Below are 57,671 nucleotides of genomic sequence, written 5' to 3' on the forward strand. Positions count from 1 at the left end.
CACCGGCGGAAGACCGTTGGTGTCCGGTCTCGCAATGTCCGGAATTGGCGTCGCGCTGCTTGCAATCATCATCGCTTTAGGGGGCTGATTCGGAGCTTGGCAACGGATTATCGGCTACCGCAGGGCGAACACCTGCCTGAAGCGCTTTCTGCTTCTGTGAAATTGCAACCGGGGCGCGTGACAGGACAATTGTTGGTGGAGTACATCCTTTAGACCATTGCAGCAACACGGTTTGACCGTGAACCATGATGGAGGTAACCATGCACAGAAGAACTTTTATACGGACGGGTAGCGCTGCGCTCGCTGTTTCGGGCCTTACGCTGGCGGGTTTCACATCGACACTGAGCGACGCCCTCGCCGGCGAGTCCAACTCAGCGAAACGGCAGGAAATCGACGCCAAGGTCCACGCGACCTTATCGCGGCTGTACGAGACAGTCAAAGGTTCAAAGGAACTCGTCGGCAAGGCGAATGGCGTTCTCGTGTTCCCATCCGTGCTGAAGGTCGGCTTCATCGCCGGCGGCGAATACGGCGAAGGCGCATTGCACGTAGGTGGGAAGTCGGTTGGTTACTACAGCACGGTGTCGGGCTCATTCGGCTTGCAGGCAGGCGCACAATCGAAGGCCGTCATCTTTCTGTTCATGACGCATGATGCGCTCAGCAAGTTTCGCAATTCCAAAGGCTGGTCGGTCGGTGGCGAAGGGTCGGTCGCGCTGCTGAAGGTCGGCGCGAACGGAGCGATCGATACGACGACGGCCACCGCGCCCGTCCAGGCGATCGTGCTGACCAATGCCGGCCTGATGGGCGATGTTTCGCTCTCAGGCACTAAAGTTTCGCGCCTGAAAATCTGATGATGGAGCTTGCTGTGTTTGCCTGGCCAGGTTTCAACCGATCGACGCAATGTAGTTGTCGTCACGCCAGATCGGCAACCGGGTGCGCGCGCCCGCAAACCACGGTTTTCCCGCTCACATCGGCGCTCAGCGCGCAAGCTGCGCCTTCGCAAGCCGGCCCAGGCGCCGGACGCCATCTTCGACACGTTCGCTCCAGAGGTGCCCGGCGCTCAGTCTCAGGCAATTGCGAAAGCGCCGGCTCGCGGAGAAGACGTCGCCGGGCGCAAAGCAGATGCCTTGCTCGAGGGCTTCCTCGAAGAGTTCGCGTGAATCGAAGCCCCTCGGCAGTTCGAGCCAGAGCATAAAGCCGCCTGCTGGCCGGCTCACTTTCGTGTCGGCCGGGAAGCTTGCCTCGATCGCACGCGTCATGCGCGCGAGGTTCTGTTCGAAGACGCGGCGGATACGGCGCAAGTGCGTGTCGTAGGCGCCGCTTTCCAGGAAGTCCGCGAGCGCGATTTGCGGCAGGGCGGGCCCGCACAGCGTGAACGCGAGCTTGCGCTCCATCAGCTGCTGCGTATAGGCGCCCGCTGCGATCCAGCCGATCCGGTATCCAGGCGCAAGACTCTTCGAGAACGAACTGCAGTAGATCGTATTGGCGCCGCCTTCGAGCGCGGTGAACGGCTTCGGCCGCTCGCGTCCGAAGTAGATCTCACCGTATACATCGTCTTCGATCAGCGGCACGGCATGCCGCGCAAGCACCGCGAGAAGCGCCAGTTTGTCGGCCTCCGCCATCGTGGAGCCGAGCGGATTGTTGAAACTCGACGACAGCACGCAGGCCGCCACGTGTTCCGTATCGAGCAGGTGTGCGAGTGCGCCGACGTCGATGCCGCGCGTCGGGTGGGTCGGCAACTCGAAGGCCTTCAGACCCAGCACTTCGATCGTATGGAGCAGTCCAAAGTAGGTGGGCGATTCGATCGCGATCGTATCGCCGCGCTTCGCAACGGCGGTGAGCGCGAGGGTCAGCGCCTCGGTGCAGCCTGCCGTGACGAGCACGTCGTCGGGCGACAGCGCATGCCCGACGCGCATCGCGCGTTTCGCAATTTCGCGGCGTAAGCGCGGTTCGCCATGCGGTGGGCAATAGCCGTTGTACCGCACGCTTTGTCGACGTGCGGCACGCGCGAGCGCGAGGTCGAGCCGCTTCGTCTGCAGAAGCGCCGAGTCGGGGAAGGCGCAACCGAGCGGCACGAGTGCAGGGTTCGACGCATGTTCGAGCAGCGTCGCCACGACCCCACTGACCGAGACGGCCGACGCTTTCGTTCGCGCTCGCGAGGTCGACGGCAACGCGAGCGTGCTGCGCGGCGACGCCGCGACGTAAAAGCCGGACTGCGGCCGCGCGACCAGGATGCCGCGATCTTCGAGCAGACGGTACGCCTGTAGCGCGGTGGCGATACTGATCCTGTGCTGCTCACTGACGGCGCGCACGGACGGCAGCCGCACGCCCGGTGCGAGCGCGCCGTTGTCGATCATGCCGACGATGAGTTCGGCCAACTGCTCGTAACGGTATGAAGTGTGCGTGTCCATGAAAGCATCGCGACAGAAGATTCACGATTATCGATCGGGCGGTCGCGGCTCGCCAAGCGAAATTGTGATGGTTGATTCAGTCGGAAATTGTGACTGTTATGGTCGGCCCGCGAGCGCTACGATGCGTGTGTTCCGATCGCGTCCGTAAGAGCACAGACGTTCGCATGGGGTGACTTAAACCCGGTGACTCAAACCCGGTGACTCAAACGGATCGCCCATCGAAGAATTCACAGTCCATACAAGGCAAAGGCATGAACGCTTCTCAGCAGCGTGTCGACGAACAACAACTGTCACGATCGAACAGCGAAAATGCGAGAGAGTGGCGCGGTCGCTTTCCCTACAACGAGATCATTTCGCTGCTCGACGTGAACCGGCCATTCAACCTGGCGGAGAGCACATCGCAGGACCTGACGCTTGGGGAACTGCTGGACCTCTCGGGTCTTGAGCGTATCCGTGATCTGAAGCTTGGCTATGGCAAATCGGCGGGTGCGCAAGCGCTTCGCGAGGCCATTGCGGATGCCTGCAAAGTCCCTGCCGGGCAGATAGTGACGACGCAAGGCACCGCGCTCGGACTCTTTCTTCTTGCATTCGAAGTTTGCCGACCTGGCGACGAAGCTGTCCTCGCGACACCATGCTTTCCGCCGAGCCGCGACTGTCTGCTTGGCGCCGGCGTCAGCGTCCGCGAGGTCAGGTTATCGTTCGAGAATGGATATCGACTGGATCTGGAGCAGCTTGCAGCGAGCCTGTCGCTGAACACGAAGCTGGTGAGCATTGCTTCGCCTCAGAATCCAAGTGGTGTTCAGACATCTCGCGCTGATATCGAAAAACTCCTTGTGTTGATGGAGAGGCGCTCTCCGGGAGCGATACTTTTTATCGACGAGACCTATCGCGAGGCAACCTATGGCGACGATGTCGCGATCGACAGTTTTGCGGGGCTCGACTCGCGTATCGTCACCGGCGCGTCGGTATCGAAAGCGCTTGGCGCGCCGGGCTTGCGCACAGGCTGGCTCACGGTAGCGGACCCCGATCTGCGATCGCGCCTGACCGTCGCGAAGATGAACACCGTCATCTCGGGCTCGGTGCTCGACGAAGCGCTCGCCGCCGCGCTGCTGCGTAACCGGGAAGGTGCGCTTTCATCGCGACGTCGTTTGCTAGCCGGCGCCCTCGAGGAACTGGCGACCTGGTGCGAGCGCGAACAAAAACGCATCGAGTGGGTGCGCCCCGATGCCGGCGCGCTGTGCTGCTTGCGTCTACGTCGTGACGCATTCGACGATGTTGCCGTATCGCGTTTCTGGGATCTGCTGCCTCGCTACGACTTGCAACTGGCCTGCGGAACATGGTTTGGAGAAAGCGATCGTGTATTTCGCCTGGGCTTTGGTTATTTGCCGGCTGCTCGTCTTGGATCGGCGCTGGCGGCTCTTTCGTCGGCTCTGGATGCCGTTCGCGCATGACGGATCTGAGATCCCGCTGCATGTAGCACGCCGGATAGCCGGAACCTTCACTTCTAGATATGTCGGGTAAAGCCATGAAAGTAAAAATCGCCTATATCGATGAACCGCCGTTCTACTGGACTGGTCCCGATGGTTCCGTGACGGGCTCGGATATCGAACTCGCCGATGTGGTGCTCCGCGCGATCGGTGTGACATCCATCGAACATCATTTGACCTCGTTCGAAGAATTTCTACCTGGCGTACACGAAGGTCGCTGGGACATGAACGTGCCGATTTTTGTAACGGCTGAGCGCGCAGAGCAAGTTGCATTCAGCGTGCCCGTCTGGGCGCTGGGCGATGGATTCGTCGTGCACGACGGCAATCCAAAAACACTGACGAGCTACAGGGCCGTAGCAGAGCGTAGCGACGCGCGGTTGGGGATTATTACTGGTCAGGTACAGCTCAACTCCGCAAAGTCGGCGGGCGTGCATGATGACCAGATCATAATGTTCAAGGACCAGCCGGAGGCAGTTGCTGCGCTACTCGCAGGAAAGATAGACGCATTCGCTGGAACGGCCGTCGGGAACCGCGTGGTTGCCAGTGCAAACAAGGAACTGGAAGCGGTCGCGCATGCGATGAGCAAGGAAACGGGAGCACCTGTCGGCGCCTTCTCGTTCAATAAGGACAATACTGCTCTTTTGCAGGCCGTGAATGAACAGTTGCGCAAGTACCTCGGTTCGGCGGACCACCGCGCGCGCATGGCGAAGTACGGCATCACGGAAGCGGAAATCGACAGCATAGTGACTGCAAAAGGTTGACCAACACCACGCGGCACTTTCTTATCCAGCTAGTTGGAGACACTATGAAGAGATCATATAAGGTAGTTGACGTGTTTACCTCGCGACCTATGCTGGGCAATCCGGTTGCCGTGGTGCTCGACGCGGAGGGTTTGTCCACGGACGAGATGCAAGCCATCGCGCGCTGGACGAATCTTTCGGAAACGACGTTTGTCCTTCCGCCTACGACAGACGAAGCGGACTATCAGTTGCGGATTTTCACGCCGCGCAGTGAGCTTCCCTTTGCTGGGCATCCGACACTCGGCAGTGCTCATGCCATTCTGGAAGCGGGTCGTGTGACACCTCGCGCAGGCGGGCGATTGATTCAGCAATGCGGCATTGGCCTCGTCGAGTTGACGATAAGAGAGCAACCAGGAGACCGCCAGCTGGCCTTCGATCTCCCGCCCGCAAAGATCGAGCCGCTGCACGCAGCAGATATTGCAGATCTCGAACTCATTCTCGGCTGCAAAGTCGACACCAGGACTGCGCCGGCCATCGTGAACGTCGGCCCCATTTGGGTCATCGCGCAGATGGACGGTGCGGCTACCGTAGTCAATCTGCGGCCGGATCTCGCGAGGTTGGCGGACTTCGAGCGCCGCCTCGGCGTCACGGGTCTGACCGTATTCGGTACTCACGACGGTGGAGATGCGGCGATAGAAGTGCGTACCTTCGCACCGTCATGTGGCGTGGAGGAGGATCCTGTCTGTGGAAGCGGAAATGGCAGTGTCGCTGCATTCCAGTGGAAGCGCGGCCTGTTGCCCGCCGACGGCGGACGCTATGTGGCGACACAGGGACGCAGTGTCGGTCGGGATGGACGAATCGAGGTGAACGTGGATACGAGCGGGAATGTACGCATCGGCGGTTCCTGTGTCACCTGTGTGGACGGCTCGCTGACGCTCTGAAAGCCGCGCTGGGTAGGGCATTGGATGATCCGTAGCCAACATTAAGTATGTCGAAATGAATATCCATTCATCCACGATTGAAGCAGCGTTCAGTTTTATTTCGGTGAAGAATCCATTCGATGGTGTCGAAGTGGGCACCGTCGTGAATATCCCACCGGAAGGCGTGCAGATGTTGATTGACAGCGCGAAAGAGGGTGCACGCGCGTGCCGCAGCCTTTCGCGTCATGAGCGTGCTCGTGTGCTCGAAGCCTGCGCATCGATGGTGGAGCGCGATAAGGACACGTTTGCCGATCTCATTGTCGCGGAAGCCGGTAAGACGATCAGGCAGGCAAAAAGAGAAGTGCTGCGCTGCGTGAACACGCTCAAGCTGTCCGCCGACGAAGCGCGCCGAAACGGAGGTGAGGTCGTACCGTTCGACGCATATGCCGGATCGGAAAACCGGCAGGGATGGTTCACCCGGGAACCGCTCGGCATCATCGTCGCCATCACGCCGTACAACGATCCACTCAACCTGGTTGCACACAAGCTTGGACCAGCGATCGCCGGGGGCAATGCCGTGGTGCTCAAGCCGTCCGAACTCGCGCCACTTTCGGCTATCAAGCTGGTCAACTATCTGGTGGCGGCGGGAATGCCGTCGAACATTGTGTCGGTAGCGACGGGCGGCGCAGCCCTTGGCGAAGCACTCGTCTCATCACGGGATGTGAGAATGGTTTCTTTCACGGGCGGCTTCGCGACGGGAGAGAAAATAGCCCGCTCTGCAGGCCTGAAAAAGCTTGCGATGGATCTCGGAGGCAATGCGCCCGTCATCGTCATGGGCGACTGCGATCTTGAAGATGCCGTCGCGTCGTGTGTCTCCGGTGCATACTGGGCTGCAGGCCAGAACTGTATCGGCACGCAACGCATTCTGATCCAGTCGTCTGTCTACGAAGCGTTCAGAAAGCGATTCGTTGCTCGCACTCAAGCGCTAAAGGTGGGTAACCCGGCGTTGCCGGACACGGACGTTGGGCCGATGATCACGGCGCAGTCGGCCGCGCGAACGAAAGCCGTAGTGGACGCAGCGATCAGGCAGGGCGCCAGACTGCTTTGCGGAAATACTCACGAAGGTTCCGTCTACGCGCCGACCGTGCTCGAGGACGTGAGTTTTACATGCGATCTGTGGAAGCACGAGGCGTTCAGCCCGGTTGTCGTTCTTCAACGGATCGAGACACTGGACGAGGCGCTTGCGCTTGCTAATAGCCCTGATTACAGCCTCCATGCTGGCATCTTCACCAATGATCTGCATGCTGCCCTCAAGGCGGCGGACAAACTGGAGGCTGGCGGCGTGATGATCAACGACTCGTCGGACTATCGGTTCGATGCCATGCCGTTTGGAGGATTCAAGTACGGAAGCCTTGGACGAGAAGGTGTCCGGTTTGCCTATGAGGCGATGACGCAAACGAAGGTTGTGTGTATCAGGAAGTCGGATCAGTAACTCTTGTTATGCAAGGTGGCCTATGGCAAGCAGGAACGTGTTTCAACGGCCCGATCGGGAACATCCTGAGAGTCTCTCGTTCGACAGTCAGGCGGTGCATGCTGGGAATCTCACTGACGCCAGCACAGGTCCAATCCGTACACCGATCGTCATGGCGAACTCATACAGGTTGCCCGATGACCCGACGTCACTGGACTGGTCGGATTCCCAAACGTTGTTCTACACACGCAACCTGGGCTTCAATCAGCTCTGCCTTGAGAACAAGCTGGCGGCGACGGAGCGCGGTGAAGAAGCCGTCGTTTTCGGTACCGGTGTTGCCGCGCTTCATTCGATATTCTTTACTTTCCTGAAAAGCGGTGACCACGTCGTTGTCAGCGATGTGACGTATGAAGCCGTCTGGCGTCTCTTCAGCGAACTGCTTCCACAACGGTATGGTATCGAAGCAACCTTTGTGGACATCAGCAATCTCGCCGCAGTGACGCAAGCTCTGCGCCCCAACACGAAGCTGATCCATGCCGAGACGATTGCCAATCCGACTACGAAAGTGGCAGATGTCAAAGCGATTGCAGAAATCGCCCACCATGCTGAGGCGATGCTTTCGATCGACGCAACCTTTACACCCCCGCCGATGTTTCGGGCCCTCGAGCATGGCGCGGATTTCGTCGTTCATTCGCTGACGAAGTACATCAATGGACATGGCGATGCGATGGGGGGAGTCGTCGTCGGGCGTGCCGGACTGATCCGCCGGCTGAAGAGCGATGCACTCGTTGACGTGGGCGGTTCAATCTCACCGTTCAATGCCTGGCTCATCATGCGAGGTTCGGTGACGCTGCCACTGCGCTTGCCGAAACACATGTCTACGGCGCAACAGGTCGCGGATTTCCTCGACAGTGACCAACGGGTCGCTTTCGTGGTATTTCCTGGGCTGCCTTCTCATCCGCAACATGAACTCGCGTCGCGCCAGTTTAGTGGCGCGGGGTATGGCGCGGTCATGGCCTTTGCCGTGGAAGGTGGACCCGAGGTGCAGAATCGATTTGTCGCTAATCTGCGCCTCATCACCTCGGCTGTGTCGCTTGGCCATGACGAGACACTGATCGTGCACGTCGGAAAGGATGGGCGAGGGGGATCCGAGTGCTATCCGGACGTGTTCCGGGAATATGGTCACCTGCGCCTGTCGATCGGTCTGGAAGATCCGGGCGATTTGATAGCGGATATCAGCGCGGCCCTTGAGGAGACGTTCGGCTGATAGTCGATCCGCTGAGCTGTGGGGAGTACGCGGGGCTTCGTTAGAGCGGCGTGCAGCGAGCGCTGGAACGATGGCGAATGTCGATAGAGGAGACAATTTCTCACCGCATGCCGCTTTTCCTGCAAGATATTTGCAACGCCAAGTGTGCGCTGTCCCACCTAGATCCCTGTCGCTGCGCCACCCGATGTTCTATCGTCGATCTGAGGCAGTGTGTTCAGACAAAACAGTGACCGGCGCGAACATCTGTGCTCCAATAACCACGTCTTTTGACAAAAGGCACTGTCCAATCGTTTTTTATCAGTCGAGAGAGCGACGGTTGACGAGTGCGCCATTGCAAATTTCAGCGCTTCACGGCGGAGCTGACCACAACTCGAAATGGCCTGTGTGCGCAGGCTACCTGCACCCGTCAAATGATCAGGGGAGTTCAAATTTCCAGGAGCGAATTTCGTGGAAGAACTCGACGAATTCTTCTGGAGTGACCTTCTCGACTACATCGATGAAGGGCGGGTCATTGCGGTGGTGGATGACGGGCTGCTGCCCGTCAGTCAAGACGGTCAATCCATGGGGTTCGATGCGCTTGTCGCCACCCGGCTGGCAGAAAAGCTCCGCATCGGCCTGACCGAGTTCGACAACCCTCCGCGGCTGGATGACGTCGTCAGCCGTTATCTGCTACTGCCGCGCGCGCGCAAGGAAGACCTGTACGTTCGCACCTCTCAGGTCGTGAGAGACCTGGCGATCGAGCCTCCTCAAGCGCTGCTGGACCTCGCCGCCGTGTCCCCGTTCGATCTGTTCGTGACCCTTTCGTTCGACGGCTTGCTGACTCGCGCAATCGACCTTGTCCGTCACGGCGGGGAAACGCGCACTTCCGTTGTGAGCTTCTCCCCAAATCGGCCTGCCGATCTACCGCTCCCTCGTGGGCGCCTGACCACGCCAACCGTGTTCCATCTGCTCGGGCGCCAATCGTCAGCGCCCGATTGGGTGATCTGCGACGAGGATCGCCTGGAATTCCTTCACGCGTTGCAGGACGACGCGCGTCGGCCGAAGCTGCTGTTCGATGCGTTGCGCGACGACCATCTGCTGCTGCTCGGTTGCCGGCTGCCGGACTGGCTCGCGCGCTTTTTCCTGCGGGCAGCCAAGAACGAGCGGCTCTCGTCACCTCGCCAGACGGTGGAGTACCTGATCGATCCAATGGCGGCGCGCGACCCCGCGTTGAAAGCCTTCCTCGCCGACTTCAGCCCGGCGACCCGCGTCGTGTCGCTGGAGCCGACCGTCTTCTGCGCCGAGCTGCGCTCCCGCTGGAGCCAGCGTCATCCCACGGGCGTTGCGCAGGCACCGTCGGCACCCGTCGTGCCGCGCGCCATCGAGGGGGCGGTGTTCATCAGCTATTCGAGTCAGGATACAGACGCCGTGCAAGGTCTCGCTCGCGAACTCGATGCTGCAGGCATCGACGTATGGTTCGACCGGAGTGAGCTGCGGGGCGGCGATGATTGGGAGCGCAGTATCCGGCGCGGCGTGGACACCAGCAGCCTGTTCATGCCCGTGATTTCGCGCGCCACGCAAGACCCGGACCGGCGGCGGGACTACTTCTGGCGCGAGTGGATGGCCGCCGACGAGCGCGCTCGCGGCATGGCGCCTGACGAACCCTTCCTCGTCCCGGTGGTGATCGACGACACGCCCAAGTACGGCGACTGGCTTCCCGACCGCTTTCGCTCCGCCCAATGGATGACGCTGCCGGGCGCACGCACTGACGAGACGTTCGTCGCGCACGTGCGCGATCTATACCGGCAAATCTCCAGCCGCTGCCGGCGGAGCTGATATGGCTGATGAAGCGGTTGAATCCGGGCACGAAGGACTGTCGGCAGACGCGCTGACGCCGACGCGCCCCTGGCCAGGCCTCGCGTCTTTCACTGAGGCGGACCAGTACTTTTTCCGCGGCCGGGAGAACGAGGCGGAAGAACTCGCGCGGCTGGTGCGCCGTGAAGTGCTGACCGTCCTGTTCGGCCGCTCGGGGCTAGGAAAGACCTCTTTGCTCAATGCGGGACTTTTTCCCCGTTTGCGCGAGAATCTTCACGTGCCCGTGATGATACGTCTCGCGCACGGCGCCGCGTTGCCGCTGCGCGACCAGGTCTGGCAGGCGCTCGCCGCCGCTTGCAGCGCCGCTGGCGTCGACGCAACCGCGCCGCTGCCGGAGGCGTCATTGTGGGAACACTTTCATCGCGCCGGCGCCGGGTTCTGGAACACGCGCAACCGGGCTGTGATACCTGTGCTGGTTTTCGATCAGTTCGAAGAGCTGTTCACGCTCGGCCAGGTCGACGAGGAGACGCGCCGTCGCGCTGCCAGCTTCGTCAACGAGCTTTCAGACCTGATTGAAAACCGCCCGCCGGAAGCGTTGCGTCAAGCGCTCGATTCCGGCGCGGTACCCGCGCAGAGCATCGATTTCAGCCGTCGGGACTGCAAGGTCGTTCTGAGCTTTCGCGAAGACTTCCTGGCGGACGTGGAAGGCTTGCGCGTGAACATCCCCTCGCTAATGCGCAACCGATACCGCCTGTTGCCGATGGACGGCTACCAGGCCCGAGCGGTGATCGACAGCGGCGGCGCGCTCGTGGCGCCGACGGTAGCCGAACGCATCATCGGTCTCGCGTGGCGCAATCGCGCCGAAGCGCCTTCGGCAGACGACTACAGCCGGATGGAGGTCGATCCCGCGCTCCTGAGCGTGATCTGCAGCGAACTCAATTTGCGCCGTATCGCACAGGGTAGCGATCACATCGGTGCCGAGCTGGTGGCGAGCGCCGAGCGCGAGATCCTGGTCGATTTCTATGAGCGCTCACTGCGAGATGTCGACCCGCGTGTGCGTGTGTTTATCGAGGATGAGCTGATCACGGACGCCGGCCATCGGGACAGCTATGCGCTCGATGATGCGCTCGTGCTACCCGGTATCTCACGCACCGATATCGAGCGGCTGGTGGCCGGCCGGCTGCTGCGCGTCGATGAACGCTTCGGCGTGCGCAGGCTCGAACTTACCCATGATGTGCTGACGCGCGTTGTCAAGGACAGTCGCGATGCGCGGCAGGCCCGTGACGCGGCGGCCGCGGCGGCCGCGCGCGTGCGTGAGGCGTTGGAGATACAGCGGCGTAACCGTCGCAACGCGATGTGGGTTGGCGCCGCCTTCGTGTTTGCAATGGCTTTGCTGGTCGGTGCGGGATACGCCGCATACGAAGCGACGGTGCAACGACACCGTGCGAGTATCGCGCAGAATGACGCCGTAGCCGCGAAGCAGCAGTTGGTCAAGGAGACCGAGAAATCGATCCAGGCGAAGCTCGCAATCGAGGAAGCCCAGCAACAGATGCAGCGGGCGGCAGTGGAGTTGCAAAAGATGGGCGACTCCGCAGCCGAGGCCGATCGTCGTGCGAAAGAGGCGCAGGCGGTCGCAGTGAAGGACGCCGAGTTGGCAGCGATTCAGCAGAAGCGGGCAGACGAAGCCACCGCGCATGCCGGGCAACTGACTCGCGATGCGATTATCTCCGGCGTGATTGCCAACGCCAGCGCCGAGGACGCGGAGCATCCCGATCGCGCGCTGCTGCTGGGCGCCGAAGCCAGCCACGCCGCCCCAGTGCGACTGGATGCGCAGCTTGCGCAACTAGCGCGGCTGATTGCTGATGAAGGCGTGCACAAGATGATGCGGATCGGCGATAAGGTGACCGCGTCAGCAGTCAGCCCTGACGGCAAACGGATGGCCATGGGCACCAACGGCGGTGACGTCATCGATCTGGACCTGACGACCTGGACCGTGCTGCGGCGCTGGAGAGGCCACGAAGCAGCCGTGCTGGCGCTGGCGTACGACCAGGACGCGTCACGTCTCATATCCGCCGATGCAAAGAGTACCGTCATCGCCTGGCAAGCGCGCGATGCGAAGGAAATCGGGCGTGTCTCTGTCGGCGATGCCCCCGACATCAAAAAGATTGTCGTCAGTCACCACGGCCAGTTCGTCGCGGTTGCAGGCCATTCATCTGTCCACGTGTTGACGATGCCCGGCCAACCGGGTGTCCCAGTGCTGAAGCGCCTTGGCACTGGCGACGGTCAATGCCTTGGATTCGACCGCGACGACGCCACGCTGCTCTACGGTTCCGGGGATAGCATTGTCGTCGCACCGCTCCCCGGCACCGGCACCGAGGCCGGCACCGGGACCGCACCGTCGCCCAGGTCCACACGCCCCTTGCTCGCGCGCACACCCGACTGCCGCTTCGATGCGTTGCTCCACGCCAACCCCGACGGCAAGCGCGTCGTCGAGCTTCGCGACGAATCAACGGACTCGGTCATCGGAACGTTGGACGGAGGCGAAGCCGAAGGCGAAGGCGAACTACAGGCAGTCTTCGAGTCCGGAGGCGGCTTTTTTGCGCTTCGAAATGGCCGAACGACCAGCGTGTGGAAGATACAACCTCTGCAAAAGATCGGCACGGTTGCTGATGAAAGCGGCAAGGCCGTTCGCATGTCATTGAGCCCGGACGGCCGCTGGCTGGCCACAGCCCTGGCCAATGGCCAGGAGATCGTTCAGCCGACCAGCGGCGGCCGGGCCCGAGTCAAGACCAGGCAAGGACAGCGCGTTGCCGCCTTCCAGTTTTCGCCGAATGGGGACACCGTCGCGTACCAGATCGATCAACAGGAGACGCTGTACACCATATGGTCGCTCGCGCCGGGGTCGGTGTTGCGGTCCGGCAAATCCCTGTACCACGCCGAGGAGGTGGAATTCAACCGCAACGGCAAGGTTCTGGCGACCGTTCCCGCAGGCACGGATATCGCCGACTTCTGGAATCCTGATGATGCCGCGCAATTGCGCAGCGAACGGGGCATGCGCCGCGCCGAATTTAGTCCTGATGGTTCGCTCCTCGCTATTCAGCGCGCCAACGGCACTGTCGATGTACTGGAGATGACGGGCCATGCCCGTCTGCAGCTTCAGAAGCCGGTGGATGCCGAAGTAGAGCGCTTTGCTATAAGTTGGGACAATCGACGCCTTGCGATCACGCTGTCCGATGGTTCGATTCATGTGTACGAGATCACCCGGGCCGGACACGAAACCGTGCTGTCGGGGAAGCGCGAGTCCGAAGTCGTCGCGTTTAGCCCCGACGGCCGGGTGCTCGCGGTGGCGGGCGGCGATGGCGTCGTGCGCCTGTTCCGCTTCGGGTCGCAAAAGGCCATGACAGAATTGCCTGATCCGCATAAGGATCGCGTGCGTCAGCTGGCATTCAGTCCTGACGGCAAGCGGCTCGTATCGGGGGGCGACGATGAGATGGCGATCCTGCACGACGTCGAAAGCGGACAAACCGTGGCCAAATTCGGCCCTCATGACGGCCCGGTTGACCGGCTGGTGTTCATTGGCAACGGCGAGGCGCTCGTCAGCGGTGACGCGAAGGGGGAACGCCAGGTGTGGGACCTCCGCAAGGGGAGCCAACTGGCCCGGCTGCGTGCCGCGGGCGGCACTGTATCAAGCGTGGACATCAGTCCAGGCGGACGTCGCGTGGCCGTGCTGCATGAGGATCAGACCGTGTCGTTGCGCAATTGGGACAGCGAGTCGATGCTGGCAGATGCTTGCGCGATTGCGAATCGGAATCTTGACTGTGCGGAGTGGCGGCAGTTCATGTCGGGGGTGCCTTATCGGAAGACGTGTGCGGCGTTGCCTGCGCCGAAGCCGGTTTGTCAGTGAGAGGGGTGTTGGTGGGTGATGTGGGTGATGTGGGTGAGCGTGGTCGATGTGGGTTATGACTATGATGAAGTTGACGCCATCTCCATTTTCGCATTGGGATATTGTCTTCGATAACTAATCTCTGATATTGAGAAATTTGACGATGAAGCTCATATACACGCCGTTCCCTGCGACAAAGGCAGGTAATTTAGCATCAGTGCTCGCTAAAAGACCCGATGCTGCCAAAGGCTTTGAGAACAATCAGCGGATTTACGCCCCCAAAAGGAACGATGACAACTACATCAAGAGCGAAGCGCAGCCCCTTGATCTTTCCGACGGGGATGAGCTGCTAATCAACGCGCATTGCAACGCAGGGTTGGACTATCTTTCGACAAACGTCAAATGTGAAACGGACAAAGATGTCGAAAAAAAAGTTACCGCTTCGCAATTAGTTCTCCAGTTGGCCGCGCACGGCCTCAAAAAGGAACGTAACGTAAAGATCAAGTTATGGGTATGCAAGGGAGGGCAGGATGGTGCGTTCGACAAAGAGTCGTTCGCCAAAAGGTTCTCCAAGGCGATGTTCGAAGCGGGTTATCAGAGTTGCCGTATTTTTGCTTATACAGAATCTCTAATGCAGCAATACGGATCAATAGATACGGAAGATCCCCACGAAAAAGGTGTTCACAGACGCAGCAATAACGAAAAAAAACAATTTGACGATTACATTGAAAAATTAAAGACCGACCCTGAAACTCCTCAGAATAGAACGTTGAAGAGGCTGCTTGCTATTTCTAAATCCGAAGAAGACGCGAAAAATAAGCTGCGACCACTTTGGGAGTCGACCCGCGATCACGCCGTCGTGACACCAGGCCTGCGAGCCAGCAATTTCCGTAAGGAATTTCGTGACGGCAAAATCGTCGATCATGTTTCAACGACTGACTGAAGAATTTTTACGGCCGGCTGTTCCATCGGGTGTCCGGCAGATTTCGAAGTGAACCGGCCGTTGGAATGGCGACTTTTTGTGTTTCGTGAACGACAATTACTGGCAGAAAGCACCAATTCGAGAACGCTCTGCGGAGCGGTCGTTGAGATCCTCAGTGGCTGCTCACTGGCATCTGATGTGAACGAGAACTACCGTCGGCCAACTCTTGCCACTCGCCGGCGCGCGCCCGCAGACACTCAAACGGCCGATCTTCAGGAGGCAGCGGACGTCCACACGCCATCCATCTCGTTGGACCATCGGCCACTTTTGCTTGTCTTCGTCGCCTCCCTGGCTAGAGTGAAAAGTACCGTAGGTACCTGCTTGAGGGCAGTCGGCCGTCGCGAATCGCGCGGACGGCAGACGGGCGCGCGAGTTGCGCCGACTGGGAGGTAACATGAAACGCTTCATTGCGAGGCTCGGAATGAGCATGACCCCGAAGCTGACGTGGGGCACCGCGGCAGGCGTGGTTCTGCTGGCGTGCTCCGTCTTTTTCCCGTCAGCGTATGCTCAGCCCGTTACCACAGGCCCACTCAGCATCACCGGGTCGGCCGTCGTCCGCGGACCGTTGACCGTCGATGGCTCGCTGACAGTGGCCGGTGACATCTACGCCCGCGGGCCGATCACGGCGGCCTGGATTGAACGGATTCCGCCCAACGATCCGGCAGTACGCAGGCGCGGGGGAGGAAACACGTTCGATGGGCCGCTCACTGTGCACGGTCCGCTGATCGTGCACGGCGATCTGGAAGTGGATGGCCCGATCACCATCGGCGGCCCCGTCGGTGCTGTCGGGCGCGTGGATGCCGAGGGGCCGATTACCGAGCGCCGTTGAATGTGCGTCGGGCGAGATGTCTGGAGGTCTGTAGCGTTTGGCAGGTTGCCGCCGGTTATCGAAATTTGTTGTTTCCAGGGACGTGTGTTGTCCAACGGCCGCAATAGGAGCGCAACGCGTTCCTGCTGTTATGCCTCACGCGCGCGGAGCGGGAGATGTTGTCAGGCATACTGAAGAAGCTGACGCACCAGGCTCACGCGATGCTCGATCAGGAGCGCGAGGAAGCGGAACTTTGATCCGCGGGGGATTTATCTCAGGCGTGTCGCATAACCAGCCGGCTCAATGCCTGCTCGCTCGGTTCGCACGCGCCATCGAACGAGTTCGATGGCGCGACTACTGTGCTCCAGGCGTGATCATCCTGGCAACCATCGCCGGTGCGCCAGCGACGGAGTGTCAATCAACTACTGCGGCAGCGCGGCCAGTGCGATCTCACTCGCGCTGTCCAGTTGCTCGACGTGCCAGCACTTTTCAATCAATGCGCGCGTTTGAGCTGGCGAAAGAATGCCGTCGGCGAGGTCGGCGAACTTCTTCTCGAGTTGCTGATCGGTCATCGGCACTTCAGTGCTGCCGATGGCATGCTGAATGAACTTGTGCAGCTTGCGTCCATCCTTGAGCGTGATGGTCATGTCGACCTGTTCCGGCTTGATTGCAGGATCGATGATTGCGTTCACCTTCTCGCGCAGGGCAACCGTCACCGGGTCGCGCACTTTCGCATCGCTGAACTGTTTTTCGCCGCCCGCGCCGTCGATCACGGCAATCGCGACCGCATGATAGATGCTGAACTTGCCTTCGAGCCCGATCTGCGGCGTCTTCTTGCCGGTCAGTTCGATGACGAGCGGATGCACGCGAAGATCAATATGGTCGATCTGATCGGCCGTCAGGTGATATTGATTGCGAAGCTGGATTGCCGCGTCGATTGCCGGATGAATGACGATGCCGCACGCAAACGGCTTGTAGGTGTTCAGCGTCGATTCGTAACGCGTGCCCAGCGCTTCGGTGATTTCGCGGTAATCCTGTTTGGTGCTGATGGTGTTCGCCCAACCCCGCTTCGCTTCGATCATGCCATCCGAACTGGTGTAGTCCCTGGCAGCCAGCAGAGCCGCGAAGATGCCGTTCGCGGCCGCGCGCCCCGGGTTGAAGCTCTTGTTCATCGAACCGAACGATTCGCGCAAGCCGACCGGCTGAGACGCCGCAAGGCCCAATGCCCAAACCATTTGCTGAACGCTTAGCCCCATCAGCTTGCCCGTTGCCGCCGCCGAGCCGAATACGCCGCATGTGCCCGTGATGTGCCAGCCGACATCGTAGTGATTGGGATACACCGCATTGCCGATCCGCAATTCCGTTTCGACGCCTAGCACGAGCGCGTTCAAAAAATCCTTGCCCGACACGGGATGGTATTGCGAGTACGCCAGAATCGCGGAAGCGACGGGCCCTGCCGGGTGAATGATCGTCTTCAGATGCGTGTCGTCGTAGTCGAAGATATGGCTGCTGACGCCGTTGATGAAGGCCGCGTTCATGATGTCGAAGCGCTCGCTGCGGCCCAGCAGGTTCGCCTGTGGCGGCCCGGAGAATGGCGTCAGGGCGGCGACCGCGCGATTCACCGTTTCATCGTGCGAACCGCCGACAGCAACGCCGACCCAGTTCATCAAGGTTCGCACGCCTTCCTTGCGGGCGGGCGCGGGCAAGTCCTGGTAACCGGTCTTGACGATGAACTCCGCGAGGATGCGCGTGACCTTCGGCGGGCGTGCATTTGTGCTGCTAGCGGGCGCAGGCGCGGAAGCGGGCGCGGCAGTATCGGGCGAGTCGGCGAAAACCGCCTTGCTGGCGGCCGCCGATGCCAAAGCTCCAACGGCACTGGTTTTCAGAAAGCGTCGTCGGTCGATGACGGACATCGGTTTGTCTCCTTCGGATTTGATGTTCGATGAGGCTGGGTGCGGCGGCTCATGGTTTTCGATCGCACGCCTCTGTGGTTGTCGTACCTTGATGCGAAACGCTAAAATGTCGACACTTTGCGTATTATAAATAGGAAAACCGTGATTTCGCAAGGCGCAGAACGCGCAGTGTACACACTTGGAGGGTGAACCCAGAAAGGCCGCGCGCATTGCCACGCGCCGCCGAAGAAGGGCCGTTTGCTAGAATCGCCCGGAAACCGGGCCGGCGATCCCGGACGTAAGGGGAACTGCGGTGAATCAGAATGTCGACAGAAGCAAGCTCGAGGAGGACGGTGAATCGTCGCGTGTCGGCGAGATCGTCGACTGGGTGGCGCGCGGCATCATTGAAGGGCGCCTTTCGCCGGGCGACGATCTGAACTCCGTCGATCTCGCGAAACGGTTCAGCGTCAGCCGCACGCCAGTGCGCGAAGCGCTGTTCGTGTTGAGTCGCGAAGGATTGGTCGACTGGTCGCCGCGCAGGCGTCCACGGGTGTCGGCGCTGAAGTTGGTGGACGTGCGCGAGATCTATCAGTTGCGCGCGATTCTTTACGCACAGGTATCGACGGCCATCGTCGAACGCGCCACCGACGCTGACATCGAATCGCTATGGCATGCCCATGGTCGTCTTGCGGAGGCCGCCGCTCAAGGCGACGTCGACGGCTATTTCTGGGCAAATGTCGCATTTCGCGACGAAGAACTTCGGGTATGCGGCAACGGCATCTTCAAGGAGGTGCTGGATTCGATGCGCATGCGTACCAACCGTTTGCGCCGGTTGAGCACGTCGTTGCCGGGGCGTTTGCAGCGTTCGTGCTCCGATCATCAGCGCTTGTGCGAAGCCTACGCGGAGCGAGACGGCGTGCTGGCCGCAGCGCTCAACCGGTCGATCGTGTTCAGCGCTCTGCAGGCAATCGAACAGGCGTGGGAGCAGGTGCCTGTTGGCGTTGACAGCGTCGGCGCTGACGAGAGGTAGTCGGCGTCTCTTGCAAGAACGAGATTGCGCGATAAACAGCAATCGACGATCGGAGCACATGCCCTCCGGATATCAGCAGCAACGCAGCGGCATGATGTCGGCTCCCGATCACGACGTCCGTCGACTTTCCCCCGTCGTCCGCATATCTCCCTCTCAAATCAAATCCAAGGGTTTTCCCCTATTTGGCCGCTTTATTGGATTGATATATTGAATCCACGGATACAAATATCCAGTCTTACAAATTAATTTCATTTCGAGCAAGCCGATCAGGCAGACCATGGAAGAAAGCGTTCATTCCTTTCGCGCAGGATTCGCCGTCACGGCGGAAGAAGAGGCATATGCCTATGTGCTGTATCGCATCCGCATGGGTAAGTACCGCGCCGGCGACCGCCTGATCCCCGAAGAGATAGCGGCCGAGATCGACACGAGCCGCATGCCCGTGCGCGAAGCATTCCGCAGGCTCGCAAGCGAGGGTCTCGTCGTCATCAGGCCAAACCGCGGCGCGATCGTCCGCGGGCTGGATGCCGACGAAATGGAAGAGGTCTTCTGCATGCGTGGCGCGCTCGAGGGACTTGCAGCGAAGCTGGCGCTGCCGGGCATCATGCCCGCGCACGTCGCTGAACTCGCACGGCTGATCGAAGTGATGGAAAGCCACGAGCAGGACGCGCATCAGTGGGTGAGCGCGCATCGGAATTTCCATGAGTATCTGTGTCAGTTGAGCGGCCGCAAACGTCTGGTCGCGCAGATTGCCGGCCTGCATACCGTCGTCGAGCCGCACATGCGTCTCTGGCTGCAACTTGCCGACAAGCAGATGACTTCGCGCGACGACCACACGACGATCATCGACGCCATCAAAAGCGGTGACCCCATGGCCGTCGAGGCGACCGTGCGAGAGCACATTGAAGCGACGGTGCCGGCGCTGCGTCAATGGATGACGTCGGGCCGCTAGGAAAACAGGCTATTCATCGTGATGAATTTTTCATAAATATTAGTTGTACGAATATAAAACGAGTGCGACGGAAACACATAGCCGCGCGTGACTTACACCAACCTTTTGAGCCTCGACATGAAACGACTCGTGAAGAATCTGCTGGGACTGGCCATCTGCGTGCTGGCCCTGAATGCACATGCGAAGGAATGGAAAGACATTCGCATCGGCTACGAGGGCGCTTATCCGCCGTTCTCGTCGATTCAGCCGGACGGCAAACCGGTGGGCTTCGATATCGACATCATTCACGCACTATGCGCGCAGATGCATGCGAACTGCACGCTTGTGCAGATCAACTGGGACGGCCTGATTCCCGCATTGCAGGCCGAGAAGATCGACGCGATCGTCGCGTCCGTAGCGATCACAGCCGAGCGCAAACAAAAAGTCGACTTCACCGAGAAGTACTACAACTCGCCACGCAGACTGATCGCATCGAAAGCGAGCCCGATCAAGGACGCGACGCCTGCCGAGTTGAAGGGCAAGCGCGTCGGCGTGCAGCGGGGCACGCTGGCCGACAAATACGCGAGTGCGTACTGGGCGCAGAGCGGCGTGCAGATCGTGCGCTATGCGACGCAGGACGAGGCTTATATGGATCTTCGCTCGGGCCGTCTCGACGCGGGGCTGCAGGACGCGACGGCTGCGTACAGCGCGTTTCTGAGCAAACCGGAAGGCGCGAACTTCCAGTTCGTCGGGCAGCCGATTCTCGGCGCGACGCCGGAACAGAAGGCGCTGCTCGGTGAAGGCTATGGCATCCCCGTGCGCAAGGGAGATGACGATCTGAAGCAGCAGTTCAACCAGGCTATCGACGCGATCCGCGCAAACGGCGTGTATCTGTCGATCGAGAAGAAGTACTTCAATTTCGACATCTACTGATATTGCCGGCAAGGCGCCGCGAGCGCACGTCTGTCGCGGCCTCCAACAAGTCATCACAGGTGGAACCATGCTCGAACTCCAGCGGTATTTCCCCGCGCTTTTACAGGGTGCCGGAATTACGCTCGTCCTCGCTGTGCTGTCCGTGGTGCTCGCGGTGTGCCTGGGCATGGCTGGCGCGGTGGCAAAGCTGTACGGCTCGCGGGCGGTCGTCTCGATGGCTTCGGCCTACACGACGCTGGTCCGCGGTGTGCCCGAGTTCGTGATGATGCTGCTCGTGTTTTACGGCGGGCAACTGATCCTCAACCAGCTGGCGTCATGGGTGGGTCTTCATGCACCGGACGTCAACGCTTTCGTTGCGGCCGTGTTGACTATCGGTTTCATCTTCGGCGCCTATTACACGGAGACGTTTCGCGGCGCGATTCTGAGCGTGCCGCGCGGCCAGATGGAGGCGGCGCGTGCCTACGGCTTTTCGGGCTGGCTTGCGTTCCGACGCATCCTGTTCCCGCAGATGATGCGCCTCGCGCTTCCCGCTGCCGTCAATAACTGGCTGGTTCTGCTCAAGGCGACGGCCATTGCGTCGCTGATCGGCCTGCACGACGTGATGTTCATTGCCGACCAGGCGGGCCGCACGACGCAGGCACCGATGACGTTCTACCTTGCGGCCTGCGCGGTGTATCTGGTGGTGACATCGGGCTCGACGGCCTGTCTTGCGCGCGCACGCACGTATCTTCACAGAGGTGTTCGGGAAGGGAGCCTGCACCGATGACATATGAACAGCTCGGACAACTGTTTGCTTCGTACGCGAGCGGCCTGTGGGTAACAGTTCAGCTCACGGTTTTCTCTCTCGTGCTGGGTTTGCTGATCGCCATTCCGCTCGCCGTGCTGCGTGTGTCGCCCAACCGTATCGTCAGTGGCCCTGTTGCGGTTTACACATGGTTCATGCGCGGCACGCCGTTACTCGCGCAACTGATGATCGTGTACTACGGGTTCGGCCAGTTCCAGTGGATGCAGGACGCGTGGCAGCGCGGCACGCCCATTCTTTCGTTGTTGCGCGATCCCTACGACTGCGCGCTGATCGCGCTGACGGCGAACACCTGTGCCTACACGACGGAGATTCTGGCGGGCGCATTGCGCGCAACACCGTACGGCGAGATCGAAGCAGCGCGAGCCTACGGCATGAGCCAGCTCACGACATGGAGAAGAATTCTTCTGCCCTCGGCGCTGCGCCGCTTCATTCCTGCGTATAGCAACGAAGTGATTCTGATGCTGCACGGTACGTCGCTTGTGAGCGCCATCACGATCGTCGATCTGACGGGCGTCGCGCGCGATTTCTATGCGAACTACTACGCGCCGTTCGAAGCATTCATCTCCGTCGGGACCGTGTACTTCGGGCTGACCACCATCATCACACTTCTGGTCCGCCTCACCGAACGCCGATACCTGGTTTATCTGCGCCCCCAGAACTTTGCCACACTCGCTAAAAGCTAGAACTCGCCATATGAATGCATTGACTGTCGAAAATCTGCACAAACGCTATGGCGATAACGAAGTACTCAAGGGCGTTTCGCTGTCCGCAAAAAGCGGTGACGTGATCAGCATGATCGGCTCGTCGGGGTCCGGCAAGAGCACGTTCCTGCGGTGCATCAACTTTCTCGAATCGCCGTCGTCGGGCCGCGTGAGCCTCAACGGAAATGAAGTACGCACCTCGACCAACGGAAGCGGCGAAATCCGCATCAGCGATCCCGCGCAACTGAGGCAAATGCGCACGCGCCTCGCGATGGTCTTCCAGCACTTCAATCTCTGGGCGCACATGACCGTGCTGGAGAACGTCATGGAAGCGCCGAGGCACGTGCTGAAGCTGACCAGGGCCGAGGCCACGGAACGGGCTGGGCGCTATCTGGAGCAGGTCGGCATGACGCGTTTCGCGGATGCTTACCCGTCGCACCTGTCGGGTGGACAACAGCAGCGGGTTGCGATTGCGCGGGCGCTCGCCATGGAGCCCGAAGCGCTGCTCTTCGATGAACCCACATCGGCGCTCGACCCGGAACTCGTCGGCGATGTGCTCAAGGTCATGCGCGATCTCGCGGAAGAGGGCCGCACGATGATCGTGGTTACGCACGAAATGGGCTTTGCGCGCGAGGTTTCCAACCATGTGGTCTTTCTTCATCAGGGTGTGATCGAAGAAGAAGGGCATCCACGTGAAGTCATGAAAACGCCGCGAAGCGAGCGCCTTCAGCGATTCCTGTCGGGAGCCATGAAGTAGTCCCAATGCCGCACGACGAGAACCCAAACGTGGATGAGACGAATCAAGGAACCAACCCATGCAAAACCTGAAACAGAACGACATCAATCACTACCTTCACCCGTACACCAATCTCAGTCTTCATCGCGAAGTCGGACCGATGGTGATCGAGCGCGGCGAAGGTGTCTACGTCTACGATTCCGAGGGCAACCGATATCTCGAAGGACTCGGCGGGCTTTTCTGCGCATCGCTCGGTTTTAGCGAAACACGGCTCGCGGATGCTGCCGACAGGCAGATGAGAAAACTGCCGTTCTATCATGCGTTCGGGCACAAGTCGTCGGAACCTTCCATTCTGCTGGCTGAGAAGCTGATTTCGATGGCGCCCGTGCCGATGTCGAAGGTGTTCTTCGCGAACTCCGGGTCCGAGGCCAACGATACGGCCGTCAAGCTGATCTGGTATTTCAACAACGCGATCGGCCGGCCGCAGAAGAAGAAAATCATCTCGCGTACACGCGCCTACCATGGCGTGACGATTGCGTCGGCGAGCCTTACGGGGCTGCAGAACAATCATCGCGACTTCGACTTGCCTATCGACAGGATTCTGCACACCGACTGCCCGCATTTCTATCGATACGGTTTGCCTGGCGAGAGCGAAGAGCAGTTCGCCACGCGCTGCGCCGAGTCGCTCGAACGATTGATTCTCGAAGAGGGCGCGGACACCATCGCGGCGTTTTTTGCGGAACCCGTCATGGCGTCCGGTGGCATGATCGTGCCACCTGCCACGTATATGGAGAAGGTTCAGGCCGTGCTGAAGCGCCACGACATTCTGCTCGTGGCCGACGAAGTCATCTGCGGTTTCGGACGCACGGGGAACATGTTCGGCTCGCAGACTTTCGGCATGCAGCCCGACATGATCACGATGGCCAAGCAGCTATCCGCAGGCTATCTGCCCATCTCGGCGTTGTTGGTCAACGAGCGCATCTATCGCGGCCTCGTCACTGAGAGCGAGAAGATCGGCACATTCGGTCACGGGTTCACGTACAGCGGTCATCCCGTGTGCGCAGCCGTCGCGCTGGAGACGCTGAACATTTACGAGCAGGACGGCATTCTCGAACATGTGAGAGCCGTCACGCCGCACTTCCAGGAGCGCGTGGCCGAACTTGGGCGACATCCGCTCGTCGGCGAAGCGCGTGGCGCTGGCCTGCTTGCCGCCGTCGAGCTGGTGGCGGACAAGGCGAGCAGGGAGCCTTTCGCGCCGTCCGAGGGCGTCGCGGCCTATGCCGGCACGCGTGCGTTGTCGCATGGACTGATCACGCGTGCGTTGGGCGACACCGTCAATTTCTGCCCGCCGCTCATCGTGACCCGCGCGCAAATCGATGAAATGTTCGATGCCGCGAAGCGCGCGCTCGACGATACGCTCGCATGGCGCAAGACGCTGAACAACAACTGATGGGACGGGCAAACAGCATGAGAGATTTCGAGCAACCGGGACGATCGCTGGTGATGTCGAAGGACGGCATGGCGGCGACATCGCATCCCGCTTCGACACTTGCCGCCGTGAAGATTCTGGAAGCGGGCGGCAATGCAATGGATGCAGCGATTGCGGCCTGCGCCGCGCAGTGTGTGGTCGAGCCCGGCTCGACGGGGATAGGCGGCGATTGCTTCGCGTTGTATTCGCGCGGCGGCGGCGACGACATCATCGCCTTCAATGGCTCCGGATGGGCGCCGCAGGCGGCCAGCGTGTCCGTGCTGCAGTCGATGGGCGTTTCGTCGATCGAGCGCCATTCGCCTCATGCGGTGACGGTGCCGGGCGCCGTCGACGCATGGGCGACGCTGGCGCGCGATCATGGCTCGATTCCGTTCAAGTCGCTGTTCGCCACGGCGATCAAGCTGGCAAGCGAGGGCTATGTCGTGGCGCCGCGCGCGGCAGCCGACTGGGCGAATCAGGCCGCATTGCTGCGGCTGGACAAGACGAGCCGCGAGCAGATGCTGATCGAAGGCGCTCCACCTGCGGCGGGAACGCTTCACCGGCAGCCGTTGCTCGCGAAGTCGCTGATGGCCATCGCCGAAGCAGGTCCGCGAGTGTTCTATGAGGGCTTTATCGCGGAGGATATGGTCGAGTGTCTGAAGAGTAAGGGCGGCCTGCACACGCTGGACGACTTCGCGCAGTATCGCGGCGAATACGTGAAGCCCATCAAGGCGAGCTTCCGCGGCTACGAGGTGCATGAGTGTCCGCCGAATGGGCAGGGCATCATTGCGCTGCTGATACTCAAGATTCTCGAAGGATTCGATGCGACCGACGATCCGCTCGGCGCTGACCGGCTGCATCGCGAGATCGAGGCGACGCGGCTTGCGTATTCGATCCGCGATGCGCTGCTCGGCGATCCGCGCGGCCAGCCGCTCGATATCGACTGGCTGCTGTCGGACGAAACCGTGTCGACACTGCGCGCCCGAATCTCACTCGAGCGTGCCATGACCGACGTGTCGACGTACCGTCCCGCCGATCACAAGGACACGGTCTATATCTGCGTCGTCGACAAAGATCGCAATTGCGCGAGCTTCATCAACTCGCTCTTTCATCCTTTTGGCAGCGGAATCATGGCGCCGCACAGCGGCGTGATGCTGCACAACCGCGGACAGAGCTTTGCCGTCGAAGAAGGGCATCCCAATGCCATCGCGCCGCACGCAAGACCGATGCACACCATCATTCCCGGCATGGTCACGAAGAACGGCAAAGTGCAGATGACCTTCGGCGTGATGGGCGGCCACTATCAGGCGATGGGGCACGCTCACTTTCTGTCGAAGGTGCTGGACTACGGGCTGGACATGCAGTCGGCCATCGCATTGCCGCGCGTGTTTCCGCAACCGGGCACGGGTGTCGTCGAAGCTGAATCTACGTTGCCGGCGGCAACGCGTGACGAACTGACCCGGCGCGGATTCAGGCTGGCGCCGCCGAACTGGGCCATCGGCGGCGCGCAGGCGATCTGGATCGACTGGGAAAACGGTACGCTTGCCGGTGCGTCGGACCATCGCAAAGACGGCTGCGCATTGGGCATCTGACCAGTCCCGGCGGGTACGACCGGCTGCACGCCACTACGTCGATGTGTATAGGGTTTATACCTATTCCAACAACATTCAATTGTTCTACGAGGGCTTAATTACGAGCCGCCTCCGGCCTAGACTTGCATCACTGAAACGCAAACGGGTGTTTGCGAAGCAATCAAAGCCTGGAGGTAAGTATCATGAAACTCGTTCAATCGCTCGTTGTTGCTGCTGCCCTCGCAATCCCCGCTGTCTCGTCGTTCGCCCAATCCAACGAAGCGGCCGCACCAATCAATACGCAGGCCGCGCATACGGTCGCGGCTGCTGGGGATGTCGGCGGCGTCGCCGATGGCACGTCAGCGTCGGGTAGCCATCACGAACTGCGGTCGCTCCGCAGCGCTGTTTCCCGCGTGGGCCACAAAATCGAAGGCTCGATCCGCCCGGATGCAAATGATGGAATGAAGCCGGTGTATTTCGGTTCGTAAATCCCGGATTGATTGCAGGGGCGACTATCGACGTATCGGTGTCTGACAGTTGTCGCCCCGTTGAGGTATTCGCTTCGAGACGCGCAGGCTTGCCTGCGCGTGTCTGTTTTCGTTCTTCTGCTATCTCGCTGCACCCTGCAAGGTCATTCAATAAACGCGGGACAGAAAACCCTGGATCTGCGCCACCACACCCGCGCCTTCACCCACTGCCGAAGCGACACGCTTGGTCGACCCTGAGCGAACATCGCCAATCGCGAAAACACCTTCGACGCTCGTCTGCAACGATATCGACAGCATGTTCGCATCGGGAAGATCGATGCCCGTCCGTACGAAACCGTGGTTGTCGAGCGAGATGCCGCATGTGTTGAGCCAGCTCGTGTTGGGATCCGCGCCGATGAATACGAACAGGTGATGGATGGTCATATTCCCTTCGATTCCCCCGGCGCCGCGATAGTGCACACGTTCGAGACGCTCGGTTCCTTCGAGCGCGGTGAGTTCGACCCGCGTATGAACCGTCACGTTCGGCAGCGCCAGGACGCGCTCGATCAGGTAGTGCGACATGCTGTCCTCGAGCTTCGCGCCTCGAATGAACATGTGCACATGCTCGGCGTGTGATGCGAGAAACACGACAGCCTGTCCCGCCGAATTACCACCTCCGATCAGCAACACTGGCTCTTTGCGGCATAGCTTTGCTTCGATCGGCGTAGCCCAGTAATAGACGCCACGGCCTTCGAAACGCTCAAGATCCTCGACGACGGGTCGCCGGTACTCTGCGCCCGTCGCGATGACCACAGTGCGCGCGGTGATTCGATGGCCATTGGTAAGCTCCACGACGGGCGGTTGCTTGTCGCAATACAACGCCTTGACCTCGCACGGGATGCCGATATGCGCACCGAACTTCTGCGCCTGAACGAAAGCGCGGTCCGCGAGCGCGTGACCCGTGATGCCCGTAGGGAAACCGAAAAAATTTTCGATGCGTGCGCTCGCGCCGGCCTGGCCACCGGGTGCGCGACAGTCGAGCACCGCGACCGACAATCCCTCGGATGCTGCGTAGACGGCTGCCGCCAGTCCAGCGGGACCCGCGCCGACGATTGCCACGTCATAGACATGGGCCGGGTCGAAGTCGGGAATCAGTCCAAGACACGACGCAAGTTGCCCCTCATCAGGGTTGCGCAGCACCGTGCCGTTTGGACAGACAACGAGCGGAAAGTCATCCCGATGAGGTGTCAGTCCTTCGAGTAGCGCGACGGAATCGGCGTCCTGTTCCGCATCGAGTGTGACGTTTGGATACGTGTTTCGGCGCAGGAAATTCTGCAACGCGAGCAGCCGGGGATTCCCGGGCGCGCCGACCAGAACGGCGCCGTTCACGCGTTCCATTGCAACGAAGCGCCTGAGAATCAGCGCGCGCATGATCTTTTCGCCCAGCTCGGCTTCACCGATCAGAAGCGGACTGAGGTCGTCGGGCCGGACCAACACAGCTTCGACATCTTCAATGACACAAGAATCCACGAAGGAAGGCTTGTTCGAAAACTGGTTCACGTCGGAGGTGAATTCGCCGCGGTGCGTGAAAGTGTGAATGATCTGCTCGCGGCCGAGGCCATCGCGGGCGACAGCCCGGATCTTGCCCGACAGCAGCACAAACATGCCCGGGGTGCGCTCTCCAACGCGATAGATCATTGTGCCTTTGGGGTAGCGCGACACTCTGCCAAAGCGCCGAACTCTGCTGATTTCAGCTTCCGTGAGGATGGGAAACAGTTGCTGGAGGCGTGGATGACTGCGCACGAACGGGGCGTCGGTCACCGTATCGTCGTCGCTGCGGGTCTCGCCTTCTGCGGGCCGAGGGAAGGGCGTAGCGCCGCCCGGTATGGACTCGTTGCTCATCACTCATCCTCCTCCAGCGGCTAGCGAGTGAAACTGCGGCCGACACGGTCAAGCGCGTCGCTATCTGAACGAACCAATGACTGACGACCTTCGGCTGCCGATAACAGCCTGAACGAAGCATCTCAAGCGAGAGGGCGCTGCTGAGTGAAATTTTCGGCTTGGAACTCGCTGCGGAAGGTGGTGCGCAACTCAGCTTTGATGCGGTCCCGCAGGTCTGCGTTGCCTCGGGGCCAATCTTGCCGAGGAAATGGAGCGGCAGCCATCCTCCGATTCCCCATACCATGCCAACGCGGGCCATTCGCGTGCCCTTGACGAGAGGCCGTTGTTTGCCATCGGGTCGAAGCGGGCGTCATGACGTCGCTTGACGCGTGCAGGAACAATCGACGAAAAATGCCTCACACGCACGCCGTTAAGCAGGATTTGGATCGTCTCAACGCGTAATCTTATCGACCTGGCGAATGCCGCGCATCCAAAGTGTCATCGAATCGGCTCGCGATGCCAGGTCTCCCGAATAGTGAAGCAACGGAATCGAGATATCTGCTCGATTGCGTTGCGGAATTTTTCAGATCTATTTCGCAGGGACACTGATGTCGGTGATCAATTAACGGGAAAAACGAGCGCTATTACGTATCGTGATACTCTGCGAGGCGACTATTCGTTTGATCCATAAGAACAGACTAAGTCTTTGCTTTGCGGATGAAACGTTCGGTATTATTTGCCTGAGTCAGTGTTTTGACTGATGGTTTCGGGTCGGTCACGGAACTGCACCGCGGACGCCCTAGAGGGCCGCCAACGACGATATTGTCTGGGCTTGACAGGCGGTGAGCGCGTCAAGGTTGGCTGGTTCGCCTTCCTTGAGCGCTCGTCCGATTATCTTGCCCTTTCTCGCAGCCACATATGGCGGAAGGTGTCTCAAACTCTCGATGAAGGTCAGATGTGAGACGACTGCGCTCACGGAGCTTTTGACACGAAAGCCGACTAGGACGTTGCTCTTGTTCAGTCGACCGTCCGCATGGACAGTTCGGCCTCCTTGATGTTCGCTACCGGTTGAAGAATCGAACCATCGAATGTTCTGGGTTCACGTTTTTGCAACAGCACTTTCGGCAAGTCAGGGTTGGCTAGCGCGCCGCGTCCTATCGTCACCAGATCTGCACCGTTTTCCAATGCGTTGGCGATTCGATCCGCTGTATGCAAGTTGCCATTCGCAAGGATCGTGACGTCCGGTGCATAGCGACGGGCCAGCGCGATGAGGCTATCTGTCTCGCCTTCGAATGCAGGCTGCCACGCTTCGTGTTCAGTGACGTGAATGAAGTCTGCGCCTGCAGCGGCCAGCGTGCCGAAGATCACTTCGGCATCGCTTCGCGCACCCGGCCACTTCGCCGTGAAATCATTGACTTTGCCTTGGGAGATTCGAATGCCGACGGGTACTGCGTTTCCAATGCCCAGTTTCACTTCCTTTACGACGTCGGCGAGCAACTGGACGCGCGCATTCGTGTCTCCGCCCCAACGGTCTGTTCTGCGATTGGTCTCTGCCGTCAGGAACTGGTCGAGCAGATAGCCATTGGCGCCGTGAATCTCCACCGCATTGAAGCCTGCGATATTCACAGCGCGCCGGGCAGCGCTCACAAAGCCCTCTACGACCTCATCAATTTCGCGCGCTGTCATCTGCCTCGGTTCCGGGTAGAGGCCCTCGCCAAAGTAGAACTCCATCTGCTTGCCTTTAGGACGCACTGCTGACGGTCCCACAGTGCCCGTTCGATAGAAATTGCCTTGACTCAGCGCGCCTGCATGCATGAGCTGTGCGACGACATGCGCGCCCCGCTTCTGCATGTCCCGGATGAAAGCCGTCCAGCCCCGGGCTTGCTCGTCGTCCGCCAGGCCCGGCTGAAACCGGTATCCTTGCGAGAACGCCTTGTCGGTATAGATTCCCTCAGTTGTCACGAGACCGAAGCCGCCTTCCGCAAAGCGCAGGTAGTAGTCGAACATGGTCTGCGTCGGATGACCGTTTTCGGTGGCGGTAATGCGGGTCATCGGGGCGACTGCAAGGCGGTTTCTCACTGCGATGCCGTCGCGTTGATATGGGGAAAGGATCAGGGAAGTCGTATCGGTCATTTTGCTGCTCGCGTCGAAGAGAAGGTGAGTGCATGGTAGGCGCCACGAGCACCGGGAAACAGACATGGGAATGTGAAGCCGCTCTAACACTTTTGGATATAAACGATGCTTCTTCCAGACGTTCGAACCTTTCTGGCTGTCGCATCGGCGGGAAGCCTGTCTGCTGCGGCCCGACAACTCGACGTCGTGCCGATGCAGGTGTCACGACGGATAGCGGCGCTGGAGGAAGATCTTGGCGTGCGCCTTTTTCATCGGACGACCCGATCGCTGACCTTGACCGCCGAGGGCGAAGCTTTCATCCCGTATGCCAGAGCGATGGCAGACGCAGAGACGGGCGCGCGAGCCGAACTCGGCCCATCACCGGGCAGTGCGTCGGGGGTGCTGCGCATGACGGCTCCAAGCGGTTTCGGGCAGTCGGTCGTGTTACCGATGCTCCCCGCTTTACTGGAAGCGAATCCTGACCTTCGTATCGATATCGATCTGTCTGACCGTCAGGTCGATATCGTGGGACAGGGGCTTGACGTGGCGTTGCGGATTGCGCCGCTGGAAGATTCCGAACTGGTGGCGAAGAAGATCGCGCCAAACCCTCGACTGATCTGTGCGGCGCCCGCGTATCTGAAGAAGCATGGGCGTCCTGCCAGAGTTTCCGAACTGGACGATCACGCCTGCATCCGGTTGAGCGCGGTGAGGCAGTGGCCGCTCATCGTGAACGGAGCATTGATACGCAAGCACGTGGACGCTTACGTCACTACAACCAGCGTCGAAGCGGCACGCACGGCTGCCGTGCAAGGGCTGGGACTTGCCCAGTTGACCTACTGGGACGTATTTCGACAGTTGGCCGACAAGTCGCTGGAGCAGATTCACCTGGAGGACGCGACGATGGAGGATCTGTCGGTCTGGGCCGTCATGCCGAGCCGACGTTATGTGCCGAACCGGGTGAGTGTTTTTCTTGACGCACTTCGAAATCAGATCGCCGAGCTTGGTCGAAGCCTCGGTCGCGCACCGTCATGAGGTTCCGGATTCGGCCATGAAGGGTCACTCGCGTTTTGTGCCACTCTGACATTCAGACGGCGGCGCAGTCCGGCAAAGCGGCCATTCGATCTCTGTCTCCCACATTGTTAGGGTAAGGCGAGGCCTTGCTGTCACGCGTCGATCGGACGGCGCCGGGCACCGAGCACGTCGCCGTGCCCCACGGGAAGCATGTCGTCCTGTCGAAATAGAATAACCCGCGCGGGATGCCGCGTTCGACGTGACCACGGCCTACTCACGGTCGGCGCCTGCCGGTGCTTCGCGATTGGCGTAGATCGATATCCGGCCACGAACGGATGCTTCCAGGACGGCCCTTCCCAGCACAAAATCGCCGGGGCAACGGGCGCGCACCCATTACCTAGGCGGCATATCGGATGATGCTCTGATTTTGAACGTTTGCGACCAACTCGTCGGCACGAGATAAAAGCCGAAGGAGCAATGGAGTCGTATTTGCGTTGTTGTATCCCAAGACGAGATCGATTGTCGGAGGCACGTCGTCAAGCGCCCGGGCAACAACATTCGGTGTCAGCATATTTTGCGCATACAGGGGGATAAGCGTGACGCCACCCGTGGACGTGACGAGTGACATTGCCGACGGCAGATTCTCGCCTTCATACTCCGCCCTGAGCGTGATCCCGACTTTCGATGCGTAATCCTCAATCACGGATTTCAATACCGGAGACGTCCTCGCTGAACTGACGTAAATTTCGCGGGCAAGATCCTGCGGCCGAATCTTTTTGCGTGACGTCAGGCGATGATCCGCCGGCAGCACGGCGATCAGGGGCTCCTTTGCCAAGAACTTGAAGGACAGGCCAGAGGTTTGCGTCTCCGGGCGAAGAAAGGCAACGTCCAGTTTCCCTCGCATCAGCCTGAGAGCAAGTTCTGGGGAGGACTGACTGCACAGCGTTATTTCGGCCTCAGGCGCCTCCTCCCGGAGGATGCGTAGAGCATGGGGTAGCCACACCAACTTCCTGCCCGGCAAGGAAACCCATGGACAAGACAGGCTTTTCCGGCTGTTCCGCCCGCCGCGCGCCGTCAGTAGCCGCTTCAACTTGCAACAGCGCCAGGCGCGCGTGATCAAGGAAAACTCTCCCGGCGGCGGTGAGCGCCACGCCACGTGCCTGGCGCTCCAGCAACTTCACACCGACTTCGGATTCCAGGTCGCGAATCTGCCGGCTCAACGACGGCTGCGACGTGTGCAGTCTCCGCTGAGCGGCCGTCAATAGGCTGCCTTCCTCCGCAACGGCAACGAAATATCGCAAATGTCGAAGTTCCATTGGATCTCCGATATGCCTTCAAGGCATAGGTAAAGTCTTACAAAGCCTTTGTCCTCAGGGAAAGGGACGCCTATCTTTGCAGTAGCTTCCGTCTATGCATCGACGGAAGCACCGCAGTCAAACGAGTCGAATCCTGGAAGGAGAGGGCAATGTCTATAGATTCCAAGCTTAGCATCGTGTTTTGCCACGGCACTCCATCGCAGCGTTGTCGGAGTGCGCTCCGCTCGCACGTTTTCAGATGCGCATTGTGAAATAAGACTTCGAAAGAAGCCGCTGGCAGCGTTCTCGATGCCTCGCGGAGCACCAACACTTCAATCAATCTCTTATAGGAGGTACCAGCGATGCCTACGATCACCACTCCGGACGGCGTAAAGATCTTCTACAAGGACTGGGGGTCCGGTCAGCCGATCGTCTTCAGCCATGGCTGGCCCCTGTCGGCCGACGACTGGGACGCCCAGATGATGTTTTTCCTTCACCACGGCTACCGGGTGATCGCCCATGACCGGCGTGGGCACGGTCGGTCCGAGCAAGTCGGCACCGGCAACGACATGGACCACTGGGTCGCCGACCTCGCTGCACTGACCGAACACCTCGGCGTCCGCGACGCGATCCACATCGGGCACTCCACCGGCGGCGGCGAGGTGGCCCGCTACGTCGCTCGCCACCAGGAGCGGGTCGCCAAGGCAGTGCTGGTGGCCTCGTTGACGCCGAACATGGTGAAAACCGACGCGAACCCTGCAGGTCAGCCGCGGGAGTGGTTCGACGCGGTTAAGTCAGGCGTGCTTGGCAACCGGTCGGAGTTTTACCGGGCAGTCCCGGAGGGTCCGTTCTATGGATTCAACCGTCCCGGCGCCAAGCCGTCTGAGGCGGTGATCGCGAACTGGTGGCGCCAGGGCATGGCCGGCAGCGCCCAGGCCCACTACGAGACCGTATTCTCCTGGCTGGAGGACTACACCGAAGATCTGAAGAAGATCACTGTGCCGGTACTGGTCATGCATGGCGAAGACGACCAGATCGTCCCGTTCGCCAGTTCGGTGCCCCGCGCGGTCGACCTGCTCGCGAACGGTGTGCTGAAGACATACTCTGGCTTCCCGCACGGCATGCTGACTACCCACGCGGACGTCCTCAACCCCGACCTTCTCGAGTTCATCAAATCCTGACGGGACGCCAGCCTGAACCAGAACCAGGCAATTCGAGTGGCGCGCTCCACGGGTGCGCCACTCGACCTACGTGTCCGCTTCGGGTCGGTTTCGAGCGTTCGCTGTCGGACCCGATGCGGCCAATATCGGTCTGTCGGCGCGCATCGCGCGGCAGGTTGCCGTGATAAGGGACCGAGGCATATCGTCCTCTGAATTTGCGTTCAGGATGGGTAATGACGTGGACCTGATTCGTGAACTGCCTGGCTGGCCAGTAAGCCATCCCGCCGGAACCACAACTCAGCCGTTAAGAAACAGGTTCTTATCCTTACGCGTACGCCCGTCATCGCTAGTCAGTATCCTGGACGGCGCCCGCTTGAGTCAGTTGATCGTCAATCTGCTAGAAGGATCAGGGCTTTGGCGCGACCTGCACAATAACCTTGCCGAAGTTATGTCCTTCCAGCATGCCGAGAAATGCCGCTGGCGCCTTCTCCAGACCTTCGACGATATCTTCCTTGTAACGAATCCGTCCTTCGCCGATACCGTCGGACACGATACGCAGAAACTCGGGATAGTGTTCGTCGGCAAACTCGTAGTTGATGAAGCCTCGCACCAGCAGGCTTTTTGTCAGTATCTGGCGCATCGTGGCCGCAAGCTGGTCGTTGGCGTTATTCCGATCGCCGCCGTATTGCGCGATGAGGCCGCACACTGGCACACGCGCGAAGCGGTTGAGCAGAGGCAGTACTGCCTGCCATATCTTGCCGCCGACGTTCTCGAAGTACACATCGATTCCATCCCGACAAGCCGCAGCCAACTGTTCGGCCATGTCAGGCGCGCGATGGTCGATCGCGGCGTCGAAGCCGAGTTCGTCCAGCAGGTAGCGGCATTTCTCCGAACCGCCGGCGATGCCGACTGCCCGCGCCCCGGCTATCCGCGCGAGCTGTCCGACGAGCGAGCCGACGGGACCACTGGCCGCCGCAACCACGACGGTGTCGCCGGGTTTGGGCTTGCCGATCAATATGAGGCCGGCGTACGCGGTGAATCCCGGCATGCCGAGCACGCCGAGCCGGGCTGAAGGTGCCGAGAGAGCGGGGTCGACCTTGCGCACTCCCGTACCGTCGATCACCGCATAGTCGCACCATCCGGTTGGAGCGAGCACGAGTTCACCTGCGCGATAGTCGGGATGTCTGGATTCGATCACCTCGGCCACGGCTTCCCCGACCATCTTGTGATCGATTTCGACCGCCGGCGCATACGACTTGCGCGCATCCATCCGGCCTCGCATGTACGGGTCGAGCGACAGGTACAAAACACGAAGCAGCAGCCCGTTCGGTGGCGTGTCCGGCAGCGTGGCTTGCTCAAGACGGAAATTGTCGACGGTCGGCTGTCCATCGGGACGAGAGGCGAGAACGATCTGTTTGAACGTGGCTATGGTCATGGTGGATATCCGGGCCGTCAGCACGCCGGCCCGTCTGTTTCTATTGCAATACCGCAGCACAAAGTTTCGCCAGTCGATCGTCGAGTGAGCGGCCTTGAACGTCGATCTGGGCGCTGTGGAACTGGCTGAGTTGGGTCGAAGGCTTATCGTACTCGATCGTCGTACCACCCTGTGCGTTCTCGTACACCATGATGCGCAATGGCGCGTACAGTCCCGCCGCCATATTGACGCTGGTCATTTCAGTCGCGGTGAGAATGTTGCCGGTGAAATACTCGGTGCCGTTCCTGCGCTGTCCTTTCAGCACGAGCCAGTCCCCATGCAGCCCAATGTAGTGGATCACAAGCCCGTCGTTGCCAGCGGCTTTCTGAAGGGCGGTGCGCAATTCGTCGACCTTGTCCTGCTTCAGCAGCGTGCGGATATGATCGTCGAGTCGACCAAGACGGCTCTCCAGATCCTGTTTGACGAGCGCATAAGGTTTGCTGGACGAGACGGTCACATGATCGATAATCGTCTTTGTTTCCGATACCTCGACGCTCGCCGCCATCGCGGACGCACAGAACGCGCTCATGCTGATCGCAGCAATGGCGGCGGTAGTCAACGCAAGTCGTGAAGCGGCAGTACGTAAGTGAATCACTGGGTGTCTCCATGTTGGACAGATAGTTGGCTTGAGCGCTCTCGCGTCAGTGTTTCGACGCGGCTTCTGCGCCAAGGCCGCTTAGCATTCGAAGTTGCTGCGCATCGAAGGAGCCGTCGCCGGTGTTCTGACGTGTCGTGACCGATCCGATCCAGCCCGCGATAAAGCCCACGGGAATGCTGAACAGACCGGGATTCGAGAGCCAGAAGGGCGGGGTGGAATCCTTGAAGATGATGCCTTTCGCTCCGATAACGGCCGGACCCAGCAGCACGAGGCCGATCGAGGAAAGGGTGCCGGCGAGTACCGCGGCCACTGCGCCTCGATCCGTAAAACGCCGCCAGTACATCGAGAAGAGAACCACGGGCAAGTTTGCGCTTGCCGCGATGGCAAACGCGAGCCCTACGAGAAACGCGACATTGAAGGTCTTCACGAGCAGCGCGAGTCCCATGGCGGCGATACCGAAGACTATCGTGGCGATCTTCGCGATCACGACCTGCCGACGTTCCTTGCCGCGCGACGCCGAGAGGAGATGGCCGAAGATGTCGTGAGAAATGGTCGAGGCCGAGGAAATCATGATGCCCGAGACGACGGCGAGAATGGTTGCGAAAGCAATTGCCGAAACGCACGCGAGCAGAAGTTCGCCACCGGCAGAACCCGCACCGCCGCCAAGTGTCGTGGCGAGCAACGTGATGGCACTGTTTCCTGAACTGTGTGTCGCGAGAATCGCCGCCGGTCCCACGATCGCGGTGGCAGAAAACCCGAGCACGATCATCATGACGGCAAAGGACGTCATCACGATCAGGCCGATTTTCGCTGACTTTCTCGCCGCGACGGCGGACGGCACCGTGTAAAAACGGGTCATGACGTGCGGCAGGCCTGCTGTGCCCAACGCCAGGGCGAGCGTGAGTGACAGCGTATCCAGCGGGTCCTTGAAGTAGCCGCCGGGCACGAAGTACTGCGCTGGGTGCAGCGATGACAGGCGTGCCTTGTTGAATAGCGCGCCCACGTCGAAGGAGAAATGCGCCAGAGCAAGCAGCACGAGCACCGCGCCGGCAGTCCAGACGAGGACGGCCTTGACGATCTGCACGTAAGTCGCGGCCACCATTCCGCCAAACAGCACATACGCGATCATGAGTACGCCGATCAGCACGATCGCGGCGTTGGCGCCGATCGGCAATAGCAGACTGGCCAGCGCGCCAGCGCCGACGAGTTGCGCGAGCAGATAGGCTAACGAAATGATCAATGAAGAACCCGATGTGGCCGCTCGTACTGCGCGGCTGCGCAAGCGGAGTGCGACCACATCCGAGAGGGTGTATTTGCCGCAATTTCTGACCGGCTCCGCGACGATCAGCATGATCATGATCCATCCGGCGATGAAGCCAACCTGGTAGACGATGCCGTCGAATCCGAACAGGGAAACGAGGCCCGTCACACCAAGGAACGAGCCCGCGGACATGAAGTCTCCCGCCAGCGCGAGGCCGTTCTGAACCGGCGACAGATTGCGTCCGGCCACGAAAAAGCCGGAGGTTCCGCGCGATCGGCGGGCGCTCCATCCGGTCAGAATGAGGCTGAGTCCGATGAATCCCACGAAGGCGATGATTCTGAGTCCGCCATGACTGATCAGGTTATTCATGTCGATCACCGTCCGGTTGTGCAGACGCGCTGCGAAGCAGTTCGGCCGCTTTCGGGTCGTAGGTTTGCTCGGCCCATGCGCAGTAGCCCCAAAAGGTAGCGATCGTGAGCGCGAACTGAATGACTACCGCAAGCAGTCCAAGGTTGAGTTCGCCGTAGACGGATACGGACATCGCGCCAGGAAACTCCAGCACTGCGATCAACAGGCCAAAATAGATTCCCAGTGAGGTGTAAAGCAATGACCATACGAAGCGGTTCCGGAACTTTGCGAGCGCTTGCGTCTTCTCGACGAGTGACGAGCCGGATGATCTGACTTTCGTCACGTTTTGCCTCTCGAATTCCGCGTTGATTGATTCCATCGATTGCATGTCGGGTCTCCTCCGTTATGGTCGTCATGACAGACATCTGAAGTGGTCATCGCGAGCGCTTTGCCGGCAAGACTTCGCCGCGGCTCTCTCCAAATCCGATTCGTGCAAAGCCTGCTTTTTCGCAGTAGCCGCGCAGAATAATGGCGTCGCCATCCTCCACATAGCTGCGCTGTTCACCCGTACCCAGCGTGACGGGCTCGCTTGCGTTGCGTGCAAGTTCCATCAGCGCGCCGGCCTCCGATCTCTGCGGGCCTGAAATGGTGCCGCTACCAAGCAGGTCTCCCGGACGCAGATTGCAGCCGCCCACGGCGTGATGCGCGACCATCTGCGCGATGCTCCAGTACTGATGCTTGAAACTCGTGCGTGAGAGTTGCGTTGCCGGGAGATTCCCGGCTCTATGGCGAGAAGTCTCCATGCAGACTTCCAGTTGGATATCGATGGCGCCCGTCGTGCTGTTACGGTCAGAATCCAGATAAGGCAGCGGCTTTCCATCCGCGTCCGGGCGCGGCGGGGGAAGCCTGAAGGGCGCCAGTGCCTCCATGGTCACGATCCATGGCGAGATCGTGGTGGCAAAATTCTTTGCCAGAAACGGTCCTAGTGGCTGCATCTCCCACGCCTGAATATCGCGCGCGGACCAGTCGTTGAGCAGACATAGCCCGAATACATGACTGTCGGCCTGATCGAGATCGATCGGCTCGCCAGCTGCATTGCCTTGTCCAATGTAGATGCCGAGTTCGAGCTCGTAATCCAGCTTGCGCGAAGGAGAGAAGATCGGCGCTTCTTCACCCGGAAGCATGATTTGACCCGCTGGGCGTCGGAACCGCTGACCACTTATTCCGATGCTTGAAACCCGGCCGTGGTATGCGATGGGTATCGACTTGAAGTTGGCGCCGACACCGTTCATGCCGAGTAGCTTGCTGATGTTGGCCGCGTGATGAATCGAGGTGTAGAAGTCCGTGTAGTCGCCGATCTGCGCAGGCAGGCTGTGTTCCACTTCCGATTGCGGGATCAGACATGCCTCGATTGCCGCACGATCCTCCGAAGGGGCGCGCTCGTGAAGCGCAGCGAATAGCGCGTGTCGCAAAGCTCGCCATGCGGAGGGACCCATTGAGAACAATGCATTGAGCACGGGCTGCGTGCATGCCCGCGCAGCCTCGCCCACGATTCCATTCAGACCGGCACGAGACGCCCACGCGGCGATGTCGATGACCTGATCGCCAATGGCGACCGCGCCCCGAAACGTCTCATCGACATTCCTTCTGCGGAAAACCGAAAACGGCAGGTTCTGGATTGGGAAGTCGCCTGCCTGTGCATTGGCGGACGCGACCCAACTGCGCGCAGCGGGGTCATGAGTCTGATTCAGAGTGTGTTGCATGTTCGTCTCGATTCATTCGGGAAGGTGCGAGTCGTGCGCATCAAGGCATCGACGTTCAGTCGAACGGGCGCGCCGGGCCGAGCCGGCTGAGAAGGATTCCACGTTCCTGCAAATCCCGAATGAACGCTGCGCTGAGCTTGCGCTCGGAGAGCACCTCGGCGTTATGCTCACCCTGGAAAGCGGGGCTGCCCGGCTGCGGCAACTCGGACTGGCTGAAATGCCACGGCGCGCCGGGCATGCGTGTCGTGCCGCCTGATCTGTCGTCGACATCGACTAGCGCACCCCATTCCTGCACCCACTCGGATTCGGCGAACTCGTTGACGCTGCGGACCACGCCAATGGCCAGCCCTGCTTCGCTGACCTGCGTCTGGAGCAGATCCAGGTCGTTAAACGTGATAATCCACGCGCGGACTTCGGCCAGTAAATCAGCAATGTTTTGCCGCCGCAAAAGCGCCGTGCCGAAGCGAGGGTCACTCAGCAGATCGTTGCGGCGCATCATCGCGCAATAACGCGAAAACATCGGCGTGTAGATTGGGCTGCCCGCTATGGTGAGTTGGCGTCCATCGGGCAAATCGAAGATGTGCGAATCGGGCGCCGAGAGAATGATCGGCTCGCCCTCGGTGTCGATTTCCGACAGTTGTGCGCCCACGCGTTCGTTGACTGACAGCATGGTGGCGGCCATCGAGACATCGACGTGTTGCCCCTCGCCGGTTCGCGCGCGATGCTGAAGCGCGGCCAGAATACCGATGACGCCGTGAAGTCCGGTGTACATGTCTGCGTGGCTGCATGCGTCGTTACGGACTTCCGTAAGCGCATCGCCGAAATGGTGCTGGACGATGTCCGTCAGTCCCGACTCGGCCTGCACGGTCGGCGCGAACGCAGGCCGGTTGCGCCATGAGGTCGATTGTCCATAGCCGCTCAAAGAGGCGTAGATCACGGACGGGTTGAAAGCGCGCACCTGCTCGTAGCCAAGTCCAAAGCGGTTCAGCGTCCCAGGACGAAAATTCTCGACGATGATGTCCGCGTCGCGGCACATGTCGACCATGATAGAACGTGCCTCTGGGAAGTTGAGATCGAGGCTCACGTTGCGCTTGCCGGCGTTCTGCTGCACGTAGTACAGCGACATGTCGCCGATATGCGGCATGCTCACGCGGCCGATATCGCCGGAGGGCGGTTCGATCTTGGTCACGGTGGCGCCGAGATCGAGAAGCGTCTTGGTGCAATGCGGTCCGGCCAGCACTCGCGTGAAATCGATCACACGAATACCTTCGAGCGGTGCTGACATGATCAGTCTCCCTTGAATTCGGCGGTGGCGGGCCCGGTCGCAAAGAACGAAGCGAAACCGCGTTCGCGATCGCCGGTCTTCCAGATCATGTTGTTGAGGTTGATCTGTTCCAGGTCTGCGCTGCGCACGCCACCATTTGCGGCGAGATTGGCCTGCTGCTTGATGCCGTTGAGGACTTTGGTCGGGCCCGCCGCCAGTTGCCGGGCGAACGACATGGCGGCAGTCTGCAGTTCGCCTTCGGGCACGACGTGATTGATGATTCCCCAGCGTTCGAATGCTTCCGCCGAATGCCGACGCCCGATCAGCGCGATTTCCTTGGCGCGCACGACACCCGCTCGCTGAACGAGTCGCTGCGTGCCGCCGAGCAGCGGAATCAGGCCCACGATGTTCTCGACCTGGCCGAAGTAGGCCGTGTCCGCAGCGACGATCATGTCGCAGGTGAGCGCCAGTTCGAGGCCGCCGCCAAGCGCGGCGCCGTGAACGGCGGCGACGGTCGGGACGGGTGCGTTCTCCAGCACGTCGAGGAACTCGAGGAATAGATCGGCGTCGTGCTGGATGACTGTCTTGCCATTGGTAAATGAGCTCATTTCCGCGCCTGCGGAAAAGTGCCGCATATCGCTTTTGAGCACGATCGCGCGGGCGCCTTCGGCGACTGCACCGCGATATGCGGCGAGCAGTTCCGCGATCATCGCGTCGTCGATCAGGTTGTGCGGTGGTTTGGCTAATGAAACGATTCCGACGGCGCCATCCATTTCAATCTTTACTGTGGTCATGGTTCTCTCTGCAATGTGCAATAGGCAAGGCAAAAGTCGCTGACAGCAGGCAGCGCTTGCCGCGCTGCACGCGTGTGGGGCGGCTGACGAGTCCGTTACCGATGGGTTATACGGAAGCCTTCAGCTGGAAGCGGCGGTCGTGTTGCATCGCCGCATGAGGGCCAATTGCGCCATCCGTGGATCCGGAATGGGCGCTGATCAGGGTCGTCGCGAGTGCGAGAGCGTGGTTGGCTGAGGGCATCAAGGCTTGTCTCCATCTGTTTTTCGGCTCGCGCCGTTGATGCTTACTATCTCAGCGAGCCTATTGGGCAGCAACGTTCAACCCTGCCAATTGCCGCGTCAAAGTGTGCCAACTGCGCTCGACGAAGATCCGGAAAATGTGCGAGCATTGTTCGCAACTGGAGTGAGGCATATCGTGCGTCCACCGAAAATCATCACGCCGTTGCATCCGGATCTCGATGCGCCGACGCAGAGTCTTCTTGGCCTGGCCGCGCTCGCCGCCGAATTGGCCGCGGAGGGCGTTTCCGTCAACAAACTGTTCGCGCACACTGGCGTCCACGCGAACCAGTTGGAGGATTCGCAGGCGAGAATTTCGCATCGTCAGCGTCTCGCCATTTATCGAAACGCCCAACGGCTCGCAACAAGGGCCGACGTCGGATTACTTGCGGGTGCGCGTCAGAGGATCAGTGACTTCGGCATATATGGCTATGCGATGGTCAGCAGTACGACCTTTGGAGATGCCCTTAAATTCAGCGTCGAAAATGTCAGGATGGCCGGCGCAGTGTTGCAGATCAGCTATTCCACCGAGGGGAACACTGGCATTCTGAGCAGCCACGGACTTGCATCGCTCGGCGACATGCTGCCGTTTGTCGCCGAATTCTGGCGAAGCTCGATGACGGTGCTGTTCAGCCGGGTGCTGGAAGCGCCTTTTCCGTCGAAGCGGATGGTAATGGCGTATCCGGCGCCGCCACACTGGCGAAATTACGAAAGGATGTTCGACTGTCCCGTGGAGTTCGGCGCCGATACGATGGAGTGGCATTTCGACGTGCATGTACTTGACCGCCCGTGTCCGAATGCGAATCCGATTACTGCGCAAATCTGCCAGCAGCTTTGTGATCGCATTCTCGAAGAACGGGATGGCATTCCCGAACTCCCGCGGCAGATCCGCATGGCCTGCCTGAACGCACCCGGCGTGTTCCCATCCGCCGAGAAGATGGCTGCACAGCTCGGCATGTCACTGCGAACCTTGCATCGACGGCTGGCCGACGATAACTACTCGTATCAGACCTTGTTGAACGATGTTCGCCGGTCGCTCGCCATCGAATTTCTGGAAAATACGAGGCTTCCCATTGATCAGGTCGCCGAGCGCATTGGATTTTCGGATGCAGCGAGCTTTCGCCGGTCTTTCAGGAAATGGACTGGAAATTCACCTAGCGTGTATCGGAAGGGTGTGGGCAAGGATGGGTGAGGGGCGTTGTCGTCTCCCTTTGGTTAATGACCTCTATTCACGTGACGCCGCTCGCACGACACCCGTCAGCGTTGACGCAAAATCGACAAAAATCTGGTGAAGCGGGACGCGTTGGGCGCACTAAGCTGCGCCTGTCGACGCGATAGCCTCGGGACGGAACGGGCCGGCTACGGAAACTCGTGCCTGAGGAATCGCGCGCGATCATATTCGCGATGCGAATATCCGAATGCGGCCAACAGCGGACATCGCCGCGATGACCCGCGATGACTCCCGACACAGTGAAGGTGTCTGTGATGAAAGGAACGCGAACGCCTTCTTGAGACAGGCGTCCAAATCCTCATCGCGCCAGATAGAAGTCCAAGGGGATAAGCTCCACGGCCCATCCGCCTTCTTCGCCCAGTGTGGCAGCCGGGTGCATGGACGCGATGCGTAACGCCTCGTCAGAGCTGTCCGCCTCGATGATGAATAGGCCGCCCACGACTTCCTTCGACTCGGTGTAAGGCCCATCGGTGATGCGCGTCTCTCCAGTGCGCGGGCGGAGCGTCCTCCACTTGTCCAGATCGCCAAGGGAGGCGGAAATCAGAACCTTGCCGGTAGCGCGCATCTTCTCGTCCAATGCCGGGCACTGGCTCACCAATTCCTTGATTTCGTCTGGCGCCATCGCGGCGAACTTTTCGGGGGAGAAGTAGGCCAGGCCGAGGTATTTCATGGGAGATCCTTTGAATGGGGTTCACTGACGACGAATCTGATGATCGGAAATCGACAATGCCCTAGCTAGTTTGTAGCAGGTCTCGCCAGCCTGTCCGCTTTAGGTCCCCCTCCTGCCCGACGTAGACAGATGGATGGGGAGAGACTTCAAGATTCGAGAGGACCGGGTTCGGCCATAACCGGTCCTTTCGATCGTGCAGTTGAATGACCGCACAGCTGTATGTAAGAGACATCGCTCTCCGTTGCCTTGGCGCGGCACGCTGTGCGGGGCAGGCATCGACCGTCGTCGAAGTACCGCGCGATCACAGCGCCAATGTCGCAAGTGAGATAACCGGCTGACAATCCAGCGCGTGTTCGAGGTCACACCTTGAAGGATCGCGGCAGAGCCTGTCCGTACTTCCGGAACAGCCGGGCGAGATACGACGGCGAATCGAGCCCGACGGCTGCCGCGGCCGTAACGACCGTCACGCCGGGTGTTTGCAACAGAAGCGACGCGTGACGCACACGTTGCAGCGATTGATAGTCGACGATGGATTCGCCCGTGACGTCGCGAAACATTCGCGTCAACGTGCGTCGCGACAGGCCGAATTCATAAGCGATACGATCGAGGCTGACGGATTGATCGAGTGTCGAATCGAGAAACGTCTGGATGTCTCTCACGAGTTCGCGGCGTGCATCGACGGCCGACAATGGCACATGTTCCGGGGTCAATCCCGCTTCGACACACGTGGCGGCCACCATCCTTGCCGTCAGATCCTTGCGATACGCAGCAAGTTCCCCGCCACCGCGGGTATCCGTTTTGGTGGCGAGGCGGACTGCATTGAGCAGCGGTAACGGCGCGGACCAGATCGATATTCGCGCGCAAGAGAGCGTTCTCTGCGCCTTGCGCTCGCAGTAAGCGACGAAATCGCTCGCCACATAGACGGCGACGTGCTCTTGTTGTGCACGGTAGCCGTGCGTGTCGTGCAGGCGCCGCGGCGGCACCACGACGAACGACATCGGCGCCACACGTAACGGCGCTGCATTGGATTCGACGTTGAGGATCAGTTGCCCCGTGCGCGGCAGCAAAAACATGTACTCGTCATGTTCGTGCGGTTGCGTGCGGTAATCGCCGACCGAGACCTGCCGGACATCGGCAACGCGATCTCCGGACAGATGAATATGTGCGGTCGGATAATGCTTCACGTAATCAACCTCAGGTGCGTCATACACGATGCGCCGACGCCAGCCGCAGCGGCGATTTGAAAGCGGACGCATCGATGGAAAACCCAGTATAGCGCTTCAAATCTCCGTGCAATACAACACGAGAAACGAGGTATAGGGACTGGTTCCCAGGGAAAACACGGATACGCGCGGACACCCGTCTGTTGGGCCCAAAGCGCGATTGGCCCGATTGTGTGATTGCGATGGCCCGACAGGCGGCGAAACATCATTTTCGCTTCGGCATGCTGGTCGCACTTACACGCCGGAGCCTGTTTCATGCCTGTTGCAAAAGACCCATCGTCATTGCCGCATTCCCCCACTGTCCCAACCGCATTGCGAACTCGTGGGGACCTGCATTTCGTGCGCGTCTTTCCTGAGGGACCATGCGGCGGCAACCCCGCGCCCGTTGTACTAGATGCCGATGCAATGTCCTCCGACGAGATGAAGGCCATCGCCGCGAGCTACGGCCACGAAAGCGCATTCGTATGCGCGCCGCGCGACGCCGCCAACACCTATCGTCTGCGCTTCTTCGTCCCCCAGCACGAGATGGAGATGTGTGGTCATGCGACACTCGGCGCATTGTGGCTTCTGCGCGGGCTCGGCCGCTGGACGTCCCGCGTCGCGACGCTCGAAACGTTAAGCGGCATTGTCGACGCCCACTTCAACGAAAGTACGCAATTCATCGAAGTGAGTCAGCCCAAAGGCATCGTGCAACCGGTCGAAGACGAATGGCTGCACGCCGCGATATGCGACGTGCTGCGCATCGACGCCGACGATCTGGATTCGCTCGGTATCGTCAACGCCACGACGAGCCGGACGAAGACACTGATACCGCTTCGCTCCCTGCAGCGCCTTCATGCAATGAAGCCTTCGTTCGACGACGTGCAGGCGTTGTGTGAGGCGCTCGGATCGACAGGACTGTATCCGTTTGCAGTCGAAGGAACGTATCCGCTCGATGTGCACGCGCGGCAGTTTCCGCGCTCGTCCGGCTATCCAGAGGATTCCGCGACGGGCATTGCCGCGGCCGCGACACTGTACGGCGCGTTGCACTACAGACTGCTCGCGGATGGCGCATCGGGCATGACTGTGCATCAAGGCTATGCGATGGGCAAGCCGTCCCGCATCGAGGTCAAATTGCGAGACCTCAACGACCCGGACGCGGGCTGCTGGATCAGTGGCGCGGTGGAAAGCACGACGCTGGAGCCGCTGCAATGAAGATCTTCACCAACGAACAGATCGCGGCACGACTCGACGTACGCTCGGCTTCGGACGCAATCCGGGCCGCCTATCTCGATCTGCAGCGCGGCACGGCCGCGATTCAGCCACGCGCACGCATTGGCTTGTCCGACGTGAAGTTCAGTGCAATGAGTGCGATGCTGGGCTCCGCGCAGATCGCGGCGACAAAGATGTACACGACGATCAATGGCCAGTTCCGCTTTTACATCGCGTTGTTTTCGCTAGCCGATGGCGCACTCGTCGCGTTGCTTGAAGGCGATGCAATCACGGGGATGCGCACGGCCGCGACCAGCGCGCTTGCGGCACGATACCTGGCGCGTCCGGCTAGCCGCCACCTGGGGCTGTTCGGCAGCGGTGTGCAGGCCCGGGCTCATGCCGAGGCCTTCGTCGCCGAACGATCCGGTTTGCGCGAAGTGATGATTCACAGTCGTGACGCCGCAACCGCGCATGCTCTCGCCGACAGCCTCGAGCGGCGGTTCGGCCTCGGCGCCCGGGTTGTCGATGCGGATGAGGCCGCCAACGCCGACATCGTCGTGCTTGCAACACGCGCCTCCGAACCGGTGATACGCGGCGAATGGCTTCGACCGGGCGCATTCGTCGTGAGTATCGGCGCGACGCGTCCAGACCAGCGCGAGATCGACGATACATCGTTGCTCGCGGCGTCGCGCATCGTCGTCGACTGGACGCAGCAGACGCCGTTCGAAACGGGCGATCTGCTGCGCCCGCCGCGGGCGTTGATCGAGAGCCGGTCGATAGTGGATCTGTCGTCCGTCATCAGCGCCGGTGAATATCGTGCCCCGGACGCCACCGACATCGTGATCTACAAGGCGGTCGGAATCGCACTACAGGACGCGGCCGTCGCCTATCTGGCTTACAAGCGCCTCGCTTCCTAAAACATATCGTCAATGTCCTTCGCCACGGACAGATTGGAGTCCCTTATGAAACTCCCTCTTACTGCGCGCATTCTTGCAGGGATGCTGCTCGGTATCGCAACGGGCGTCGCCTGTCACGCGATGTTGCCGAGCGCCGACGCCACTCAGGTCGGCGGCTATTTCTCGCTGTTCGCTGACCTGTTTTTGCGACTCGTCAAGATGATCATCGCGCCGCTGGTGTTCTGCACGCTCGTGATCGGCGTAACCAGGATCGGTGATGTTCACGCTGTCGGCCGAATCGGACTCAGAACGCTGGGCTGGTTTCTCGTCGCATCGTTCATCTCGCTCGTGCTTGGCGCGCTGCTCGCCAATTGGCTTCACCCGGGTAGCGCGCTCGGCCTGCCTTTGCCTGCGGCGGCCGCATCGTCCGGGTTGAATGCGAATGCATTGTCGCTGAAGGAATTCGTCGTGCATCTCGTGCCGAGCAGTATTGTCGAAGCGATGGCAAGCAACGAAATCTTGCAGATCGTGGTATTCGCGGCTTTCTTCAGCGTCGGACTCACGACGCTCGGCGAGAAGGCGCAACTCGTCGTGCGTCTGCTCGATCAGGTTTCACACGTCATGCTGAAAGTGACGGGCTACGTGATGGCGCTCGCGCCGTTTGCGGTGTTCGGCGCGATCGCGAATGTCGTGGCGACCCGTGGCGTATCGGTTCTCGTCACTTATGGCCGCTTCATGGGCGAGTTCTACGCAAGTCTGATTGCGCTATGGCTTCTGCTGATATTGGCGGGCGGGGCGTTGCTCGGGCGCAGGGTGTTCGCGCTGGTGCGTTTCATGCGCGTGCCGATGCTTGTCGGTTTCAGCACCGCGAGCAGCGAGTCCGTGTACCCGAAGACGCTAGAGCAACTTGAGCGCTTCGGGGTTCCCAAACGGATCGCGAGCTTCGTGTTGCCCATCGGCTATTCGTTCAATCTGGATGGCACGATGATGTACTGTACGTTCGCAACGCTATTCATCGCGCAGGCGTATGGTGTTCATCTGTCATTCATGCAGCAAGTCTCGATGCTCGCGATTCTTATGCTGACGAGCAAAGGCATGGCCGCGGTGCCGCGTGCGTCACTGGTCGTGATCGCTGCGACGCTGGGACAGTTCAATATCCCCGAGGCCGGGCTGCTACTGATCATGGGCGTCGATCACTTTCTCGACATGGGACGCACGGCGACCAACGTGCTCGGCAATGCTGTCGCTTCGGCGGCGGTCGCGAAATGGGAAGGCGTGCTCGCGCCGTCCTTGCCCGAAGTTATTCCTGATGGCGATGCCGGCAGACACCACAGCGGCGGATTCCGTTCGGAAGATGAAGCGGCCGTCGCGAAAGTGTGACGAGAAAATCGCGCTGCGGGGATTCCGGAAAATTGAGGCCTGTCTCTCAAGCGGGGCGATGTAATCCATGTCGCAGACTAGAAGGGCAAGCTTCAGGAGAGTACGGCGGGAAGCATTTCACTTACCCTTAACCTGCGCTCTCGAGCGGTTTGTAGGCCGATCTGAGAGGTCGATTTTTTCACCGGCGGATTGAAAAAACCGAGCAGCGGCTTTATCAACAGCATCCTTCGAATTGCGGACGGCGACCGACACTCAAAGCTCGCATGCGATCGACACCCTGAGCACTGCCGCGGTCCACGCAGACGCCAGCCTTGCGGTCATTGACCGAAATAAACCGGCTGCATGCCGTCATTGTCCAGATGATGGCGGCTCGCGCGGACGCCGGCTGCCGACGAACCGTTGGCCGCCACACCGCCATAAGCGCTTGAGCCGCCGTTTTGCGCTGCGACGCGCGCTTCGGCCGCCTGAATCTCGACCGGGTAGTTCGCGTCTTCGCCGCGAGACTGGTTGTAGCCGGCCGCTTGCAACTGGACGAGTTCTGCACGCACTTGTGCGCGGGTCAGCGCGGGCGCGTCGGTGCCTGCAAAAGCGGGAGCAGCGATAGCGCTTGCAACGATAAGGGCGGCAAGAATGCGGATCTTCATGATGTTCTCCATCGAGGAAAAGAATTTGGCGAGCGCGTCAGAAGCCTTCATTGCTCCTTTCGCGTAATACGTATTCCGAATCAATTCGATGGAATCATTCCCGTAAGAATGACTCCCATGTCGCCTCAGAACGGCTTGGTCGGCAGATACTTTCCGTCCAGCGTGATCACGGCGCGCGAGCCGCCTTCCGGATCGTCGACCTTCTTGATGTCCAGCTTGAAGTTGATCGCGCTGATGATGCCGTCGCCAAACTTCTCGTGAACCAGCGCCTTCAGCGTCGAGCCGTAGATCTGCACCATTTCGTAGAAACGATAGATCGTCGGATCGGTCGGCACGTCGCCCGGGATGCTGCCGCGCACGGGGATGGTTTGCAGCAGGCGAATGGCGTCTTCGCCGAGTTCGAGCTTGTCGGCCACGACTTGCGCGGCGTTGGCCGGCAGCGGGTGCTGGCCGAGCAGTGCGGCGGTGACGAATGCGAGGCTGAGGCCCGTGCCCTCGTTGATCTGCTCGAATGTCAGATTCTTGCGGACTTTCGCGTCGATGATCGCGTCGGTCAGGGCTTCACGGGGGGCCTGGCTGTATTGGGATTGCGTCATGATGATGCTCCTTGCGATTAAATAAAGTGGAAAAGCAATTGATCAGGCAGCGAGGTTGAGTCGAGCCGGGGTTGCACAAGCATGCGGATGTTCAGCGAGAGAAACGAACTGGTTCGTCGCGCCGTCGAGCGTGTCGATCGAACCAGTTTCGATGTCGTATACCCAGCCGTGCAGGGCCAGATGGCCTTGTTCGAGCGCGAGCCGCACGGAAGGGTGCGTTTTGATGTTCGCGAGCTGGGCGATCACGTTTTCGCGGACCATCGAATCGACCCGATCGCGTTCGCTCTTGTGCTCACGCGCCTCGTTGACGACTTTCGCGGAATCCGCGTAATGCAGCCAGTTGCGCACGGCCGGCATGTGGTCCATGCACTTGCAGGTGGCGATCGCCGTCATCGCGCCGCAATCGGAATGACCGCAAATCACCACATCGGTAACGCCGAGCGCGGCGACCGCGTATTCGACCGTGGCGGTCACGCCGCCTGGTTCCGGGCCGTACGACGGCACGATATTGCCGGCGTTGCGGATCACGAACAGATCGCCGGGTTCGCGCTGCGTGACCAGCTCCGGTACCAGCCGGCTGTCCGAGCACGAAATGAACAAGGTACGCGGGTGCTGGCTCGTGGCCAGCCGCTTGAAAAGCTCAGAGCGCTGCGGAAACGCGTCGCGCTGGAACTTCAGGAAGCCGTCGATGATGTCTTGCATGTTTTGCTCCGTCTGGGGGTTCGTTGAGAACCGATGGACGAAGAATGCGCCGATCGAACTATAGCGTCAAAGACCGGTTTATTATTCAAACTATAGGCAATACCAATAGTTTGGAGGGAAGCCATGCTGTTGCGGCATATCCGGTACTTTCTGGCGGTTAAGGAACACCGCAATTTCACGCGCGCGGCCGAGGCGCTGCACGTATCGCAGCCAACGCTGTCGCAACAGGTCAGACAGATCGTGTCCCTTGAGGGGGCGGCTACAGCCGGTCGCGACCCCGCAGCCGGCTCACCCGACCTGAAGTTTCGGCTTACCATGGTTGGCACTGGTGCGGGCGCTGGTAACTTCGACGGGACGCGCGCGGACGCCCGTCGACTCCCCAGCGCGGATCGCGCGGCGTGACGACCGAGCGCAAAACAAGGAGGGTCCACGATGCACGCACGAAGTGTGAGCCAGGGGCGGCGCGATTTTCTTCGCAGGTCGGGTGCGGTGCCGTCCACGTTGCTGCTGTCGGCGCTCGGAAAAACCGACGAAGGCCGGACCGACGCAGTCTCACCGACGCCTGCCTGCGACGACGGTCACGGACCGACGCCGCGGCAGACGGCAGGCCCGTTCTTCCTGCCGCACTCGCCGCAACGCGCATCGCTGCTCGAACCGGGGATCAATGGAACGAAGATTGTCCTGACCGGGCAGGTGCTGTCGACACGATGCAGGGCGGTGTCCGGGGCTTTGCTCGATTTCTGGCACGCTAATGACGCCGGAGAATACGATGTCGAGGGGTTTCGGCTGCGCGGTCACCAATTCTCCGACAGCGAGGGACGCTATCGCCTCGAGACCATCGTGCCGGGTCTGTATCCGGGACGCACACGACACTTCCATGTGACGTTGCAAGCGCCGAACGGGCCCACCCTCACGACCCAACTTTACTTTCCGGGCGAGCAGCGAAACGCTCGCGATTTCCTGTTTGATCGCCGGCTGTTGATGATGATGGGCGACGACGGCGGGCGCAAGGCAGCCCGGTTCGATTTCGTGCTCGCGTTTGCGTAGCGCAAGTCACGGATTTCGATGGCGCCCGGGATTTCATTCCGGTCAGCCGAAGACGCCCGCATCGAGATCTCTCGTGAAATGCTGTAGCCAATCGCTTTCGTCGCATAACGGGTATTCCTTCGTAACCTGCGTCGATAGCCTGGTTATGCAGACATAGCCCTGTAGACCGCAGTTCTCGTCACTCTTGGGGTCTGTCGTGTCGGTTTCCCGAAGATCGAAATCTCCTTCGGTCAAACCGTTGCGCTGCAGGGTCGCGAGAAAATCCTTGTGTTCATCTGGTTCGATCAGGTGCATGTTCGTCCCCCGATGTGTTCAACGGAGATATCGTCAACCGATGCCAGTATGCTCTCGGCCGCCGCTTTCGGCTCGAGCCGGGCGGACTCGGTATCATCAAACGCGCCGTCGTTGTATAGACTTGAGCTAAGGCGGGGGCGCTCCCCGGCGTTGAGAAGGAGCCAGGTTATGCTGACGCAGCGAACGAAGGACATCGTGAAGGCCACCGCGCCCGTTCTGGCCGAATATGGCTACGCCGTCATCCAGCGCTTCTATCAGCGCCTGTTCGAGACCCACCCTGAACTGAAGAATGTGTTCAACATGGCGCATCAGGAACAGGGGCAGCAACAGCAGGCGCTGGCGCGTGCCGTCTATGCCTACGCGGAGAATATCGAGGACCCCGCGAGCCTGACGGCAGTGCTGAAAAACATCGCCAACAAGCATGCGAGCCTCGGCGTCATGCCGGAGCACTATCCGATCGTCGGCGAGCACCTGCTTGGCGCCATCAAGGACGTGCTCGGGACCGTGGCGACCGAGGATATTGTTTCCGCTTGGGCACAGGCCTACAGCAACCTGGCAGACATGCTGATGGGCATGGAAAGTGAGTTGTACGAAGGCTCAGCGGAGAGGCTGGGCGGCTGGACCGGCTGGCGCACCTTCGTTGTTCGCGAGAAGCGACCGGAAAGCAGCGTCATCACATCCTTTGTTTTTGAACCGGCCGATGGCGGACCCGTCGTCAACTTCGAACCCGGGCAATACATCAGTATCGCCGTGAACGTGCCGGCTCTGGGTTTGCAGCAGATTCGGCAGTACAGCCTCTCGGATATGCCAAACGGACGCAGCTACCGCATCTCGGTCAAACGCGAGAGCGGCGGCGCGTACCCGCCAGGCTACGTCTCCTGCCTGTTGCACGATCACGTCAACGTCGGAGACGAGGTCAGGTTGGCCGCGCCATATGGCAGTTTCCATATCGATGTGAGCGCCAGCACGCCTATCGTGCTGATCAGCGGAGGCGTGGGGCTGACGCCGATGATCAGCATGCTCAAGAAGGCCATACAGGATCCTCAGCGGCAGGTGGTATTTGTCCACGGTGCTCGCAACGGCGCGGTGCATGCCATGCGTGACCGGCTGCGCGAGACAGCCGCGGCGCATGCCAATTTTCATCTGGTGGTGTTTTATGACGAGCCGCTACCTCAGGATACTCAGGGCCGTGACTACAATCACGCAGGCTTCGTCGACGTCAATCTGATCAAGAGTTCAATCCTGTTGCCGGACGCCGATTACTACATCTGCGGACCGATCCCGTTTATGCGCATGCAACATGACGCGCTAAAGGAACTCAGCATCCATGACGCCCGCATTCACTACGAAGTGTTTGGTCCAGACCTGTTCGCCGAGTAAGCACGACTGGCGTAGACCGTATTTAAACTCTCACCGTTATGTGTCAATCCGCGACCACGAGACTGACCGAGGACGGGGGAGTCTTGCAAGACAAGGGTTTCGACCGCGCGAAGGAGCAGTTATCACGGTTAGCGATTGCGACCTTGCCCCAGTTTGGAAGCAGCGCACGCCTCTGTTGCGATAGGGGCCTTATCGCAAACAGCGCCTTTTGCCATGCGGTTCTGGTCAGGGTCGCGACCGCGACTGACAGGGTCCGTAAGTGCCGAGGTGTTTCGTTGGGTACCAGGTGACCGCGACGCAGCGGCGCTTTCGCGGACAAGTCTGTTCTATTCGCGAAATCACAGCTATCGAATTGCGGCCCAGTGACGGCGATCGGGGCTGCATTGGGGCAGGTGATCGCAGTTGCTCCATAGGTCGTATCGACGTGCTCGAAGGCTTGGCGGGCGCTCTATGCAGCGCACAGGCGGCGTGGCCACATTGCCGAGACTACCAATGCACGGATCGCTGACGCAGCCGTCGAAGCTGTTATTCCGGTCCATCGCGATCTGGCGCGCGCAATGTGATCTGTTGCTTCGCCCTGATCAGAAGCCCTGCATTGTGTTCGTCGCATGCGCGATCAAATGCACGGCGCCAAAAATGCACCCTCCAACACATGCGGCGAGAAAGACGGCCACGAAGGGGAGTGCCACGATGTTGATGTTCGCGAAGTCGGCTTCATGCGATGCGCGCTTGCGCACGCCAAAAAATGCCGACAGGACGATACGGATGAGACGAAGGATTTCCATGATGCTGCTCCGGTTGATTTACCTGGACAATCATCGGCGCATCCACGAATCAGAAACAGCAGCAGATTCGCGCTAAACCATGTAAGCAGGGGCGTCAATTCGTCGCACTGAGACGATTTCGAATCTACAAGTTGCTCTTTGACGTTGATCGGCCCACTAACATGGGCACGATTTGGACACGCCAGCACAAGTGCCGGATTTGTGAATCGCCTGGAACTGGGATTGAAAATCGAAGGCGTAATTTTTGACAATGATGGCACGTTGGTTGACAGCGGGTCGCTTTCCGCCGAGGTTATCGTCGGCATCGTGACCGATCACGGCGCACTCGTTTCCTTTGAGGAGGCGCTCGACCGTTATCGCGGTACGAAGCTCGTGGACTTCGCTGGGGCCCTGCTCCGAGATTTCCCGGTGATGGATCTGGACGCATTCATCCGTGCGTTTCGCGAGCGCACGTTGGTCGTCTTCACTACCGTCCCCAAGCCTATGCCAGGTGCGCTCGAACTGGTCTCGCAACTGCCGCTCGCGAAATCAGTCGCATCGAACGGCCCAATGGAACGCATCGAGGAGAGGCGCTGGGCGACAAGCGGTGTTTTTTGCTCGCGCATCGCGGCCAGTTGACGACGGGCGCGTATGCCGAAGAAGCGACGCATCTCGCTGTCTACCTGGAGCGTGCCGTACGCATGCAGGTATGGAGTTCGCGCGTTCGGCCCCATCACGCCCGTCGCGGACGATCTCGCGACCGAGGCGCATGACTATCTGCTCAAGCCGTCGATCGTGAAGGGCACGTTCGATTACTGGTGCCGCCAGGCCGACCGACTGCGAGTATGTGCGGGTGCGATCGGGAATGAACGCGGCGTGGGTAATGGCGCGAGTTGAAGCGCAGTGACGCCAATGTTCAGGCGCGAATGAGCCTGGCGTTCGATAACGCCCTAATGCTACCCCTTTTCAGACGGCTCGGTTAGCTGGTAGAACGCCGTTCAGAGTACCCGAACCGCCCCGACGTGGCCAAGGATGTCAATAGATCGTCCAGATTAGACACCCGGCTTGCGCCCTCCAAGGATACGATTCACTCAAATGTTCTCCCGGCCACGCGTGCCGCCCTGCAGCGTGCTGGTTGCATGTGGCGGACCTCGATGTCGTCGAGTCGAACTAAGCATTTGCCGCGCAGGTCTGCGCTGTGACGCAACTGCTCGAGCTGGAATCCGGCGAACGTGAATCCGGCGAACGTGAATCCGAATGGCTCCGGCATTTCGCTCGGTCATCCGATCGGCGCAACGGGTGCGGTGATCACCGTCAAGGCGCTATACGAGCTCCAGCCTGTCAACGACCGGCATGCGCTTGTGACGATGTTGCATCGGCGGCGTGCAGGGCATCGCGGCGGTTTTCGAAAAGCTGGGCCGCGTCTAAGGCAGTTAAGAGCAAGCGTCTCATTCGAAAAAGATAGGCATCGACGGTACGCGATGGCTCGTGGTCGGTCTCTTCTCCCAATACCGACAACCGACGCTAGACGTCTCGAAATTGGAAGGAGGGATCGATGCATTTACATGGGTGGTGCCGAAGATCGGCGACTGTGCTCTGACAGAAGGCATAGCGAACGATGTGCGTACAACGCAGTTCGCCTTGAATAGCTCGTCTCCTCTCGACTCGAGAGGCAGACACAAGAATGCATACCATCAACTTAATTGAAACACGTTAACCATGACACACGAAACAGAGGGAAAACACGCTGCCCGGCAGAGTAACGGCGAGTGCAATCGCACGAAAAATCAGCGCATTGACGAATTTGGCAAGATGAGTCTCGATCTCGAGCGAAAGTGGGCGTGGACGACGTCAACCAGTCGATATGACTGGATGGATTCTCATGCGCCGTTCGCGTATCTTGATTAGATTTCGACGACCGAAATGCGCTGCGGAGCGGCCATTGAGGTCCCAGATTCCAAACGGCCGTTGAGGGTCCACTTAAGGTCGCTACACAATCGCCGACCTGTTCTGATGGGAAATCAGTCTCGGTCTCACCGAGGTACTTCAGCAACCGGCGGTTCTCTGTGGAAAATTTCGTGCGCTCGCCATCTATAACACTTTTATTCTTGCCCGCAACCGTAGCCCGCCACTCGAAGCCACTGTCTCCGTCGAAGAGTACGTAGGTCGGAATCCCGAGACTTGCTATCGATAGCTTCTAATATTAGGTTTTCTACTCGGCCCTCGTTTGTGTTATTCGGCAGCACGCCATGACGAAAGCAGTCGGCGTCGCAGCGGAAAACTTGTCACCAAAATATTTGTATGTTCAATGTGACCGGTAAACGTTGCCGAATCCATAGCGAGTTGCGTCGATTGCGATAGAAGAGTGGTGAATCCACTACCGGTTTGGATCGTAGTAAGAACACAAACTGAACAAGCGGAGGTGCTGGGCCCTAATGCAGTACTGGCGGACGCCCACCGCCGCCGAAGCGCGATTGTCGATAAAGCAATGCGTAGCCGCCGGACGGACGCAAAACCTAGATGTCCGCTCAGTCCGAGTCAATCGGCTTCGTTCACCGGCAGGATTGCCGCTAGCCGCCCACGCTGCGAGCACAGGCCAACAGACTACGGGTCGTCGTCGGTACGCACCGAGAGTCGCCCCGCGCACTGAAGGCGGCAAAAAGTCCGAATGTTTTACATGCCACGAAAGTTCCAAGTCTCAGGCTCGCAATATTTCTTGATTCCTGAGATCGAAATTGAAGGTGCTTACAGCCTCGAGTGCTTCTTTTCGTCGCAGTGTTTGGCTGCGCGAAAATCGGAAGTGATGGGACAAAAAGGTACCCTGATTCGTCGATCTGGCGTGTGCAAAGCGCGATGGCGATATGGCTAAGTTTCATCTAACGTAGAGCTAAGGTCATCCGCGTACGCTCGTGCATCGCCAGTTGTTCGTGATGTTCGAGGGCAGCGAGGAGATTGCTGAGCAGAGAAACGCGACGCTCATCGTGCCTTAGGTCGCGGCTCCACGGGGCGGCCGAAGTTCTATGAAATTACCGCATGAATATCCTGTTCGACCCTGCGCGGCAGCGACTGATACGTGAAGTATTAAAAAAAGCTTTCATTTTTCAAAGTCTATTGCACGGCCATTCAGTGGCGTCTCTGAGTCTATTGCTCAATTTTTGCGGTCTATTGTGCAGGGACACTGATCGGACGGACTCCGCGAGGATTTTTCCTTGAATTATTGAACGCGCAGTCATAAACTGCGGTGCATGACCGATAACACTGCACCCCCGCGCGCGAGCGCCGGCAAACCGGAGGCGGCGTGCCCGCGCGGCCGTCCGCGCGAATTCGATACGGCCGCCGTGCTTGCTGAAGCCGGCAAGGTGTTCTGGCGCAACGGCTTTCACGCGACATCCGTCGACGATCTCTGCAACGCAACGGGCGTGCTGCGCGGCAGCCTGTACGGTGTGTTCGGCGACAAGCACGGCATCATGATGGCCGCGCTCGACTATTACTCGGAAGGGGCGATTGCCGGCCTCGTCGAGCGCCTGAACGCAAATGTCCCGCCCGATGTCGCGCTGCGCAATGCGCTGCTGCACCACACGCGCACCACGTCGACGCTGACGGGCTGCTTCATTACCAATAGCACGCTCGAACTGCAACCCGACGACGAAGCGCTGCACGCGAAGATCCGTGGGATCCAGCGGCGCATCGTCACGCTGCTCGCGGCGGCCGTGATCCGCGGCCAGGCTGCGGGCGTGTTCAACAGCGACCTCGATGAAAAGGCGGTCGCCGATTTCCTGCTGTGCATGACACAAGGCCTGCGTGTGCTCAACAAATGCAAGCGCAAGGAAGACGAGCTGAAAGCAGTCGTCGATGTGGCGATGCGCGCGCTCACCTGAAATTTTTTTCTCGAAATTTTGAACGATCAGTCATGAATGATAGATGCATGAAAGCGTCGGGCGTGAGTTTGCCGTCCGCATCCCGCCCAGGCGTCGACAAGCCGGAGCCGCGCGCCGAAGCGCAAGGGCAGCAGCGCTTCGAGCGGCAAGGTCTCGCGCTGACCGTGCTGTTCGTCGGCGCCTTTCTCGCGCCGCTCGACTATTTCATCGTCAATCTGGCGCTGCCCGCGATCCACACGGGCTTGAA

At 60.0% G+C, this 57,671-nt stretch carries 49 protein-coding genes and 5 pseudogenes (2 of these 54 running past the window's edge); 35 read left to right on the forward strand and 19 right to left on the reverse strand.

What is annotated here, in order from left to right:
* Nucleotides 1-88 carry the final stretch of a VIT1/CCC1 transporter family protein gene (locus tag SB822_RS25185; RefSeq protein ID WP_009770719.1) on the forward strand. The gene continues 557 nt to the left of window position 1, outside the view, so 88 of the gene's 645 nt are visible here — the last part of the coding sequence; its start codon lies beyond the left edge, outside the window; it ends in the stop codon at nucleotides 86-88.
* Nucleotides 89-260: 172 nt separating this feature from the next.
* Complete coding sequence (locus SB822_RS25190; RefSeq protein WP_007733233.1) at nucleotides 261-848, forward strand: YSC84-related protein; 588 nt, start codon at nucleotides 261-263, stop codon at nucleotides 846-848.
* A 126-nt stretch (nucleotides 849-974) separates the two neighbouring features.
* Here SB822_RS25190 and SB822_RS25195 read toward each other — a convergent pair whose 3' ends face one another.
* Entirely contained in the window at nucleotides 975-2,408 is a 1,434-nt protein-coding gene (locus tag SB822_RS25195; RefSeq protein ID WP_410855874.1) for a PLP-dependent aminotransferase family protein, read from the reverse strand.
* Nucleotides 2,409-2,659: 251 nt separating this feature from the next.
* Here SB822_RS25195 and SB822_RS25200 point away from each other — a divergent pair, with 251 nt between their 5' ends.
* The 9 genes from SB822_RS25200 (at nucleotide 2,660) to SB822_RS25240 (ending at nucleotide 15,781) form a co-directional block, all read left to right on the forward strand.
* Nucleotides 2,660-3,859 (forward strand): pyridoxal phosphate-dependent aminotransferase, encoded by a 1,200-nt coding sequence (locus SB822_RS25200; RefSeq protein ID WP_410855875.1) that lies wholly within the window; start codon nucleotides 2,660-2,662, stop codon nucleotides 3,857-3,859.
* A 74-nt stretch (nucleotides 3,860-3,933) separates the two neighbouring features.
* Nucleotides 3,934-4,656, forward strand: a complete 723-nt coding sequence (locus SB822_RS25205) for a transporter substrate-binding domain-containing protein (RefSeq protein WP_410855876.1) — start codon at nucleotides 3,934-3,936, stop codon at nucleotides 4,654-4,656.
* A gap of 44 nt (nucleotides 4,657-4,700) precedes the next feature.
* Nucleotides 4,701-5,576, forward strand: coding sequence for a PhzF family phenazine biosynthesis protein (locus tag SB822_RS25210; RefSeq protein ID WP_410855897.1), 876 nt, complete (start codon nucleotides 4,701-4,703; stop codon nucleotides 5,574-5,576).
* Nucleotides 5,577-5,631: 55 nt separating this feature from the next.
* Nucleotides 5,632-7,047, forward strand: coding sequence for an aldehyde dehydrogenase family protein (locus SB822_RS25215; RefSeq protein WP_410855877.1), 1,416 nt, complete (start codon nucleotides 5,632-5,634; stop codon nucleotides 7,045-7,047).
* A gap of 22 nt (nucleotides 7,048-7,069) precedes the next feature.
* Nucleotides 7,070-8,293 (forward strand): trans-sulfuration enzyme family protein, encoded by a 1,224-nt coding sequence (locus SB822_RS25220; protein WP_410855878.1) that lies wholly within the window; start codon nucleotides 7,070-7,072, stop codon nucleotides 8,291-8,293.
* A 447-nt stretch (nucleotides 8,294-8,740) separates the two neighbouring features.
* Nucleotides 8,741-10,108 carry a toll/interleukin-1 receptor domain-containing protein gene (locus SB822_RS25225; protein ID WP_007733249.1) on the forward strand — a complete coding sequence of 456 codons (1,368 nt, stop codon included), beginning with the start codon at nucleotides 8,741-8,743 and terminating at the stop codon, nucleotides 10,106-10,108.
* A 1-nt stretch (nucleotide 10,109) separates the two neighbouring features.
* On the forward strand, nucleotides 10,110-13,991 hold the full coding sequence (locus SB822_RS25230) for a WD40 repeat domain-containing protein (protein WP_007733253.1): 3,882 nt from the start codon (nucleotides 10,110-10,112) through the stop codon (nucleotides 13,989-13,991).
* A gap of 142 nt (nucleotides 13,992-14,133) precedes the next feature.
* Nucleotides 14,134-14,913 (forward strand): hypothetical protein, encoded by a 780-nt coding sequence (locus tag SB822_RS25235; protein WP_007733256.1) that lies wholly within the window; start codon nucleotides 14,134-14,136, stop codon nucleotides 14,911-14,913.
* Between the two features lie 433 nt (nucleotides 14,914-15,346).
* Nucleotides 15,347-15,781 carry a hypothetical protein gene (locus SB822_RS25240; RefSeq protein WP_007733258.1) on the forward strand — a complete coding sequence of 145 codons (435 nt, stop codon included), beginning with the start codon at nucleotides 15,347-15,349 and terminating at the stop codon, nucleotides 15,779-15,781.
* Between the two features lie 401 nt (nucleotides 15,782-16,182).
* On the opposite strand, the gene SB822_RS25245 is transcribed toward SB822_RS25240, so the two are convergent.
* The gene (locus tag SB822_RS25245) at nucleotides 16,183-17,673 is read right to left on the reverse strand and encodes an MmgE/PrpD family protein (protein ID WP_114222555.1); all 1,491 of its coding nucleotides are present in this window, start codon (nucleotides 17,671-17,673) and stop codon (nucleotides 16,183-16,185) included.
* Between the two features lie 292 nt (nucleotides 17,674-17,965).
* Here SB822_RS25245 and SB822_RS25250 point away from each other — a divergent pair, with 292 nt between their 5' ends.
* The 9 genes from SB822_RS25250 to SB822_RS25290 all read left to right on the forward strand — a co-directional run bounded on the left by SB822_RS25250 (nucleotide 17,966) and on the right by SB822_RS25290 (nucleotide 26,312).
* Nucleotides 17,966-18,682, forward strand: coding sequence for a GntR family transcriptional regulator (locus SB822_RS25250; protein ID WP_410855879.1), 717 nt, complete (start codon nucleotides 17,966-17,968; stop codon nucleotides 18,680-18,682).
* A gap of 277 nt (nucleotides 18,683-18,959) precedes the next feature.
* Nucleotides 18,960-19,631, forward strand: coding sequence for a GntR family transcriptional regulator (locus SB822_RS25255; protein WP_410855880.1), 672 nt, complete (start codon nucleotides 18,960-18,962; stop codon nucleotides 19,629-19,631).
* A 117-nt stretch (nucleotides 19,632-19,748) separates the two neighbouring features.
* A complete protein-coding gene (locus SB822_RS25260) occupies nucleotides 19,749-20,543 on the forward strand; it encodes an ABC transporter substrate-binding protein (RefSeq protein WP_410855881.1) in 795 nt (264 codons plus the stop codon).
* Nucleotides 20,544-20,610: 67 nt separating this feature from the next.
* A complete protein-coding gene (locus tag SB822_RS25265; protein ID WP_009770731.1) occupies nucleotides 20,611-21,309 on the forward strand; it encodes an ABC transporter permease in 699 nt (232 codons plus the stop codon).
* On the forward strand, nucleotides 21,306-22,031 hold the full coding sequence (locus SB822_RS25270) for an ABC transporter permease (RefSeq protein WP_009770732.1): 726 nt from the start codon (nucleotides 21,306-21,308) through the stop codon (nucleotides 22,029-22,031). The genes SB822_RS25265 and SB822_RS25270 overlap by 4 nt, the downstream gene beginning before the upstream one ends.
* Before the next feature lie 10 nt (nucleotides 22,032-22,041).
* The gene (locus SB822_RS25275; RefSeq protein ID WP_007733277.1) at nucleotides 22,042-22,806 is read left to right on the forward strand and encodes an ABC transporter ATP-binding protein; all 765 of its coding nucleotides are present in this window, start codon (nucleotides 22,042-22,044) and stop codon (nucleotides 22,804-22,806) included.
* Between the two features lie 58 nt (nucleotides 22,807-22,864).
* Nucleotides 22,865-24,235 carry an aspartate aminotransferase family protein gene (locus tag SB822_RS25280; RefSeq protein WP_086917833.1) on the forward strand — a complete coding sequence of 457 codons (1,371 nt, stop codon included), beginning with the start codon at nucleotides 22,865-22,867 and terminating at the stop codon, nucleotides 24,233-24,235.
* Between the two features lie 17 nt (nucleotides 24,236-24,252).
* Nucleotides 24,253-25,845: a gamma-glutamyltransferase family protein gene (locus SB822_RS25285; protein WP_410855882.1), complete on the forward strand. Its 1,593-nt coding sequence runs from the start codon at nucleotides 24,253-24,255 to the stop codon at nucleotides 25,843-25,845.
* Between the two features lie 182 nt (nucleotides 25,846-26,027).
* Nucleotides 26,028-26,312, forward strand: a complete 285-nt coding sequence (locus tag SB822_RS25290) for a hypothetical protein (RefSeq protein ID WP_079501516.1) — start codon at nucleotides 26,028-26,030, stop codon at nucleotides 26,310-26,312.
* 147 nt (nucleotides 26,313-26,459) lie between these two features.
* Here SB822_RS25290 and SB822_RS25295 read toward each other — a convergent pair whose 3' ends face one another.
* Complete coding sequence (locus tag SB822_RS25295; RefSeq protein ID WP_410855883.1) at nucleotides 26,460-28,193, reverse strand: FAD-dependent oxidoreductase; 1,734 nt, start codon at nucleotides 28,191-28,193, stop codon at nucleotides 26,460-26,462.
* 996 nt (nucleotides 28,194-29,189) lie between these two features.
* Nucleotides 29,190-30,305, reverse strand: a complete 1,116-nt coding sequence (locus SB822_RS25300; protein ID WP_039902417.1) for an NADH:flavin oxidoreductase — start codon at nucleotides 30,303-30,305, stop codon at nucleotides 29,190-29,192.
* Nucleotides 30,306-30,410: 105 nt separating this feature from the next.
* Here SB822_RS25300 and SB822_RS25305 point away from each other — a divergent pair.
* Nucleotides 30,411-30,536 (forward strand): annotated as a pseudogene (locus SB822_RS25305) (LysR family transcriptional regulator); the annotation flags it as partial.
* Nucleotides 30,537-30,620: 84 nt separating this feature from the next.
* Nucleotides 30,621-31,316, forward strand: a complete 696-nt coding sequence (locus tag SB822_RS25310; RefSeq protein WP_410855898.1) for a substrate binding domain-containing protein — start codon at nucleotides 30,621-30,623, stop codon at nucleotides 31,314-31,316.
* A gap of 376 nt (nucleotides 31,317-31,692) precedes the next feature.
* On the opposite strand, the pseudogene SB822_RS25315 reads toward SB822_RS25310, so the two are convergent.
* Nucleotides 31,693-32,611, reverse strand: a pseudogene (locus tag SB822_RS25315) (LysR substrate-binding domain-containing protein).
* 341 nt (nucleotides 32,612-32,952) lie between these two features.
* Here SB822_RS25315 and SB822_RS25320 point away from each other — a divergent pair.
* A complete protein-coding gene (locus SB822_RS25320) occupies nucleotides 32,953-33,771 on the forward strand; it encodes an alpha/beta fold hydrolase (protein ID WP_410855884.1) in 819 nt (272 codons plus the stop codon).
* A 385-nt stretch (nucleotides 33,772-34,156) separates the two neighbouring features.
* On the opposite strand, the gene SB822_RS25325 is transcribed toward SB822_RS25320, so the two are convergent.
* The 7 genes from SB822_RS25325 to SB822_RS25355 all read right to left on the reverse strand — a co-directional run bounded on the left by SB822_RS25325 (nucleotide 34,157) and on the right by SB822_RS25355 (nucleotide 41,252).
* A complete protein-coding gene (locus tag SB822_RS25325) occupies nucleotides 34,157-35,185 on the reverse strand; it encodes an NADP-dependent oxidoreductase (RefSeq protein WP_410855885.1) in 1,029 nt (342 codons plus the stop codon).
* 40 nt (nucleotides 35,186-35,225) lie between these two features.
* Nucleotides 35,226-35,729: a DUF302 domain-containing protein gene (locus tag SB822_RS25330; RefSeq protein WP_236674178.1), complete on the reverse strand. Its 504-nt coding sequence runs from the start codon at nucleotides 35,727-35,729 to the stop codon at nucleotides 35,226-35,228.
* A gap of 136 nt (nucleotides 35,730-35,865) precedes the next feature.
* A complete protein-coding gene (locus SB822_RS25335) occupies nucleotides 35,866-37,452 on the reverse strand; it encodes a cation acetate symporter (RefSeq protein ID WP_410855886.1) in 1,587 nt (528 codons plus the stop codon).
* A complete protein-coding gene (locus SB822_RS25340) occupies nucleotides 37,445-37,819 on the reverse strand; it encodes a DUF485 domain-containing protein (RefSeq protein WP_007741133.1) in 375 nt (124 codons plus the stop codon). The genes SB822_RS25335 and SB822_RS25340 overlap by 8 nt, the downstream gene beginning before the upstream one ends.
* A gap of 46 nt (nucleotides 37,820-37,865) precedes the next feature.
* Nucleotides 37,866-39,194: a fumarylacetoacetase gene (gene fahA, locus SB822_RS25345; protein WP_410855887.1), complete on the reverse strand. Its 1,329-nt coding sequence runs from the start codon at nucleotides 39,192-39,194 to the stop codon at nucleotides 37,866-37,868.
* Nucleotides 39,195-39,249: 55 nt separating this feature from the next.
* Entirely contained in the window at nucleotides 39,250-40,479 is a 1,230-nt protein-coding gene (locus SB822_RS25350; RefSeq protein WP_079488330.1) for a CaiB/BaiF CoA transferase family protein, read from the reverse strand.
* Nucleotides 40,480-40,481: 2 nt separating this feature from the next.
* Nucleotides 40,482-41,252, reverse strand: a complete 771-nt coding sequence (locus SB822_RS25355) for an enoyl-CoA hydratase/isomerase family protein (RefSeq protein ID WP_079488331.1) — start codon at nucleotides 41,250-41,252, stop codon at nucleotides 40,482-40,484.
* A gap of 304 nt (nucleotides 41,253-41,556) precedes the next feature.
* On the opposite strand from SB822_RS25355, the gene SB822_RS25360 reads away from it, so the two are divergent.
* Nucleotides 41,557-42,720: an AraC family transcriptional regulator gene (locus SB822_RS25360; RefSeq protein ID WP_410855888.1), complete on the forward strand. Its 1,164-nt coding sequence runs from the start codon at nucleotides 41,557-41,559 to the stop codon at nucleotides 42,718-42,720.
* Nucleotides 42,721-43,057: 337 nt separating this feature from the next.
* On the opposite strand, the gene SB822_RS25365 is transcribed toward SB822_RS25360, so the two are convergent.
* Both SB822_RS25365 and SB822_RS25370 read right to left on the reverse strand, forming a co-directional pair.
* Nucleotides 43,058-43,429 (reverse strand): YciI family protein, encoded by a 372-nt coding sequence (locus tag SB822_RS25365; RefSeq protein WP_079488332.1) that lies wholly within the window; start codon nucleotides 43,427-43,429, stop codon nucleotides 43,058-43,060.
* 359 nt (nucleotides 43,430-43,788) lie between these two features.
* On the reverse strand, nucleotides 43,789-44,640 hold the full coding sequence (locus tag SB822_RS25370) for a helix-turn-helix domain-containing protein (RefSeq protein WP_410855889.1): 852 nt from the start codon (nucleotides 44,638-44,640) through the stop codon (nucleotides 43,789-43,791).
* Between the two features lie 267 nt (nucleotides 44,641-44,907).
* On the opposite strand from SB822_RS25370, the gene SB822_RS25375 reads away from it, so the two are divergent.
* The 3 genes from SB822_RS25375 to SB822_RS25385 are packed head-to-tail and all read left to right on the forward strand — an operon-like array spanning nucleotide 44,908 to nucleotide 48,119.
* A complete protein-coding gene (locus SB822_RS25375; protein ID WP_410855890.1) occupies nucleotides 44,908-45,846 on the forward strand; it encodes a PhzF family phenazine biosynthesis protein in 939 nt (312 codons plus the stop codon).
* Nucleotides 45,843-46,760: an ornithine cyclodeaminase family protein gene (locus SB822_RS25380; RefSeq protein WP_094297529.1), complete on the forward strand. Its 918-nt coding sequence runs from the start codon at nucleotides 45,843-45,845 to the stop codon at nucleotides 46,758-46,760. The genes SB822_RS25375 and SB822_RS25380 overlap by 4 nt, the downstream gene beginning before the upstream one ends.
* Before the next feature lie 45 nt (nucleotides 46,761-46,805).
* Complete coding sequence (locus SB822_RS25385; protein ID WP_410855891.1) at nucleotides 46,806-48,119, forward strand: dicarboxylate/amino acid:cation symporter; 1,314 nt, start codon at nucleotides 46,806-46,808, stop codon at nucleotides 48,117-48,119.
* 317 nt (nucleotides 48,120-48,436) lie between these two features.
* On the opposite strand, the gene SB822_RS25390 is transcribed toward SB822_RS25385, so the two are convergent.
* The 3 genes from SB822_RS25390 to SB822_RS25400 all read right to left on the reverse strand — a co-directional run bounded on the left by SB822_RS25390 (nucleotide 48,437) and on the right by SB822_RS25400 (nucleotide 50,061).
* Complete coding sequence (locus SB822_RS25390; RefSeq protein ID WP_051058294.1) at nucleotides 48,437-48,763, reverse strand: DUF4148 domain-containing protein; 327 nt, start codon at nucleotides 48,761-48,763, stop codon at nucleotides 48,437-48,439.
* 125 nt (nucleotides 48,764-48,888) lie between these two features.
* Nucleotides 48,889-49,359: a cyanase gene (gene cynS / locus SB822_RS25395; protein ID WP_410855892.1), complete on the reverse strand. Its 471-nt coding sequence runs from the start codon at nucleotides 49,357-49,359 to the stop codon at nucleotides 48,889-48,891.
* Between the two features lie 42 nt (nucleotides 49,360-49,401).
* Nucleotides 49,402-50,061 (reverse strand): carbonic anhydrase, encoded by a 660-nt coding sequence (locus SB822_RS25400; RefSeq protein ID WP_007745916.1) that lies wholly within the window; start codon nucleotides 50,059-50,061, stop codon nucleotides 49,402-49,404.
* Nucleotides 50,062-50,184: 123 nt separating this feature from the next.
* On the opposite strand from SB822_RS25400, the pseudogene SB822_RS25405 reads away from it, so the two are divergent.
* A pseudogene (locus SB822_RS25405) lies at nucleotides 50,185-50,299 on the forward strand (LysR family transcriptional regulator); the annotation flags it as partial.
* 263 nt (nucleotides 50,300-50,562) lie between these two features.
* A complete protein-coding gene (locus SB822_RS25410; protein WP_410855893.1) occupies nucleotides 50,563-51,108 on the forward strand; it encodes an intradiol ring-cleavage dioxygenase in 546 nt (181 codons plus the stop codon).
* A gap of 42 nt (nucleotides 51,109-51,150) precedes the next feature.
* Here SB822_RS25410 and SB822_RS25415 read toward each other — a convergent pair whose 3' ends face one another.
* Complete coding sequence (locus SB822_RS25415; protein ID WP_007745907.1) at nucleotides 51,151-51,402, reverse strand: hypothetical protein; 252 nt, start codon at nucleotides 51,400-51,402, stop codon at nucleotides 51,151-51,153.
* A gap of 48 nt (nucleotides 51,403-51,450) precedes the next feature.
* On the opposite strand from SB822_RS25415, the gene hmpA reads away from it, so the two are divergent.
* Nucleotides 51,451-52,782 (forward strand): NO-inducible flavohemoprotein, encoded by a 1,332-nt coding sequence (gene hmpA / locus SB822_RS25420; protein WP_279633765.1) that lies wholly within the window; start codon nucleotides 51,451-51,453, stop codon nucleotides 52,780-52,782.
* Nucleotides 52,783-53,363: 581 nt separating this feature from the next.
* On the opposite strand, the gene SB822_RS25425 is transcribed toward hmpA, so the two are convergent.
* Nucleotides 53,364-53,567 (reverse strand): DUF2970 domain-containing protein, encoded by a 204-nt coding sequence (locus SB822_RS25425; protein ID WP_007745903.1) that lies wholly within the window; start codon nucleotides 53,565-53,567, stop codon nucleotides 53,364-53,366.
* Between the two features lie 222 nt (nucleotides 53,568-53,789).
* Here SB822_RS25425 and SB822_RS25430 point away from each other — a divergent pair, with 222 nt between their 5' ends.
* The 5 genes and pseudogenes from SB822_RS25430 to SB822_RS25450 all read left to right on the forward strand — a co-directional run.
* Nucleotides 53,790-54,185: a phosphatase YieH gene (locus SB822_RS25430; protein WP_410855894.1), complete on the forward strand. Its 396-nt coding sequence runs from the start codon at nucleotides 53,790-53,792 to the stop codon at nucleotides 54,183-54,185.
* Nucleotides 54,134-54,443 (forward strand): annotated as a pseudogene (locus SB822_RS25435) (class II aldolase/adducin family protein); the annotation flags it as partial. The gene SB822_RS25430 and the pseudogene SB822_RS25435, both read left to right, overlap by 52 nt.
* A gap of 203 nt (nucleotides 54,444-54,646) precedes the next feature.
* Nucleotides 54,647-54,974 (forward strand): annotated as a pseudogene (locus SB822_RS25440) (acetyl-CoA C-acyltransferase); the annotation flags it as partial.
* Between the two features lie 1,817 nt (nucleotides 54,975-56,791).
* Complete coding sequence (locus SB822_RS25445) at nucleotides 56,792-57,424, forward strand: TetR/AcrR family transcriptional regulator (RefSeq protein WP_079488336.1); 633 nt, start codon at nucleotides 56,792-56,794, stop codon at nucleotides 57,422-57,424.
* A gap of 47 nt (nucleotides 57,425-57,471) precedes the next feature.
* Nucleotides 57,472-57,671: the beginning of an MFS transporter gene (locus tag SB822_RS25450; protein ID WP_009770761.1), read on the forward strand. The gene runs 1,300 nt beyond the window's last position; only the first 200 of its 1,500 coding nucleotides appear in the window; its start codon is at nucleotides 57,472-57,474; the stop codon falls past the right edge of the window.

Source organism: Paraburkholderia sp. SIMBA_054 (assembly GCF_046534875.1).
In the GTDB taxonomy this organism is placed as follows: Bacteria; Pseudomonadota; Gammaproteobacteria; order Burkholderiales; family Burkholderiaceae; genus Paraburkholderia; species Paraburkholderia hospita.

Coding starts and splice junctions, on each gene's coding strand:
- SB822_RS25265 (WP_009770731.1), top strand. CDS start 20,611: ATGCTCGAACTCCAGCGGTATTTCCCCGCGCTTTTACAGGGTGCCGGA.
- SB822_RS25310 (WP_410855898.1), top strand. CDS start 30,621: ATGGCAGACGCAGAGACGGGCGCGCGAGCCGAACTCGGCCCATCACCG.
- SB822_RS25320 (WP_410855884.1), top strand. CDS start 32,953: ATGCCTACGATCACCACTCCGGACGGCGTAAAGATCTTCTACAAGGAC.
- SB822_RS25230 (WP_007733253.1), top strand. CDS start 10,110: ATGGCTGATGAAGCGGTTGAATCCGGGCACGAAGGACTGTCGGCAGAC.
- SB822_RS25400 (WP_007745916.1), bottom strand. CDS start 50,061: ATGCAAGACATCATCGACGGCTTCCTGAAGTTCCAGCGCGACGCGTTT.
- SB822_RS25375 (WP_410855890.1), top strand. CDS start 44,908: ATGCCTGTTGCAAAAGACCCATCGTCATTGCCGCATTCCCCCACTGTC.
- SB822_RS25385 (WP_410855891.1), top strand. CDS start 46,806: ATGAAACTCCCTCTTACTGCGCGCATTCTTGCAGGGATGCTGCTCGGT.
- SB822_RS25200 (WP_410855875.1), top strand. CDS start 2,660: ATGAACGCTTCTCAGCAGCGTGTCGACGAACAACAACTGTCACGATCG.
- SB822_RS25280 (WP_086917833.1), top strand. CDS start 22,865: ATGCAAAACCTGAAACAGAACGACATCAATCACTACCTTCACCCGTAC.
- SB822_RS25220 (WP_410855878.1), top strand. CDS start 7,070: ATGGCAAGCAGGAACGTGTTTCAACGGCCCGATCGGGAACATCCTGAG.
- SB822_RS25350 (WP_079488330.1), bottom strand. CDS start 40,479: ATGTCAGCACCGCTCGAAGGTATTCGTGTGATCGATTTCACGCGAGTG.
- hmpA (WP_279633765.1), top strand. CDS start 51,451: ATGCTCTCGGCCGCCGCTTTCGGCTCGAGCCGGGCGGACTCGGTATCA.
- SB822_RS25295 (WP_410855883.1), bottom strand. CDS start 28,193: ATGAGCAACGAGTCCATACCGGGCGGCGCTACGCCCTTCCCTCGGCCC.
- SB822_RS25290 (WP_079501516.1), top strand. CDS start 26,028: ATGAAACTCGTTCAATCGCTCGTTGTTGCTGCTGCCCTCGCAATCCCC.
- SB822_RS25205 (WP_410855876.1), top strand. CDS start 3,934: ATGAAAGTAAAAATCGCCTATATCGATGAACCGCCGTTCTACTGGACT.
- SB822_RS25260 (WP_410855881.1), top strand. CDS start 19,749: ATGAAACGACTCGTGAAGAATCTGCTGGGACTGGCCATCTGCGTGCTG.
- SB822_RS25445 (WP_079488336.1), top strand. CDS start 56,792: ATGACCGATAACACTGCACCCCCGCGCGCGAGCGCCGGCAAACCGGAG.
- cynS (WP_410855892.1), bottom strand. CDS start 49,359: ATGACGCAATCCCAATACAGCCAGGCCCCCCGTGAAGCCCTGACCGAC.
- SB822_RS25335 (WP_410855886.1), bottom strand. CDS start 37,452: ATGAATAACCTGATCAGTCATGGCGGACTCAGAATCATCGCCTTCGTG.
- SB822_RS25270 (WP_009770732.1), top strand. CDS start 21,306: ATGACATATGAACAGCTCGGACAACTGTTTGCTTCGTACGCGAGCGGC.
- SB822_RS25325 (WP_410855885.1), bottom strand. CDS start 35,185: ATGACCATAGCCACGTTCAAACAGATCGTTCTCGCCTCTCGTCCCGAT.
- SB822_RS25415 (WP_007745907.1), bottom strand. CDS start 51,402: ATGCACCTGATCGAACCAGATGAACACAAGGATTTTCTCGCGACCCTG.
- SB822_RS25340 (WP_007741133.1), bottom strand. CDS start 37,819: ATGCAATCGATGGAATCAATCAACGCGGAATTCGAGAGGCAAAACGTG.
- SB822_RS25235 (WP_007733256.1), top strand. CDS start 14,134: ATGAAGCTCATATACACGCCGTTCCCTGCGACAAAGGCAGGTAATTTA.
- SB822_RS25425 (WP_007745903.1), bottom strand. CDS start 53,567: ATGGAAATCCTTCGTCTCATCCGTATCGTCCTGTCGGCATTTTTTGGC.
- SB822_RS25330 (WP_236674178.1), bottom strand. CDS start 35,729: ATGGCGGCGAGCGTCGAGGTATCGGAAACAAAGACGATTATCGATCAT.
- SB822_RS25300 (WP_039902417.1), bottom strand. CDS start 30,305: ATGACCGATACGACTTCCCTGATCCTTTCCCCATATCAACGCGACGGC.
- SB822_RS25190 (WP_007733233.1), top strand. CDS start 261: ATGCACAGAAGAACTTTTATACGGACGGGTAGCGCTGCGCTCGCTGTT.
- SB822_RS25245 (WP_114222555.1), bottom strand. CDS start 17,673: ATGTCCGTCATCGACCGACGACGCTTTCTGAAAACCAGTGCCGTTGGA.
- SB822_RS25240 (WP_007733258.1), top strand. CDS start 15,347: ATGAAACGCTTCATTGCGAGGCTCGGAATGAGCATGACCCCGAAGCTG.
- SB822_RS25285 (WP_410855882.1), top strand. CDS start 24,253: ATGAGAGATTTCGAGCAACCGGGACGATCGCTGGTGATGTCGAAGGAC.
- SB822_RS25380 (WP_094297529.1), top strand. CDS start 45,843: ATGAAGATCTTCACCAACGAACAGATCGCGGCACGACTCGACGTACGC.
- SB822_RS25355 (WP_079488331.1), bottom strand. CDS start 41,252: ATGACCACAGTAAAGATTGAAATGGATGGCGCCGTCGGAATCGTTTCA.
- SB822_RS25365 (WP_079488332.1), bottom strand. CDS start 43,429: ATGAAATACCTCGGCCTGGCCTACTTCTCCCCCGAAAAGTTCGCCGCG.
- SB822_RS25255 (WP_410855880.1), top strand. CDS start 18,960: ATGGAAGAAAGCGTTCATTCCTTTCGCGCAGGATTCGCCGTCACGGCG.
- fahA (WP_410855887.1), bottom strand. CDS start 39,194: ATGCAACACACTCTGAATCAGACTCATGACCCCGCTGCGCGCAGTTGG.
- SB822_RS25195 (WP_410855874.1), bottom strand. CDS start 2,408: ATGGACACGCACACTTCATACCGTTACGAGCAGTTGGCCGAACTCATC.
- SB822_RS25215 (WP_410855877.1), top strand. CDS start 5,632: ATGAATATCCATTCATCCACGATTGAAGCAGCGTTCAGTTTTATTTCG.
- SB822_RS25275 (WP_007733277.1), top strand. CDS start 22,042: ATGAATGCATTGACTGTCGAAAATCTGCACAAACGCTATGGCGATAAC.
- SB822_RS25210 (WP_410855897.1), top strand. CDS start 4,701: ATGAAGAGATCATATAAGGTAGTTGACGTGTTTACCTCGCGACCTATG.
- SB822_RS25390 (WP_051058294.1), bottom strand. CDS start 48,763: ATGAAGATCCGCATTCTTGCCGCCCTTATCGTTGCAAGCGCTATCGCT.